Raw genomic sequence first — 56805 nt, 5'->3', positions numbered from 1 at the left:
CCTTGTTTACAATCATCATTGCCTAGGCGTTCCCGCACAATACCTATGGTTACTTCGTCGGGAACCAGCAGCCCTTTATCCATGTAGGACTTGGCCCCCAGCCCCAGTTTGGTCTCCTCTTTGACGGCGGCGCGAAACATATCTCCGGTCGAGATGTGCGGGATGTTGAACTCGCTTTTAATCCGATCCGCCTGCGTACCTTTTCCTGCGCCTGGCAGTCCCATCAGTATGATATTCACGTTATTCCCTCCATCCTTCCGTGATCAAACCGTCTTACTTGATAAATCCTTTGTAATGACGTTTGATCATCTGGCTTTCGATCTGCTTCATCGTATCCAGTGAAACCCCGATTACGATCAGAAGGGATGTACCCCCGATGTAGATCGACTGTGGCAAATCAGCCAACGCACTGAAGAAAAACGGCAGAATCGAGATGATGGTCAGGAATAGCGCACCAGCCAGAGTGAGACGGTTGAGTGTACGAGTGATGTACACCTCAGTAGCTTTGCCAGGGCGTATGCCCGGAATATATCCGCCGTTTTTACGCATGTTTTCCGCCATTTGAACAGGGTTGATCTGCACAAATGTGTAGAAGTAGGTAAACCCGATGATCAAGATAGCGTACAGTGTCATGCCGAGCGGTGAGTTGACCTGGAAGTGCTGGTAGATCCAGTTGGCCACACCTTCACCCGTATTATCTGCCCAGAAGCTTGCAACGGTCGCTGGGAAGATAACCAGCGAGATTGCAAAGATGACGGGTATGACTCCAGCAGAGTTAACCTTCAACGGAATGTGCGTGGACTGTCCGCCGTACATTTTGCGGCCAACCACTCGTTTTGCATATTGAACAGGGATCTTGCGAATCGCCTGTTGGATGTAGATCACTCCAACGATTAGTGCCACGATCACCAGCAAGATCAGAACCAACTTCACAATGGTGAAGAAGAGCTGATCGCCTGCGTTTGCAAACTGAGTCGTTGCAATCGTGGTTACACCGCCGGGGATCGCAGCCACAATCCCTGCCATGATCAGGATGGAAATCCCGTTTCCAATCCCTCTTTCCGTGATCTGTTCGCCAAGCCACATCAGAAATGCGGTACCTGCCGTCAAGGTCAGGGCGATCAACGCATAACTGCCGACTGACGTGTCTGTTAACAGACCTGGGTACATCCGATTAAAGCCGATCGTCATCCCGATCGATTGGATCAGACCCAAGATAATCGTTCCATAGCGCGTGACTTGGGCGATCTTGCGCCGACCCACTTCTCCTTCACGTGCCCACTGCGTAAACTTTGGAACTACATCCATCGAGAGAAGCTGCATGATAATCGATGCCGTGATGTACGGCATGATTCCCATCGCAAAAATGGAGAAGTTGGCTAACGCTCCTCCCGAAAAAGTATTCAACAGACCGAGAAAGTTGTTGTTGGCACCTGCTTCCTTCAGCAGATCAACGTTTACGTTGGGAACAGGAACAAAACTTCCAATTCGGAAGACGACCAGCATCAAAAGGGTAAAAATGACCTTCCGACGCAAGTCGCCTATCTTAAAGATGTTGGAGAGACTCCCTAACATTAGATCACCTCGGCTGTTCCACCGACTTGAGCGATCTTCTCGGCAGCCGAAGCAGAGAACTTATGAGCTTTCACGGTCAGCTTCACATTCAATTCGCCATTGGCCAGGACTTTCACGCCATCGCGCAGTGCACTGATCACGCCCGTTTGTTTCAGCAGTTCGGGAGTAACAACAGTCCCCTCTTCAAAACGGTTGAGCGCATCCAGACTGACAATCGCGTATTCTTTGCGATTGATATTGGTGAAGCCGCGCTTTGGCAAACGACGGTACAGTGGGTTTTGACCACCCTCGAAACCAGGACGTACGCCACCGCCGGAACGTGCTTTCTGACCTTTATGCCCTCTACCTGCGGTTTTCCCTGTGCCGCTACCAATACCGCGGCCAACACGCTTGCGGGTGTGACGGGAACCCTCTGCTGGCTTCAGTTCATGCAATTTCATGCGTCGCACCTCCTAACAGACAGATTCAGGATTTATGCCTCGACTTCTTTTACTTCGACCAAGTGTTTTACTTTAAAGATCATCCCGCGCATGGCAGGATTGTCTTCTTTCACAACAGTATGGTTCAGTTTGCGAAGACCGAGGGCTTTCGCCGTTTCCCGCTGGTCGGCAGGACGGCCAATCAGACTACGTTTGAGGGTGATTTGCAGCTTTGCCATGTCTCATTCCCTCCCTTATCCTAACAGTTCTTCGACCGTTTTGCCACGCAGTTTGGCGACATCATCAGCCGTTTTCAGGCGTTTCAGCCCTTCCAGCGTAGCGTTGACCATGTTGATCGGGTTGTTGGAACCCAGCGATTTGCTCAAAACATCGCCCACACCGGCCAACTCAAGTACGGCACGGACCGGACCACCTGCGATAACACCGGTACCTTCAGAAGCCGGTTTGATCAGTACGCGGCCGGAACCGAAGTGACAGAGCACCTCATGTGGGATCGTCGTTCCCTTAAGTGGTACACGAACCAAGTTTTTCTTCGCGTCATCAATAGCTTTCCGGATCGCATCAGGAACCTCCTGTGCTTTCCCCATACCAGCGCCTACATGGCCGTTGCGGTCACCGACAACAACCAGTGCACTGAAGCTGAAGCGACGGCCACCTTTAACCACTTTGGCAACGCGGTTAACGGCGACGACTTTCTCTTCCAGCTCTAATTTGCTAGCGTCGATACGCATTCCTTACCCTCCTTGTTTACAGGCAATCAGTCTCGTTGCTTAGAATTGCAGGCCAGCCTCACGAGCAGCTTCTGCCAGAGCTTTGACACGTCCGTGATAGAGGTACCCACCACGGTCAAATACGACTTCCGTATATCCCTTTTCCTGTGCGCGTTTTGCAATCAAGCTGCCTACTGCAGCAGCAGCGTCAACATTACTGCCGCTCTCCAGTCCCAGTTCCTTATCAAGTGAAGATGCGCTTACCAGCGTGCTGCCGGATGCATCATCAATCAACTGAGCGTAGATGTGTTTCGAAGAACGGAATACGTTCAAACGCGGGCGCACTGCTGTTCCAGTCAGGCGTTTGCGAATGCGCAGTTGACGTTTTTTCCGTGCTTTGTTTTTATCGGCTTTCGTAAACATTACGCGGCCTCCCTTCTCATGGAACTAACCAGCTTACTTACCTTTTTTGCCTTCTTTGCGGCGAATTACTTCGTCGCTATACTTAATCCCTTTGCCTTTGTACGGCTCTGGTTTGCGGATTGCGCGAATCTCTGCGGCCACTTGACCAACGCGCTCCTTGTTGATTCCTTTTACGACAAGCGTCGTTTGGTTCGGCACCTCGATTTCGATTCCCTCTTCCGGTGAGATCTCTACCGGGTGGGAGAACCCGAGCGAAAGGGTAACACCTTTACCCGACTTCGCCGCACGGTAACCGACACCAACCAGTTCCAGCGTACGGGTAAAGCCATCGGAAACACCAGTTACCATATTGGCAATCAGTGCGCGAGTCGTTCCGTGCAGCGAACGATGCTGCTTGTTGTCACTTGGACGCTCAACAACGATCTCGTTTTCACTGATGTTCACTTTGATATCGGGATGAAAGTTGCGTACGAGAGTACCCTTAGGGCCCTTTACCGTCATTTCCGTACCGTTCATGCTGACGGTAACGCCTGCAGGGATCGCTATCGGTTTTTTACCGACACGAGACATGTCTTGCACCTCCTGTGCGTAAATCGTTAATTACCAGACGTATGCGAGAACCTCTCCGCCTACGTGAGCTTGACGGGCTTGTTTGTCAGTCATTACACCGGATGATGTGGACAGAATCGCCACACCAAGTCCACCCAGCACACGCGGGATTTGTTCGGTAGAAGCGTACACGCGAAGTCCAGGCTTGCTGATGCGTTTCAGGCCGGTAATGACACGTTCATTGTCAGGACCGTACTTGAGGAACAGGCGGATAATCCCCTGCTTGTTATCTTCAATGAACTCCGCATCGCGGATGAAACCTTCTTCTTTCAAGATGCGAGCGATCTCTTTTTTCAGCTTGGATGCAGGAATCTCCACTTTCTCGTGGCGAACCATGTTTGCGTTGCGGATACGGGTCAGCATATCTGCAACTGGATCAGTCATAACCATGTCAGAAAAACCTCCTTCCCGTCTAAATTACCAGCTGGCTTTCTTCACGCCAGGGATTTGACCTTTGTAGGCCAATTCACGGAAGCAAATACGGCACAGTTTGAATTTGCGCAGCACCGAGTGCGGACGGCCGCAGCGTTCGCAGCGGGTATACGCACGAACAGCAAATTTCGGTTTGCGCTGCTGCTTGACGATCATCGATTTTTTGGCCACATGTTTCCCTCCTTACGATAGGGTTTATTTCCGGAATGGCATACCCATTTGCGACAACAATTCACGCGCTTCTTCATCCGTTTTCGCGGAGGTCACGATGACGACGTCCATACCGCGAACTTTATCGATCTTGTCGTACTCGATTTCGGGGAAGATCAGCTGTTCTTTCAACCCGAGCGTGTAGTTTCCGCGTCCGTCGAACGCTTTCGGGGAAATACCGCGGAAGTCACGTACGCGCGGCAGGGATACATTCATTAGCTTGTCGAGGAAGTGGTACATACGCTCACCGCGCAGCGTCACTTTCGCCCCGATCGCCATCCCTTCACGCAGTTTGAAACCGGCGATCGATTTCTTTGCGCGTGTTACAACCGGCTTTTGACCGGAGATGATTTGCAGGTCCTCTACAGCAGAGTCAAGGGCTTTGGCGTTGCCGACCGCTTCGCCAACCCCCATGTTAATCACGATCTTCTCTACTTTCGGTACCTGCATGATCGAGCTATAGTTAAACTTCGCCATCAGGCTTGGAACGATCTCGTTCAAGTACTTTTCTTTTAATCTTGCTGCCATCTAAGACAACCTCCCTTCCGACCTGACTACTTGTCGATTACTTCGCCAGATTTTTTTGCAACCCGTACTTTTTTACCGTTGTCCAATACCTTGTACCCAATGCGGGTAGGTTGGCCGGACTTTGGATCAATCAACGAAACGTTGGATACGTGAATGGCAGCTTCCTGCGTAACAATTCCGCCCTGCGGGTTGGCTTGGGACGGCCGGGTATGCTTCTTCACCAGGTTGATCCCTTCTACCAACACCCGCTCTTGTTTCGGATAGGCAGCCAGTACACGACCCTTTTTGCCCTTGTCTTTGCCCGCAATCACGATAACGGTATCGCCTTTCTTCACGTGCATCGTTTGGTGCACCTCCTATCGAACGAACTGCATGACATGTTGAAGCGGATTACAGAACCTCTGGAGCGAGGGAAATGATCTTCATGAAATCTTTCTCGCGAAGTTCGCGTGCTACCGGTCCAAAAATACGCGTACCGCGAGGAGATTTGTCGTCGCGGATAATCACCGCTGCGTTTTCATCAAAGCGGATGTACGATCCGTCGTTGCGGCGGACACCACGCTTGCTGCGTACGATAACCGCCCGCACTACCTGACCTTTCTTGACAACGCCTCCGGGTGTAGCGGATTTTACCGAACATACGATAACGTCCCCGATGTTAGCCGTCTTGCGGCCGGAACCACCCAGTACTTTGATGCACATCAGTTCTTTTGCGCCGGAGTTGTCAGCAACAGCCAGCCTGCTTTGCGTTTGAATCATCTCAAGGTCCCTCCTTTCGGATTTGCTCCGAACGTTACGTTATACAATAACAGCTTCTTGGACGATCCGAACAAGGCGGAAACGTTTGTCGCGGGAGAGCGGGCGAGTCTCCATGATCTCTACGATATCGCCTGTCTTTGCCTTGTTGTTCTCGTCGTGAGCCTTGAACTTCTTCGAGTATTTCACACGCTTGGCGTACAGCGGGTGCTTTTTATAGGTCTCAACCAACACTACGATGGTTTTGTCCATCTTGTCAGATACCACGCGTCCTACCATGGTTCTGCGCTGATTGCGTTCTGCCGTCATCAATCAAACCTCCTTCCCTTTTTAACCGATTCCCAATTCACGTTGGCGCAAGATGGTTTTCGCACGGGCAATGTCCTTGCGCACTTGCTTGATACGAGACGTATTTTCCAGTTGACCGGTCGCCAATTGGAAGCGAAGGTTGAACAGTTCTTCTTTCAGCGAGTTGATGCTGCGTTCGATCTCGGCAGTGGTCAGATTGCGTAGTTCATTAGCCTTCATGTGCGTCACCACCTAACTCTTCACGCTTCACAAACTTACACTTGATCGGCAGTTTGTGCATAGCGAGGCGCATTGCTTCACGAGCTACTTCTTCTGGTACACCGGCAAGTTCAAACATGATCTTGCCTGGCTTTACTACAGCCACCCAGTGCTCAGGAGAACCTTTACCGGAACCCATCCGTACTTCCAATGGCTTTTGGGTAACCGGTTTGTCAGGGAAAATTTTGATCCATACTTTACCACCGCGGCGGATGTAACGAGTCATCGCAATACGGGCCGCCTCGATTTGACGGTTGGTTACCCAAGAGGGCTCGAGTGCTTGCAAACCGTATTCACCAAACGCAATCGTGGTTCCACCTTTGGCGTTACCGCTCATGCGACCGCGATGCTGCTTGCGGTGTTTCACGCGTTTCGGCATCAACATGATTACTTGCCTCCTTCCTCATTGGCAACGTTCTTTTTCGTAGGAAGCACTTCACCACGGTAGATCCATACTTTCACACCGATGCGTCCGTACGTGGTGTGCGCTTCAGCCGTGCCGTAGTCGATATCCGCACGAAGGGTATGAAGAGGCACCGTACCCTCGCTGTAACCTTCGGAACGGGCGATATCGGCTCCGCCCAGACGTCCGCTAACCAGTGTCTTGATTCCTTTCGCACCTGAACGCATGGTACGAGCAATCGTCTGCTTCTGCGCACGGCGGAATGAAATCCGGTTTTCCAGCTGGCGAGCGATATTTTCAGCTACAAGCGTAGCGTCCAGATCAGGTTTCTTCACTTCGCTGATATTGATGTGAACCCGTTTGCCGGTCAGATCGTTGAGGGCTTTGCGCAGCGTTTCGACTTCGGCTCCACCCTTCCCGATAACCATACCGGGCTTCGCTGTGTGAATCGTTACATTTACACGGTTAGCCGCGCGCTCGATTTCGATCGTGGAGACGGCAGCGTCTTTCAGACGGTCTTTGATATATTTGCGGATGCGAAGGTCTTCATGCAACAGAGCGGCAAAATCCTTATCGGCGTACCATTTGGATTCCCAGTCGCGGATAATGCCAACCCGAAGACCAACCGGACTTACCTTTTGACCCACACTATTCCCTCCTTATTTCTCGTTCAGTACCACTGTGATGTGGCTGGTCCGTTTGTTAATGCGGCTTGCACGTCCCATGGCGCGAGGACGGAAACGCTTGAGCGTTGGACCTTGGTCAACGAATACTTTTCCTACAACGAGGTTGTTGGGATCCATCTCGTAGTTGTGTTCTGCGTTGGCTATAGCCGACATCAGAAGTTTTTCCACTACCGGGGAAGCCGCTTTTGGCGTGTGCTTCAAGATCGCCAGCGCTTCGCCCACTTCCTTTCCTCTGATCAGGTCCACGACGAGGCGGACTTTACGAGGAGCAATGCGAATATAGCGAGCAACTGCTTTTGCTTCCATCAGTTGTACCTCCTCTCTATGAAGAGAAATTAACGCTTCCTGGATTTTTTGTCGTTGTCGACGTGCCCCTTGAAGGTACGAGTCGGTGCGAACTCTCCCAGTTTGTGGCCTACCATATCTTCGGAGACATAAACCGGGACATGTTTGCGACCATCGTATACGGCGAACGTGTGGCCAACGAATTCAGGGAAAATCGTAGAGCGGCGAGACCAGGTTTTTACCACGCGCTTCTCGTTCTTCTCGTTCAACTCCACCACTTTTTTCATCAAGTGGTCATCCACGAAAGGTCCTTTTTTCAAGCTGCGACCCATAAGTGAACCTCCCTTCGCTTTTAAGCGTTCGGTTATTCTATCAGCTTACCTTACTTCTTCTTACGGCGACGAACAATGTACTTGTCGGACTTGTTGTTTTTCTTGCGAGTCTTAAGACCGAGCGTCGGTTTGCCCCAAGGCGTAACCGGTGCTTTGCGTCCGATCGGAGCGCGACCTTCCCCACCACCGTGCGGGTGATCGTTCGGGTTCATGACGCTACCGCGAACAGTCGGCCGTTTGCCCAGCCAGCGGGAGCGGCCTGCTTTACCGATGTTGATCAGTTCGTGGTCGAGGTTGCCCACCTGTCCAACCGTAGCACGGCACTCGCTGTGAATGCGGCGGATCTCTCCAGAACCGAGACGAACAATCACGAACTCACCGTCACGACCGAGCAGTTGTGCTTCGGCACCAGCGGCACGAGCCAGCTGTCCGCCTTTGCCAGGCTTCAGTTCGATGTTGTGAATGGTCGTACCAACCGGAATGTTTTCCAGCGGCAGAGCGTTCCCAGTCTTGATATCGGCGTCCGGTCCGGAGATGATCGTGTCGCCTACTTTCAGTCCCAGTGGCGCCAGGATGTAGCGCTTTTCACCATCTGCGTAGTTGATCAGCGCAATGTTTGCGGAACGGTTCGGATCGTATTCGATCGAAGCGACGCGACCAGGAATGCCGTCCTTGTTGCGTTTGAAATCGATCACGCGATATTTCCGCTTGTGACCGCCACCTTGATGACGAACGGTAATTTTACCTTGGTTGTTGCGGCCTGCTTTTTTGGAAAGCGGGGCTAATAGAGATTTCTCCGGAGTGGAGGTAGTGATCTCTTCAAAGGTAGAAACCGTCATTTGGCGACGACCAGGAGAAGTCGGTTTAAATTTTTTGATTCCCATTTTTTATTCCCTCCTTATCGATAGTCGTCGAGATTACACGCCTTCGTAGAATTCCAGCTCTTTGCTGTCAGCCGTCAGCTTGACAATCGCTTTTTTCCACTCGGAGGTGTATCCGGCATATTTCCCGTAGCGTTTTGGCTTCGCAGGCATGCGAATCGTGTTCACTGCCGCTACCTTCACGCCAAAGATTTTTTCAACCGCTTGCTTGATCTCGGTTTTGTTCGCTTTCATCGGAACTTCAAACACGTACTTTTTCTCTGCCATCATATCGGTGGTGCGCTCCGTAATGATAGGGCGCTTGATGATATCGTACAGGCTCTTCATTAGGCGAGCACCTCCTCTACTTTAGCAACCGCATCTTTCGTTACGATCACCTTGTCGTGAGCGACCAAATCGAGAACATTAATGCCGGCAGCATCGATGAACTTTACTCCCGGGATGTTGCGGGAAGAAAGAGCTACGTTTTGATCAAACTCGGATGTTACGATCAGTGCTTTGCGATCTGCTTTCAGGTTGCTCAGTACGCCTGCCATCTCCTTGGTCTTCGGAGCAGAGAGGCTCAGTTCTTCCAGTACCAGCAGTTCGTTGTTTTGCACCTTGGTGGACAGTGCCGATTTCAGCGCCAGACGACGCACTTTACGGTTCAGTTTGTAACCGTATTTGCGCGGAGTCGGGCCAAAAACTACACCGCCGCCTTTCCATTGCGGAGCACGGATCGAACCTTGACGGGCACGACCTGTACCTTTTTGGCGCCACGGCTTGCGGCCGCCGCCACGTACTTCCGAACGATTTTTTACGTCGTGGGTGCCTTGGCGTTGGGACGCCTGCTGCATCACGATCGCATCATAAAGCACAGCTTGGTTGGGCTCGATACCGAATACGCTGTCCGCCAGTTCGATTTCTCCCACCTGTGCGCCTGTTTGATTGTAAAGAGCTACTTTTGGCATGTCAGTTCCTCCTTTCCTTACTTGTTCTTGACTGCCGAACGAACAACCACGTAGCTGTTTTTCGGACCAGGCACGGAACCTTTAACCAGAATCAGATTGCGGTCAGCGTCCACTTTGACGACTTCCAGGTTTTGAATCGTCACGTTGTCGCCACCCATTTGTCCTGGCAGCGTCTGACCTTTAAACACGCGGTTCGGAGCGATCGCACCGAGCGAACCAGGACCACGATGGTAACGGGAACCGTGAGCCATCGGTCCACGAGCTTGGTTGTGACGCTTGATCGCACCCTGGAACCCTTTCCCCTTGGTCACACCTGCCACGTCAACAACGTCTCCTGCGGCAAAAATATCAGCTTTTAACTCCTGACCTACCTCGTACTCACCGAGGTTTACTCCGCTAATCTCGCGGACGAAGCGCTTAGGTGCCGTGTTGGCTTTCGCTGCATGCCCCTTCTCAGGCTTGTTTGCGCGGTGTTCTTTCTTGTCCTCATAGCCGATCTGAATCGCTTCATAACCGTCGTTGTCCTGATCCTTCTTCTGCAGAACCACGCAAGGACCAGCTTCAATCACAGTTACAGCGATCGCGGTACCGTTCGGACCGAACACTTGGGTCATGCCCAGTTTCTTCCCTAAGATTCCTTTGGTCATTTGTGCCACCTCCTGTACTTGTTTCGTTTTTCTTCGCACTACGAATGACCACTCTCACTATGCTTAAATCCGTTCCCGAGCTGCGCCGGGACCGCATTGTTGGCCTAGCTTCAAGACAACGCTCGCGCGTGTGTCGCGTTTTGTTCTTACAACTTGATCTCGATATCCACACCAGACGGCAGGTCAAGGCGCATCAGTGCGTCAACCGTTTGCGGCGTCGGATTCAGAATGTCGATCAAGCGTTTATGTGTACGCATTTCGAACTGTTCACGAGAATCCTTGTACTTATGCACAGCACGCAGAATCGTGTACACTGCCTTTTCCGTAGGAAGCGGAATCGGTCCAGATACGTTGGCACCGGAACGTTTCGCTGTTTCTACGATTTTCTCAGCAGACTGATCGAGGATTTTGTGATCGTACGCCTTCAAACGGATACGAATCTTTTGTTTTGCCATTTGAGTCCCTCCTTTTTCGCCCATTTTATGAACGGACATTTCTCCGTGGAAATATCCCGCACCCCAGCCATGGCAAAGGGGCCAGGCGTGTCAGCAACCTCCCACTTCATCGCAAGTCCATGACCAACATTCACTATTGTACTAAAAACGAATAGGCGACGCAAGAATTTTTTCTTTCATCGCTTGGTCCCTTTTCCTGTACAAATGCTTGTCGGAATCCAGTTTTGGGCTCACCTTGCCTATGTTACCGATTCTCGTTGCAAAGCGCAAGCGGAACTGACTGCCAATGCCAGAGGTGATTCTCATCTGAGAGTTTCCATTTGTGATACAATAGACGGCAGATCCTTACCTATCAAAAGGAGGCACCCATATGGCTCAACTGCATGACAATCCATACGAGCTGATCGGCGGATCCGAGACAATAGCCAATCTGGTTGACAACTTTTACGACCTGGTGAAGCAGAACCCAGACCTATCCCCGCTGTTCCCCGAGGATTTTACGCAGGTAAAGGAAAAGCAATACTGCTTTCTCACGCAATATCTCGGCGGGCCCGCTCTTTACAGCCAGCGTTATGGCCACCCGATGCTTCGGGCCCGTCATCTGCCGTTCCCAATCACCCCGACAAGGGCGCAGGCTTGGCTATCCTGCATGAGTGAAGCGATGGATCGAATCGGATTGGAGGGGCCGATACGGCAGACGATTTTCCAGCGGATGACGATGATCGCGCACCATATGGTCAATACAATAGAAGAAAACCAAGCGGGGCAGGAGTGATCTCTCGCTTGGTTTTCTTTCTTTCATCCATTCAGTTGTTTGCCTAGTTTCGTTACGGCGAGCGGTGCTGAACTCCGTTGATAGGAACCAAGGTAGACCCCCATTATGATCATTGCCAGCGCCAGCAGATGAAGCAGTCCCAGCGATTCGCCTAACAGCAGTGCCGCAAATAATAAACTGGTTAGCGGCATACCGTTGAGAAAAACTGATGTTCTGCCTGCTCCCAACTGCCTGATGCCATGGTTCCAGCCTAGTGTGCCAAGACCGGTTGCCAAGGCTCCCGACACGACGATCACCAGCCAGGTAAACGGCTCTGTGTCAATCGAGCTGAATACCGCTGCCGGATACACCAGTATAGCAGTCGACCAGAGGAGCACGGAGGCAATTGCATGAGAATAGGCGGTTACCACCAGTACGTGTGTTCCTCGAGCTGTTGCTTTTCGAATGAGCAGCCCCCCGATCACGTACATCAGCATCGACAGAAAAATCAAAAGGTCACCAAAGCCGCGCAACGCAACGCCGCCTTCTCCCGTTTGCGACAGCACCACAATCAGCACACCAATGAGGCCAATGCCGATCCCGACCACTTTTCTTTTTGTTAGGGGTTCACCCAGGAATGGAACGGCAAGCAGTGCGGTTACCAACGGGTTTAATCCGAGAATGAGAGAGGTATTGCCAGCCGATGTATGTTGAACACCCCAAGCGATAAAGATTTGGTGCAGGGTGATCGAACTGGCACTCACACCGATGATCAACAGCCAGTCCTGCCACTGCAGTTTCGTTCTTCCCACTTTCCAAAGCACAAACGGAAGCAGCACGGAAGCAGCAATCGTCATGCGAATCGCTGCAATCAGCACCGGCGGAAAAAAAGAGAGATACTTGACCATCACCACGTTCAGACCCCAAAGCGTAATGACCCCGGTCAAGATAACGTAGATATATTTCTCACTTTGCTGCATGGTTTCCCTTCTCCCTGACTCGTTCTTACTCTATTGGTGTATTGTAGCATACCGCTTTCCTATTCGTTATGGAGATTTTTGATTGCCGCAATCGAGCCACTCGATAAATTCATGAAAAGCAGGGCGTTCTGGTAAATCCCGAAGAGATTGCCGGATCATTGTTATGTATTCGGAAGAAGGATCGAAATGGTATGAGTAAAATGTTCGTGGGCAGGCAGGAGGTGATTTTGAGAGGAATTCTTGGTCGGAGGGTATGGAAGTGCTATTCGATTCTGGCTCACTTTTGTGACGGCTCTTGTATTGATCTCCCGCTTTCATGCGCCTTAGCGCAATCTCCTGCATCAAGGCAATCGCACGGGTTCGACTTACAAAGAACCTGCCCCGCTTCCTGATCAATATGCAGAATCATGACCGGCATGGATTGACCTAGAAACTCGCTCATTTCAGATGTTTTCTCAAACCGGTTTCCATCCGTGGCACAATTCCCTTCACAGTCCCGGTCGGCTCTACCTCCAACACCCAGCAGCGGACAGACTCTCCATTTAATTTGTGAGTTTCCAACCCGACCACATTGGCTTGAATGGCCATGTCATTTTGCTTGGTGGCGAACAACTCCGCCCAAAAGTTCTTGTGATCCCCACTGCGTTCCAAGATGTTTGCCAACATAAAACATTCCTCCTCTTTCATCTTGAGACTTTCGTGTAAACGAGATTTAAGAACTGGAACATCCCCTCCAGATGATTCTAGGGGGATGTTTATGATTTTTCTATACCATTAAATTAACTCCGACCACACAGCAACGGTTTGAAAATATAGATTTCTCATTTCGTCTTCTTGAATGTCTGGACGCAACTCTTTAAACCATTCTGCTTCCATGTCTTCTTCTTTAAACTCAGAAGGTCTCCAAAGAGTTAAGCCTAGTTCTGGGAAAATGTAAGTACATCCTACTTCCCAATGGGTTCGGTCATACCTTGATATCCTATCAATCATTTCCACAAGCTCTTCTGCTTTCGTGTTGAATACATCGATATCCCGAAACAGGCAGTTGAAGTGTTCCTTAGCATAGCAACAAAGTTCTACAAATATGACTTTACCGTCAGAGTCATAACGTGTCTTAAACAAACTGTAAAAGCTAAAGTGACGATCTATCTTCAAGTATTTTTCTGAAAATGCTTGTAAGGTATCCTTCACTTCCCTTTCGGTCATCCCAAGTTTTATGGGGCCAATTCCGATACCTGGTTCAATGAGTAGGGTATCCATTATCATTCTCCTTTCTGAGGTTAAGAAAAGGAATCCTTCTGATATGTTCTAAGAAATGATGAAACCTTGCTTATGAAAAGGAACTCCTTATTTATCATCGTGGATACATCTTAGTTTTCGTTTGAACCAAAATAATCTTCATACATCAATACTGCTTCTCCTAGTTCTTCTTCGTATTTAAAGTAAAGATTATCAAATCTCTCTTCTGAGTCCTCAGAATTTGCTAGGGCTTCAAGTTCGAATTCTATTAATTCACTATATTTTTGTTTCTTCAGTAGTTCGATCTCTTTCTGACGGAATTTTGTGTTCCCTCCATAGTTAGGTGTATTATAATGATCTTCCACTATCATTCTAATGGCGGGAGCATAGTTAGGATCAAATCCAGCCACTTCTAAAGCTTTTTTTGAAACAAGATGATGCCGATGACCACCCAACGATGACAACTCTTTGTAAATATCTGTATTGAAGTTATACCTTTCGTTCGACGCATTAATGATACCCTTATTTGTATAGGGAAGAGAATTCCCTTCGTCAGTGACAGTCAAGTCAAATTCAAAATAATCCGCAACTGCACTGATTCGAGTACGCCAACCATAAAAAGATCCGCTTTTTACATTCGTCTCCTTTACAGGTTTTGAGTCTACCCAATCCCAACTTCTCCCATCCTTATTGTATTTTGTTACAGTCCCAATGATGCTATCTACTGGGTCAACACCAAGTTGTAGATGCACTAGCTCTAAATTGCATCCCCAGTCATATGCCAGAAGTCTTATTGCAATAAGTCCATCTATGTCGTCAGCGTTACGTATAACCCCAATCTGTATGTCATTTTGTATAGGCTCAGTCGTTGGCTCTGACATTACTAAGCCATACTTTTCTTCTAATCTCTTCTTTTCTTCAGCACTAAAATTAGTATCAGATTTCTCTAGAGGTTGTACGTCGGGATTATCGACAAATTCTTGCAATTCGTCATAAAGATGATTCTTCTCAAGGAATTCCACCACATCTGGATGCTCGTCAAGCTCTTCGATACGAAAGACTTCAGAGCTTGACTTAGGTTTTTGTTCTGCTACTACTTCCTCACTTGCAAATAATGAGTTTGTAAAAACACTAGATAGTAGCAAAAGAGTTAAAAGCGTAAGCGACATAAATTTTTTGAAGCTCATAATTGTTCCGCCTTTCTAAATCTCTTACATAATACCATTTGTATCCATATTTAGCAATAATACCAATGTAATAAATTATCAAATAAAGAGGGGATACCCATATGAAAACGTGTCCTAACTATTACTTTATTCATTCATTAGAATTTAAACAATTTCTGCTCTGCCAGTTTAACCAGACTTTTCGTCATCTCTCCCCCTACGCTCCTATATTGATGGGCTATCGTGTCCGCGCCTAGCGTAATCCAAATTCTTGACACACTATTGGATTCAGCTAGTTCTCATGTCAACGAATCTTCCGATGGGCCTCAAAGCGGTTGCCGGGTCTTCGACTTGGCATCCCCCATCCCGGCGAAAAAGGGGTAGATCACCGCGTAATTCTCATTCCAGATCGGGTCGCCAAACTTGCCCCTCATCTGTGTGATGGGATTGTATTCACTGATCACTTTCTTGATCGTTCGTTCCGTGATGACATCCTTGAAAAAATCCGCGTTAGACGGACGCAAAATAAAGCCGCCGTACATGGTGGCGGTATGATAGTGGTGCCCGCCCGCTTCGTGCTGGCGCAGTGGACAGTTTTGCTTCCCTGGAGGTTGGCAACGGAGTGACTGGAGGGAAAAGGGACGTTCTCCCCCACGCCCTCCCCCCCTTTGTCTACAGTCTGAAGGGGAGCACTTCGGCTCCCCTCAGTTATATACGCTTATACATTAAAAAAACCTGACAACTGTACGTTGCCAGGTTTTTTCCCAGTCGATTACTCAACGATTTGCGATACGACTCCAGCACCTACAGTACGGCCACCTTCGCGGATAGCGAAGCGAGTACCTTGCTCCATTGCTACCGGTGCGATCAGTTCTACTTCAAACTCGGTGTTGTCACCAGGCATAATCATCTCAACGCCTTCCGGCAGTTTGATGATGCCAGTAACGTCCGTGGTACGGAAGTAGAATTGCGGACGGTAGTTGGCAAAGAACGGAGTGTGACGGCCGCCCTCTTCTTTGGACAGTACGTATACTTCGCACTTAAACTTGGTGTAAGGTTTAACGGAACCCGGCTTGGCCAGACATTGACCGCGCTCGATTTCCTTACGCTCAACACCACGGAGCAGGGCACCGATGTTGTCACCAGCTTCTGCTTGGTCGAGCAGTTTGCGGAACATCTCTACACCTGTTACAGTAGTAGACTTGGTCTCTTCAGCCAGACCAACGATTTCTACGGAGTCACCCACTTTTACGATACCGCGCTCTACACGACCGGTAGCAACGGTACCACGACCAGTGATGGTGAATACGTCCTCTACCGGCATCAGGAACGGCTTGTCAGTAGCACGCTCAGGGGTAGGGATGTAGGCATCTACTGCATCCATCAGCTCGATGATTTTTTGTCCCCAATCGCTGCCCGGGTTTTCCAGAGCTTGCAGAGCGGATCCTTTGATGACCGGAATGTCGTCACCAGGGAACTCATATTGCGACAGCAGGTCGCGGATTTCCATTTCAACCAGTTCCAACAGCTCTTCGTCGTCTACCATGTCGCACTTGTTCATGAAGACTACGATGTACGGAACACCTACTTGGCGGGAGAGCAGGATGTGCTCGCGCGTTTGCGGCATCGGACCGTCAGCAGCGGATACAACCAGGATTGCTCCGTCCATTTGAGCTGCACCGGTGATCATGTTTTTCACGTAGTCGGCGTGGCCTGGGCAGTCAACGTGAGCATAGTGGCGGTTTTCCGTTTCATACTCAACGTGTGCCGTGTTGATCGTGATACCGCGCTCGCGCTCTTCCGGAGCAGCGTCGATGCTGCCGTAGTCCATTGCTTTTGCTTTCCCTTGAGAAGCAAGTACAGTGGTGATTGCAGCAGTCAGCGTGGTTTTACCGTGGTCAACGTGACCGATCGTACCAATGTTTACATGCGGTTTACTCCGCTCAAATTTTTCTTTTGCCATGTGAACCTAATCCTCCTTAAACGGTAAGGGTTAATTAAATGAAAGAAAGGTTTACCCTATCGGGTTGATCTGCCCAACCATATTGTAAACCTTTCTTTGTACACGTAAAAGATGGAACTTGGCGTTTTATTCGCCTTTTGCCTTTTTGATGATCTCGTCAGCGATGCTCTTCGGCACTTCTTCGTAGTGGTCGAGATGCATCGAGTACTGACCGCGACCTTGGGTGCGCGAACGCAGCACAGTAGAGTAGCCAAACATCTCCGCCAGCGGAACCATGGCGCGGATCACCTGCGCATTAGCGCGAGCTTCCATCCCTTCGATCCGTCCACGGCGGGAGTTGAGGTCACCCATTACGTCACCCATGTACTCTTCCGGTACAGTAACTTCGACTCTCATCACAGGTTCCAAGATAACAGCATTACATTTTTTCGCTGCTTCTTTCAATGCGAGAGAACCAGCTACTTTAAATGCCATCTCAGAGGAGTCAACATCGTGGTAGCTACCGTCAACGAGAACAGCTTTGATATCAACCAGCGGATAGCCGGCCAATACGCCGTTCTTCATCGCTTCTTCAATACCAGCCTGAACAGCCGGTACGTATTCTCTCGGCACTACGCCACCGACGATTTTGTTTTCAAACTCGAAGCCTTGACCTGGCTCAAGCGGGGAGAACTCCACCCAAACGTGCCCGTATTGACCACGGCCACCAGATTGGCGAACAAACTTCCCTTCGACTTTAGCCGATCCGCGGAACGTTTCACGATACGCGACTTGCGGAGCGCCAACGTTGGCATCCACTTTAAACTCGCGCTTCAGACGGTCTACGATGATCTCCAGGTGAAGCTCACCCATACCGGCGATAATTGTCTGACCTGTCTCTTCGTCTGTCCGGGCCCGGAAAGTAGGATCTTCTTCAGCCAGCTTGGACAGAGCCACACCCATTTTATCTTGGTCCGCTTTCGACTTCGGCTCGATTGCCACGTCGATGACTGGCTCTGGGAACTGCATGGACTCCAGAATGACTGGCGCTTTCTCGTCACACAGTGTGTCACCGGTTGTCGTTTCTTTCAAACCTACTGCAGCTGCGATATCGCCAGAGTATACGACCGGAATCTCTTCGCGGTGGTTGGCGTGCATCTGCAGAATACGACCGACGCGCTCGCGCTTGCCTTTGGTCGAGTTCAAGACATAAGAACCGGAAGAAAGCGTACCGGAATAAACGCGGAAGAAAGTCAGCTTACCAACATACGGGTCGGTCATGATCTTGAACGCCAACGCCGAGAATGGGCCGTTGTCGTCAGATTCACGCGTAACCTCTTCCTCCGAATCCGGCAGCGTACCTCTGATCGCAGGTACGTCCAGCGGAGACGGCAGGTAGTCCACCACAGCATCAAGCATCAGCTGAACACCTTTGTTTTTATAAGAAGAACCACACAGGACCGGAACCAGCTTGACTTCTACCGTACCTTTGCGGAGAGCGCCTTTGATCTCCTCGATCGTCAGCTCTTCACCTTCGAGGTACTTCATCATCAGTTCCTCGTCTTGCTCGGCAGCTGCTTCGACAAGCTGCAGGTGCAGTTGTTCACACTTCTCTTTCAAGTCGTCTGGAATGTCGTGTGCTTCCGTCCGTGTACCCAGGTCATCCGTGTAGGTATAAGCCTGCATGGTAACCAGGTCGACGATACCGGTGAAATTGTCCTCTGCTCCGATCGGATATTGGATCGGCACAGGGTTTGCACCAAGTCGGTCACGGATCTGGTCTACACACATGTCGAAGTTGGCGCCAATGATATCCATCTTGTTGATGTAGCAGATACGCGGCACACCATAGTTGTCCGCCTGACGCCAAACTGTCTCCGATTGAGGCTCGACTCCGCCCTTGGCATCAAAAACTGCAACCGTACCATCGAGTACGCGCAGGGAACGTTCTACTTCAACCGTGAAGTCTACGTGTCCTGGTGTATCGATGATATTGATGCGGTGGCCTTTCCATTGAGCAGTTGTGGCAGCAGAGGTGATGGTAATACCACGCTCTTGCTCTTGCTCCATCCAGTCCATGGTTGCGGCACCTTCGTGCACTTCCCCAATCTTGTGGACACGACCGGTGTAAAACAGAATGCGCTCTGTCGTGGTCGTTTTTCCAGCGTCGATATGGGCCATGATCCCGATGTTGCGCGTATTCGCTAGAGAAAACTCGCGAGCCATCTCGGAATGCTCCTTCCTTCCTCATATGTGAGAATATGCAGGCATCCAAAGCGGACACCCGCTTTGGATTCTACCAACGATAGTGCGCAAATGCTTTGTTTGCTTCTGCCATTTTGTGAGTATCCTCACGTTTTTTGACAGCGGCACCTGTGTTGTTGGCTGCATCGATAATTTCGTTTGCCAAACGCTCCTGCATGGTTTTCTCACCGCGAGTGCGAGCGTAGTTGACCAACCAACGCAGACCCAGCGTCGTACGGCGCTCAGGCTTCACTTCGATCGGCACCTGGTAGTTCGCACCACCGACACGGCGAGCTTTTACTTCCAGTACAGGCATGATATTTTTCAGTGCTTCTTCAAACACTTCCATCGGATCGCGGCCAGTGCGCTCCTGTACGATACCAAATGCGTTGTACAGAATGTTCTGCGCGACACCACGCTTCCCATCAATCATCATGCGGTTGATGAGGCGGGTAACCAACTTGCTGTTGTAGATCGGATCAGGCAATACATCCCGACGGGCAACCGGTCCTTTACGAGGCATCTTGTTCCCCTCCTTTTTCTAAGATCTGTTGCTGCATATGCTGTGTGGATCGCTTATTTTTTGGCTTATTTTTTGGCTTCTTTCGGACGTTTCGTACCATATTTGGAGCGGCCTTGCATACGGTTGTTAACGCCAGCCGTATCCAGTGCGCCACGCACGATATGGTAACGAACCCCTGGCAGGTCTTTTACCCGGCCGCCACGCACAAGCACAACGCTGTGCTCCTGCAGGTTATGGCCGATACCGCCGATGTATGCGGTAACCTCGATGCCGTTGGTCAAGCGCACACGAGCGTATTTACGAAGCGCGGAGTTTGGTTTCTTCGGCGTCATCGTACCTACGCGGGTGCATACACCGCGTTTTTGCGGAGAGCTTTGGTTCGTTTGCGACTTTTTGAAGCTGTTGTACCCCTTTTGCAGAGCCGGGGACTTCGACTTCACAAACTTGTCTTTACGACCCTTGCGCACTAATTGGTTGATTGTAGGCATGATGCTGTACCCCCTTCCTTTTACCCATCTTTAAGACCACAGATCCAGGTGAGTCATTTTTGGGTCAAATAGAAAGTTCTTGTCTGGCAAGCTGCCAAACAGCCTGCAAAACAAAAACATCTCATACAGTCTTTTTGATCGCAGCAGCTGCTGCACCGACCTCTATTCCGCACGCCTTCCCAAGACGGCGCATGGAATCGACGTAAATGACTGGAACACCCTTTTCCTTGCAAAGCAGCTGCACTTTTTGGATCAGACGCTTGTCGGCATCCTCGGATAGGTAGACTTCTTCTACCTGTCCTGACTCCACCGCTTTGATCGTCTGCTTGATCCCGATGGTCAGCTCCTTGGCCCGCTCCACTTTTTCATAAGACATGACTTCATATCCTCCAAAGCAAAGGTATCAGGCACACTAGAATATAATATCAGGTCGATATCGCAATGTCAACTCAGTTTTTGCGTCTTTTTGCAATGCAGAGATTCGGTGGGAAAAGCGGTGCCCATCACGAGATGGGCACCTGTTTCGATCGCTATTCTGCCACCGGTACAGCTTCTTTCTCTGCTTCTTCCTGGTTTAGATTTGCTTCGTATTCGGTCTTGGTCACCACTCGTGTGCTGCGGTAGCGGGACATGCCCGTGCCTGCAGGGATCAGTTTTCCGATAATCACGTTCTCCTTGAGGCCGAGCAGTCGATCCACTTTTCCTTTGATCGCAGCGTCGGTCAGGACGCGCGTCGTCTCCTGGAAGGAGGCGGCAGACAGGAACGAGTCGGTTTCCAGCGAAGCTTTGGTAATCCCCAGCAGCACCGGACGTCCAACTGCCGGTCTTCTGCCTTCCAGCAGCACTTTGGCGTTGGCCTGCTCGAATTCGTGCACTTCCACATAGGACCCTGGCAGCAAGTCGGTCTCGCCATTGTCGACAACACGGATCTTCCGCAGCATCTGCCGGATCATCACTTCGATGTGCTTGTCGTTGATCTCTACCCCCTGCATCCGGTATACCTTTTGCACTTCTTGCAGGATGTAGTTGGACACACCGCGCAAGCCGCGAACCTTGAGCATCTCTTTCGGGTCTACGGAACCCTCGGTCAGTTCATCCCCCGCACTCAGCTTGCTGCCAACCGATACTTTGATCCGCGCGCCGTACGGTACGGCGTATACTTTGTTTTCCGCTTCGCCGCGCACTTCGATCTCGCGACGGTCTTTTCCTTCGCGGATGTCGATCACTTCACCGTCAATCTCGGTGATCACCGCCTGCCCTTTCGGATTCCGCGCCTCGAACAGCTCCTGAATCCGCGGCAAACCTTGCGTGATATCGTCACCAGCCACACCACCCGTGTGGAACGTACGCATCGTCAGCTGCGTACCCGGTTCACCGATCGATTGTGCGGCAATAATGCCGACCGATTCCCCGATTTCCACTTCAGCACCGGTCGCCAGGTTGCGCCCATAGCAGCGTTTGCAGACGCCATGACTGGTGCGGCAAGCGAGAACGTTACGGATGTAGACGTCTTTAATACCGGCTTTGACGATTTCGTCGGCAATATCTTCACTAATCTCTTCATTGCGGCCAATAATGACTTCTCCCGTCTCCGGATGGCGCACGGTCTCAAAGCAGGTCCGGCCGATGAGGCGGTCAGACAGCTTTTCGATCTCCTCTTTTCCATCCGTGATCGCACTGATCCGAATCCCTTTGTCGGTACCACAGTCGATCTCCCGAACGATGACGTCCTGGGCAACATCAACCAGTCGGCGGGTCAGGTAACCGGAGTCAGCCGTTCTGAGCGCCGTGTCGGCAAGACCTTTCCGCGCACCGTGCGTAGAGATGAAGTACTCCAACACGGTCAGTCCTTCCCGGAAGTTGGAGATGATCGGCAGCTCGATGATCCGACCAGACGGGTTGGCCATCAGACCCCGCATTCCGGCAAGCTGAGTAATCTGCGATACGTTACCGCGGGCACCGGAGTTGGCCATCATGTAGATCGCGTTAAATTTGTCCATCGACTTCATCAGTACGTCGGTCACTTCATCCTTGGCTTTTGACCAGATGGAGATGACGCGGTCGTACCGCTCGTCTTCGGTAATCAAACCGCGACGATACTGTGTCGTAACCGTTTTGACCTTCTCTTCTGCAGCTTGGATGATCTCTTTTTTCTTCTCCGGCACGACAATGTCGGCCACTGCGATCGTAATCCCTGCCTTGGTTGAGTACATGAAGCCCAGTTCCTTAATCTTGTCGAGGATGACGGCCGTCTGCGTGGTGCCAAAGCGGCGGAAGCACTCGGCGATAATCGTGCCGAGGAAGCCCTTCTTGACCGCTCCGTTATCCGGCAGGGTCTTCACAAACTCTTTCAGGTCAACGCCCTTTTCAAAGACAAAGTATTCGTCAGGCACCTTGCCATTGAGATTTTCCTTGGTCGGCGTATTGATAAAAGGCAGCTCAGGCGGGAAGATCTCGTTGAAGATGATCTTTCCAACGGTGGTAAACATCAGCGCCTCGTGCTGTTCTTCCGTAAATGACGTCTTGTTTAAGCTTTTGGCCGGGACGGCGATGCGCGTATGCAGACTGATATAGCCGTTCTGGTATGCGGCAATCGCGTCCGCCGGGTCGCGGTAGTAAGAGGCCTCTCCTTTGTCGCCTTCGCGTTCCAGGGTCAGATAGTACGATCCGAGCACCATGTCCTGCGATGGTGTAACGACCGGCTTGCCGTCTTTCGGATTAAGAATGTTTTGCGCCGCCAGCATCAGCACACGCGCTTCCGCTTGCGCCTCTGCGGACAGAGGTACGTGCACGGCCATCTGGTCGCCGTCGAAGTCAGCGTTGTAGGCGGTACATACCAGCGGGTGCAGGCGGATGGCGCGACCTTCGACCAATACCGGTTCAAACGCCTGAATCCCCAAACGGTGCAAGGTAGGCGCACGGTTCAGCAGAACAGGATGTTCGCGGATTACTTCCTCCAGAACGTCCCATACTTCCGGCTGCACACGTTCCACTTTCCGTTTGGCGCTTTTGATGTTATGGGCCAGACCCTTGGAAACAAGCTCTTTCATCACAAACGGCTTGAAGAGTTCCAGGGCCATCTCCTTGGGCAGACCACACTGATACATCTTCAGGTTAGGTCCTACTACGATAACCGAGCGACCGGAGTAGTCTACCCGTTTACCGAGCAGGTTTTGCCGGAAGCGGCCTTGCTTACCCTTCAGCATGTGGCTGAGCGATTTGAGCGGACGGTTGCCGGGACCCGTAACCGGGCGACCGCGGCGACCGTTGTCAATCAGCGCATCCACTGCTTCTTGCAGCATCCGCTTCTCGTTTTGCACGATAATGTCCGGCGCTCCCAGTTCGAGGAGACGCTTCAGACGGTTGTTACGGTTAATCACACGGCGGTACAGGTCGTTTAAGTCGGACGTGGCGAAACGTCCACCATCCAACTGGACCATCGGTCGCAGTTCAGGCGGGATGACCGGCAGGACATCCAATACCATCCAGTCCGGATGGTTGCCGGAGTTGCGGAACGCCTCCAATACCTCCAACCGTTTGATCGCACGGTTGCGACGCTGTCCCTGTGCGGTTTTCAGTTCTTCTTTCAACGCGTCTACTTCTTTGTCCAGGTCAATCTCTGCCAGCAGGCGCTTGATCGCTTCCGCTCCCATCATCGCCTGGAACGAGTAGCCGTACTTTTCCCGATAGTTGCGGTATTCCTTTTCAGAAAGGAGCTGTTTCTTGTCAAGCGGCGTGTCCCCCGGATCTGTGACTACATAGGATGCGAAGTAAATCACTTCTTCCAGCGAGCGCGGCGACATGTCCAGAACAAGACCCATTCGGCTGGGAATCCCTTTAAAGTACCAGATGTGGGAAACCGGAGCGGCCAGTTCGATGTGACCCATACGCTCGCGCCGCACTTTGGCTCTCGTCACTTCGACGCCGCAACGGTCACAGACGACACCCTTGTAGCGAACTCGCTTGTACTTGCCGCAGTGACATTCCCAGTCCTTCGTTGGACCAAAGATCCGTTCGCAGAACAAACCGTCTTTTTCCGGCTTGAGTGTGCGGTAGTTGATCGTCTCCGGCTTTTTCACTTCCCCGAAGGACCAAGAGCGAATCTTGTCTGGCGAGGCCAGACCAATCTTCATGTATTCAAAATTATTGACGTCTATCACAGGGCGTTACCTCCCTTGTCCCGGAATCTACTCTTCTTCCAAGTTGCCGCCTTCTAGGACGAGATTCAGTTTCTCGCCAGATCCTTCTTCCTCTTCTTCCATCTCGCGCATCTCGATCTCTTGTTCGTCTTCAGAGAGAATCTTGACATCCATACCCAGGCTTTGCAGTTCCTTGATCAAAACCTTAAATGATTCAGGAACGCCAGGCTCCGGTACGTTTTCTCCCTTGACGATTGCCTCGTAGGTTTTGACGCGACCGACGACGTCATCCGATTTGACAGTCAGAATCTCTTGCAGGGTATAGGCAGCACCGTAAGCTTCCAGTGCCCATACCTCCATCTCGCCGAAGCGCTGACCGCCAAACTGGGCTTTCCCGCCCAACGGCTGCTGCGTAACGAGGGAGTATGGCCCTGTGGAGCGAGCGTGGATTTTGTCGTCGACAAGGTGAGCCAGCTTGAGCATGTATACACAGCCCACTGTCACACGACGGTCAAACGGCTCACCCGTACGGCCATCAAACAGAATCGTTTTTCCGTCACGGTCCAAACCGGCTTCTTCCAATGTGTTGAACACATCGTCTTGACGAGCGCCGTCGAAGACCGGTGTGGCTACGTGGATGCCGAGCATCTTGGCAGCCATCCCGAGATGGGTTTCGAGCACCTGACCGATGTTCATCCGGGACGGAACACCGAGCGGGTTCAGTACGATCTCAACCGGAGAACCGTCGGGCAAGAACGGCATATCCTCTTCCGGCATAATCCGGGCGATAACCCCTTTGTTCCCGTGTCGTCCAGCCATCTTGTCGCCGACCGAAATCTTGCGCTTCTGGGCGATGTAGACGCGGACAAGCTGGTTTACTCCAGGTGGCAGTTCATCGCCGTTGTCGCGCGTAAACACTTTGACATCGACGACAATGCCTGATCCGCCGTGCGGTACACGCAGCGAAGTATCGCGCACTTCACGCGCCTTCTCTCCGAAGATCGCATGCAGCAGGCGCTCTTCTGCGGTCAATTCAGTAACTCCTTTAGGTGTTACTTTCCCTACCAGAATGTCGCCATCCTGAATCTCTGCTCCGACGCGGATAATGCCTCGCTCGTCGAGATTTTTCAGTGCATCCTCCCCGACGTTCGGAATGTCACGCGTAATCTCTTCCGGTCCAAGCTTGGTGTCACGGGCTTCCGACTCGTACTCCTCGATGTGAATGGAGGTGTACACGTCATCCTTCACTAGTTTTTCGCTCAGCAGGATGGCGTCCTCGTAGTTGTACCCTTCCCAAGTCATAAAGGCGACGATGACGTTCCGGCCGAGTGCCAGTTCTCCCTTTTCCGTCGAGGGACCGTCAGCGATAATGTCGCCCGCCTCTATCCAATCACCCGTCTGAACGATTGGCCGCTGGTTAACGCAGGTTCCTTGATTGGAGCGAATGAACTTCTGCATTCTGTACTTGTCGAGATCACCAGCTACCTTTTTGCCGTCAATCTCTTTATACCTGCGGATCCAGATATCGCGAGCCGTAACCCGCTCAACCTGTCCCGGCCACTTGGCCACAATAGCAACACCGGAATCCTTTGCTGCCTTATGCTCCATACCGGTACCGACAAACGGTGCCTGTGGCACCAATAGCGGAACGGCTTGCCGCTGCATGTTGGAACCCATCAGGGCGCGGTTGGCGTCATCGTTTTCCAGGAACGGAATCAATGCGGTCGCAACCGAAACAACCTGCTTGGGTGACACGTCCATAAAGTCAACCTTGTCACGCGGCACGGTCAGGATTTCGCCCCGACGGCGACAGATCACCTGCTCGTTGACAAAATGCCCGTCATCAGTAAGCGGCTGATTAGCCTGCGCCACATTGAAAACATCTTCTTCATCCGCCGTGAGGTAGACGATCTCGTCCAAGACCTTCCCTGTCTCTGGGTCAACTTTGCGGCGCGGGGTCTCGATAAATCCGTAATCGTTGATCCGCGCATAAGAAGACAGCGAGTTGATCAGACCGATATTAGGACCCTCTGGCGTCTCGATCGGACACATCCGCCCATAGTGAGAGTGGTGCACGTCACGCACTTCGAAGCCGGCACGCTCCCGGGTCAAACCACCAGGCCCGAGTGCCGACAGGCGTCGCTTGTGCGTCAACTCAGCCAGCGGATTAGTCTGATCCATGAACTGGGACAATTGTGAACTGCCGAAGAACTCTTTGATCGCCGCAATCACCGGACGGATGTTGATCAGGGCCTGCGGCGTGATCTGATTCTGATCCTGGATCGACATCCGCTCGCGAACGACGCGTTCCATGCGGGACAAACCAATGCGGAATTGGTTCTGCAGCAGTTCTCCTACGGAACGGAGGCGACGATTTCCCAGATGATCAATGTCATCCGTGTTGCCGATATGATGCAACAGGTTAATGAAGTAGTTGATAGAAGCAACAATATCAGCAGGGGTGATATGTTTCACCGATTTTTCGACATTGCCGTTGCCGATAACCTTGATAACCTTGCCATCTTCGACAGGAGAGAAAATATCGATCGACTGCAAGCGAATCGTCTCTTCCTCCAGCACGCCGCCATGCGTGCGTACTTCGAGATAGCCCACTCTCTCTTCGAGCAGCGGCAAAATCCGATCAAGCAGACGGCGGTCGATGATCTGACCTGCTTCCGCGATAATCTCGCCGGTGGCCGGATCGATCAACGATTCTGCCAAACGCTGATTGTACAGTCGGTTCTTTATATGAAGCTTTTTGTTCATTTTGTAACGTCCGACGGAAGCAAGGTCGTAGCGCTTCGGATCGAAGAAGCGAGAGACGAGCAAGCTCTTCGCGTTTTCCGTCGTCGGCGGTTCACCTGGGCGGAGGCGTTCGTAAATCTCGATCAACGCCTTTTCCGTCGAATCGGTGTTGTCTTTTTCCAAGGTGTTTTTGATGTATTCATCTTCTCCGAGCAGGTTGAGAATCTCTACGTCGGAACTGAAGCCAAGTGCACGCAAAAGTACGGTCACCGGGATTTTACGGGTACGGTCGATCCGCACGTAAATGATATCCTTGGCGTCCGTCTCCAGCTCCAACCAGGCGCCGCGATTGGGGATCACGGTCGCAGTAAAGGTCTGTTTGCCATTTTTATCTACTTTCGTGTTATAGTAAACACTAGGGGAACGAACGAGCTGACTGACGATAACGCGCTCGGCTCCGTTGATGATAAACGTACCGGTATCCGTCATCAGCGGGAAGTCTCCCATGAATACTTCCTGCTCTTTTACCTCACCGGTCTCTTTGTTCAGAAGACGTACTTTTACGCGCAGAGGAGCGGCATATGTAACGTCTCGTTCCTTGGACTCGTCTACATCGTACTTGGGTTCACCGAGACTGTAGTCGATGAATTCCAGAACCAGGTTTCCGGTGAAGTCCTGGATCGGCGAAATGTCCTGAAACATCTCCCGCAGCCCCTCATCCAAAAACCACTGGTAAGACTTCTGCTGAATCTCAATCAGATTAGGAAGATCCAGCACCTCGTTAATCCGAGAATACGTGCGACGCTGGCGGTGTCGGCCGCTTTGAATCAGTTTACCTGCCAACTCATTCACCCCTCATGTTTGTGTTACCACACAAAACGGTCATCGCCTTTTTGTGTTCCCTGTCGGGACTGGGAGCATGAAAAACGTTGGACTGTTTTTCACACAAAAATAAAAATGGGTTAAACCAATAACCTCATTTTTAAGCAGAGAGTCTCTATTGTAACAGAGTTCCCACCTTTTTACACTTCCATTCCTCCTTTTTCCAGGGAAATGGAGAAAATGACCCGAAGACTGCTTACCACGCAAACAATGCCTCGATTTCAGCAGCTTGTGACTTCAGTTACAAAATCCTGGTGCAAAAATGGAGGGAAAATCCCTTGACAAAGCAAAAAAAGCCGAAAAAGATAGATTGAACCCATATTGACATTTAATAATGCTATCATAAGCGCTTTTGCACGTCAAGGATGAAAATGGCTCTACGCACATTTTTAGACGGTCTGAATGTGCCCGTCGATTCTGTCCGTCAGTGGACCGACCCTCTTTTCTACTTTCTCGCGCGAAAGATGGAATACCCCTTTTTCCGCTCTACTTCCTCCACTTCCGAGTAGATTTGCTGCAGCTTTTTGTACGCAGAAGGGGCTCCCTGCTTCTTCTGTATCACCACCCACATCGCTCCAGCCGGCCGCAGTAGCGGATATCCCTCTTCAAAGATGCGGTGAACCGTCTCTTTCCCTGCGCGGATGGGCGGGTTGGTGAGAATGACGTCAAACTGACGCCCCTCTACTTCTGCATACAGGTCGCTAACGGCAATCTCTACATTCTGAATCCCGTTCAGCTCCGCGTTCCGGCGTGCCAGTCCAACGGCCCGTTCATTTATGTCGATCATGGTGACTTGGCCGCGCGCTGCCAGTTTGGCGGCAGACAGCCCAATCGGCCCATAGCCGCAGCCAACGTCAAGCACTTCCGCCGTTTCATCGATTTGCATCGTTTCAATCAACAAGAGACTGCCAAAATCGATCCGTTCACGGGAGAATACGCCGGCATCGGTCAAAAAACGAAGCGAGTAACCTCGCAGGGTAAACGTAAAGGAGCGCTCATCATGAGGGATATCCGGACGGTTGGAGTAGTAGTGGTTGGTCACAGTTCAGCACACCTTCCATGGGGTAGTGGTGAACGAAAAATCCCCCGCCGCAGGCAAGGGGATCTCCGTATGGGGAATGAAAGCTTACTTCAGCTCAACAGATGCGCCGGCTTCTTCCAGCTTCGCTTTCATTTGTTCTGCTTCCTCTTTGGACACGCCTTCTTTGATCGCTTTCGGAGCGTTGTCTACCAGGTCTTTTGCTTCTTTCAGGCCAAGACCGGTGATTTCGCGTACCACTTTGATTACGTTGATTTTGGAAGCTCCACCGCTAACCAGTTCTACCGTGAACTCGGTTTGTTCAGCAGCTGCTTCACCGCCGCCAGCGGCACCGCCAACAACAGCTACAGGAGCAGCAGCAGTTACACCGAATTCTTCTTCGATTGCTTTTACCAGATCGTTCAGTTCAAGAACGGACATGCCTTTAATGGCTTCCAAGATTTGCTCTTTACTCATGTGATTAATCCTCCTTTATTGATTCCAAATGTAGTGGCGGTTCACTCTAAGCACAGCGAGCCGCTTGTGATGGATTAGGCGCTTTCGCCTTCTTTTTGGTCGGCAACAGCTTTAACTGCAAGCGCGAAGTTGCGCATCGGAGCTTGCAGCACGCTAAGCAGCATCGACAAGAGACCTTCGCGGGACGGCAAGGAAGCGAGTGCTTTGATCTCCTCGGCACCTACAACTTTTCCTTCGATAATGCCGCCTTTGATCTCCAACTTGTCGTTTTTCTTCGCAAAGTCGACAAGAATTTTCGCCGGAGCAACTACGTCCTCATTGGAGAAAGCGATGGCGTTTGGGCCAAGCAGGTACTGATCCAGTTCGGTCAGTCCTTCTTTTGCCGTAGCCAAACGAGCCAGTGTGTTTTTGTACACTTTGAACTCGATGCCTGCCTCGCGCAGTTGCTGACGGAGTTCTGTCACCTGTGCAACCGACAGTCCGCGGTAGTCTGCGACGACCGTTGTCTGACTTTCGCGCATCTTTGTCGCAATCGTTTCAACGGTTTTTACTTTTTCTTCCCGAATAACGGTGGGACGAACTTCTGCCATGATTACACCTCCCAGCCTGAATCACTTTTGAACAAGCAAAAATGCCCTCGCAGACGCTACGAGGGCATAATGACTCTACTAAAGAGAAACACTCTTTTCGTTTCGCATTACACGCCTCGGAGGGATATTAAGCGATTCTTCGCTTGCAACGATAGAAACGCACCTTCTGTCTACGGCATGACATCTATTCTGTTCATCAACAGGCTATATATTAGCAACTTCCGCAGGGGAAGTCAAGAGAATCCATTATTTTACGTCAACGCGCACGCCAGGTCCCATCGTGGAGCTGATCGATACGTTGCGCATGTAAACCCCTTTGGCCGCGGCCGGTTTGGCGCGGTTCAGGGCATCAGTGAGGGCTGCCAGGTTTTCTGCCAGCTTATCGGTGTCAAAAGAAACTTTCCCGATCGGCGCGTGAATGTTCCCGGCTTTATCGACGCGATACTCAATCTTACCAGCTTTGATTTCGTTTACCGCTTTGGTAACGTCAAAGGTAACGGTACCGGTCTTAGGGTTAGGCATGAGTCCTTTTGGTCCCAGTACACGACCCAGCTTACCCACTTCACCCATCATGTCAGGGGTTGCTACCACAACATCAAAGTCGAACCAACCGCCCTGGATTTTACTGATCAGGTCAGCTTCGCCTACGTAGTCGGCACCGGCAGCCTCTGCTTCTTTTGCCTTGTCGCCTTTGGCAAACACGAGTACGCGCTGCACTTTACCCGTACCGTGCGGGAGCACAACCGCTCCACGGATTTGCTGATCGGCACGTTTCGGATCGACACCGAGACGATAAGCGGCTTCCACTGTTTCGTCAAACTTGGCCGAAGCTGCTTTTTTCACCAGTTCGATAGCTTCGTTTACTTCGTATACTTTATTTTTGTCAATCAACTTTACTGCTTCCCTGTATTTCTTGCCCTGTTTTGGCATGTTCCATTCTCCCTTCATTGTGGTCGTAGCGGTTTAATCCTCCCACAAAACAGGGGTACAAGCCTGTACCCCTGCACGGATCAAAAGACTTAGTCCTCGATCACGATACCCATGGAACGGGCGGTACCTTCGATCATGCGCATTGCTGCTTCCACACTGGCAGCATTCAAATCAGGTTTTTTCAGTTCAGCGATTTCGCGAACTTTGTCACGCTTCAGCGTAGCCACTTTCGTCTTGTTGGGCACACCGGAACCAGATTCGATGCCAGCCGCTTTTTTCAGCAGCACAGCAGCAGGCGGGGTTTTGGTAATGAATGAGAACGAACGGTCTTCAAACACGGTAATCTCTACCGGAATGATCATTCCTGCTTGACCTTCTGTACGAGCGTTAAACTCTTTGCAGAAGCCCATGATATTTACACCAGCTTGACCGAGCGCCGGACCTACTGGAGGTGCAGGGTTCGCTTTACCTGCCGGGATTTGCAACTTGATTACGCGGATCACTTTCTTAGCCACGTAAAACACCTCCTTCTTCAATGTGGTTATGCGGGGGATAACCCCCTCCCACTTGTTGCCGGAAAGTCTTTATATGTAAAGACTTTCAACCTGCAGTGAGAGTCGGGAACCGCATGTTAGCAGATTCCAGAAACAAAATGAAATGTACCATATCGAACGGCACTTTTCAAGATAAATCCTAATCCAATTTATAGACTTGGGTAAAGTCCAGTTCAACCGGCGTTTCACGCCCAAAAATATCAACCAGCACACGAACTTTTTGTTTGTCAGGCTGTATCTCGATAATCTCACCGGAACGGTTGGCAAAAGGACCATCCTTGACCCGCACCATGTCGTGAAGGGCGAAATCGATTCTGACCTTGGGCGCCTCGAATCCCATCTGACGGAGGATTGCGTCAGCCTCTTCGGGACGCAGCGCCGTCGGCTTGGAACCCGCGCCTGTGGACCCGACAAACCCGGTGACCCCAGGGGTGTTGCGTACGACATACCAAGAATCGTCCGTCATCACCATTTCTACAAGGACGTAACCCGGAAACACCTTCTTGGTGACGGTGCGTTTCTTGCCATCCTTCGTCTCCAACTCTTCCTCAGTGGGAACGAGCACACGGAAGATCTTGTCCCCCATCCCCATCGATTCGACGCGTTTTTCCAGGTTGGTTTTTACCTTGTTTTCATACCCAGAGTAGGTATGAATCACATACCACGCTTTTTCCATAGCCATAAGGACGCTATACGTCCGTCCCTCCCAGGTTTCGAGTATTCATCAGCCCAGTATCAACTCGATCAGGCGAGAAATACCTAAGTCGATCAAGTAGAAAAAGAGCGCAAGCAGCGTCACCGTAACCAGCACGACGAGGGAATACGTCGTCAGCTCTTTCCGGTTTGGCCAGCGAACTTTTTTCAGCTCGGAAACGACATCTCCAAAAAATTCGCCTGTACGTCGAAAGCTTGCTCCAACTCTAGCGATAAAACTCACAACACCACCCCCATACTTCGGTAGCTCCCATTGTTACTTCGTTTCGCGGTGGAGTGTATGCTTTTTGTCGCGGGAGCAATACTTTTTCAATTCGATTCGCTCCGAATTCGTGCGCTTGTTCTTCGTGCTGATATAGTTACGTTCACCGCACTCCGTGCAAGCCAACGTCACGTTTACTCGCATGATTGCCACCTCCGTCTCATCTCATACCTCAGGATTTTCAGAGAATACCATCTAAAGACATGGAAAAAACCGCTACTTTTTTCCTGGACGATTCCAAAGAAGTAACCATAGAATCTGGCTCTATGGCTACCTAAACAACTTTATCACACGAAAAAGTCAAAGTCAACGAAATGTCTTGACAAACCAAAGGAGACTGTCTCCACACCGCTCTATCTGTGAAAGTACCTGTTGGAACCCGATCTATCTCCTGGAAAAAAAGAAAAAGAGAGATGCCGTTCCTATAAACTGATCTCTCTTCCCTCCAGATACCGCTCCAGTTTGCGCTTCACCCGCTGCAAGGCGTTGTCAATGGACTTCACATGCCGGTTGAGATCGACGGCGATCTGCTGATACGAACGTCCGTCAAGATAGAGCATCAACACCTGGCGCTCCAGATCGCTCAGGATTTCGCTCATCTTGCCCTCAATATCATCAAACTCTTCCCGGTTGATGAACAATTCTTCGGGGTCGGTCACTTTGGTCCCACAGATAACGTCCAGCAAGGTACGATCAGAATCTTCGTCATAGATAGGCTTGTCCAATGAAACGTATGAATTCAAGGGAATATGTTTCTGGCGAGTAGCCGTCTTGATTGCTGTAATAATCTGACGCGTAATGCAGAGTTCAGCAAATGCTTTGAATGATGTCAGCTTGTCTCCCCGAAAATCGCGGATCGACTTGTATAACCCGATCATGCCTTCCTGCACAATATCTTCTCGGTCCGCCCCGATCAAAAAATAGGAACGAGCTTTGGCCCGTACAAAATTTCTGTATTTGCCAATCAAGTACTCCAGGGCGTCAGTGTCGTTTTCTCGAACCAGATCGACCACTTCTTCGTCTGACATCAACTCAAACTGATTTAGCTTGATCTCCTTAAGGTCTACACTCACCATCATCCCTCCGACATCTGACTTCCACGCCTACACAAGATAACGTTATTATACATGAAGCCATAAAAAAGCGTCAACCAAGCTTCCTGCTATTCCCTTCGCCATTTTTCGAATATTTTCGCGATTTCTTCCTTCAGTTCAATGCGGGTGGAAAAGGAGGGTGCCTGAGTCTTTTTGACCTGCTGTTGAATCTCCTGGCTCACACTCTCCACGTCGTTCAGCAGTTCACGCGCCGATTTGCGCAGTGCTCCCTGACCGAAAATTACCCACTGCGAGGTAAAATCGGATGTTGCGACATAGATTTGTCGTTTTTTTTCCCAGTATTCGTGAACCAGTTTTTCTATTTTTTCGTCTGCCGTCTCTTTTTCTTTGGTGTAGTAGATCTCGATCGCAAAGTGCTTCTGCTTGCGTCCCAGTCCCGGGACGGTGTAGGCGTCAAAGACGACAATCACCTTCACCCCGGAGTAGCTCTGGTAATCGGCCAGCTTGGAAATCAGCAAGTCACGCGCTTCATCCATTCGTTCCGCATCCTTCAGCGAGCGCAGGTCGGGCCAGGCCCCGATGATATTGTAGCCATCTACGATCAGGAGAGGCTTCTCCTTTTTCTTCGCCATCTCATCTCACCTGCGGAGGAAGCGGGTATCTGGCGCGATACACCTCGTACATCAACAAAGCCGCGGCAACGGAGGCATTTAAGGACGTGACCTGACCTGCCATCGGCAGACGATACAAAAAGTCGCAATGCTCGCGGACCAGCCGGCTCATGCCCCTCCCTTCACTGCCAATCACCAATGCGAGCGGCATCGCGAAATCACCTTCGCGGAAATCTTGAGAGGCGTCCGCATCTGTGCCGGCAATCCACACACCCTGCTGTTTCAACTCCTCGATCGTTCGTACCAGATTGGTGACGCGCGCGACCGGCACGTACTCAATCGCCCCTGCCGATGCTTTGGCCACCGTTGCGGTCAAACCGACGGAACGTCGTTTGGGAATGACCACACCGTGCGCTCCCACCGCATCGGCTGTACGCAAAATCGAGCCAAGGTTGTGCGGGTCTTCCAACTCGTCCAGGATCAACAAGAAGGGGTCTTCTCCTCTTTGCTTGGCTCTCGCCAGCAGTTCATCCACCTCGACATACTGGTATGCTGCGACAGAAGCGATCACTCCCTGATGGTTTTCCGCACCTGAGAGCTGCTCCAGTTTTTTTCGATTCACGGAGGTAATCACGATCCCATGTTCCTTGGCCAACGATACAATCGGGCCCATCTGGTTTTTATTGACCCCTTCAGCGATCCAGATCTTGTTGATCGATCGACCCGAGCGGAGCGCTTCGATAACCGGATTTTTGCCGACAATCCATTCTTCACTCATCTTGTTTGACCCCTTCCACAGCAGCAAATGCGTATTCCACGATCTGGGCGAGCCGCTCTTCTCTCTCCATCAAGTAGAGATACCCGACCAAGGCTTCAAATGCTGTCGCGTGGCGATAATCGACGATGTCAGCATTTTTGGCCACCGAGCCTGATTTGGCGTTGCGCCCCCGTTTTACCACCGCCATCTCCTCCTCGGTCAGATGAGGAATCAACGAGAGCAGGATGTTGGCCTGTGCTCTAGCTGAGACATAGCGGGTCGTTTCCTTATGCAGCAAGTTTGGTTTGACCATGCCGCGGGCGATCAGGTGATAGCGGACGCAGTGAGCGTAGGTAGCATCACCGAGATAGGCAAGTACCAGCGGATTGGTCTGTGCGGGGTCGCGACTAAGCTCTTCTTTTTGCATGTTCGATCGGACTCCTCACTTGCGGCGCCAGCGAATGCCCTGTGGAGTATCTTCCAGTATGATCCCCCTGGCCGCCAGCAGATCGCGGATCTCATCAGCGCGTGCAAAGTTGCGCGCTTTCCGTGCTTCCGTACGCTCAGCTATCAACGCTTCCACTTCCTCATCGAGCAGTGCCTCTGATTGCTCAAGGATCAGTCCGAGCACCTCACTCATTTCTAAAAAGAGTTGACGATAGTCCTCCAGTTGTTGACGCCCCACGTTTTGATGGTGCAGATAGAGATTGGACTCACGAGCCAAGTCAAACAGGACCGTGATCGCGTTGGCGGTGTTGAAGTCATCATCCATCACCTCGACGAATTCCCGACGCAGCCGTTCCATCAGGGCGGCTTGTTGGTCGGTCAATCCATTCGGCTCCTCCGGACGAGCGGTCTTGATGCGGTGAAGGACATTGGCGTAGGCCGTCTTGATCCGCTCCAGTCCGCTGGCAGCCTGCTGCAGCAGGTCCTCGGAGAAGTTGATCGGTCCGCGGTAGTGGCCCGAGAGCATGAAGAAACGGATTACTTGTCCGCCGTAAGTGTTGACCAATTCGCGCAGCAAGAGAAAATTGCCAAGTGACTTGGACATCTTTTCGTTGTTAATGTTCAACATGCCGTTATGCATCCAGTAGTTGGCGAACACCTTGTCACTCAGGCACTCCGATTGGGCGATTTCGTTTTCGTGGTGAGGAAAGACCAAATCGGTCCCTCCACCATGAATATCGATCGTCTCGCCGAGAAACTTGCGGACCATGGCGGAGCATTCGATATGCCAGCCGGGACGTCCTTTTCCCCATGGACTTTCCCAGGCGATTTCACCCGTTTTAGCCGCCTTCCACAGCGCAAAGTCGAGCGGATTTTCCTTTTTCTCGCTAATCTCCACGCGGGCACCGGCCTGCAACTCATCAAGCGGCTGGTGAGAGAGTTTTCCGTACTGGCTGAAGCGACCTGTCCGGAAGTAGACGTCTCCTCCACTTTCGTAGGCGTACCCTTTGCCAATCAATCCAGAGATGAATTCGATGATTTCAGGGATTGTCTGCATCACCCGCGGCTGAATGTCTGGAGGCAGCACATTGAGCGACCGGAGATCTTCGTTGTAAGCGTCGGTGTAACGCTCTGCCACCTCCTGGACACTGGTCCCTTCCTCGGCTGCTGTGCGGATGAGCTTGTCATCGACATCGGTAATATTTTGTACAAACGTAACCTCATAGCCTCGGTACCGCAGATACCGGCGAACAGTGTCAAATACGATCGCCGGTCTCGCGTTGCCGATATGGATGTAGTTGTAGACGGTTGGCCCGCATACGTACATCTTCACTTTTCCCTGTTCGATGGGAATAAATTCTTCTTTCTTGCGGGTCAGTGTATTATACAGTTGTATGCTCATTAGCCTGCTTTTCCTCCCTTACCTGGCGAACCTCTTCTCGCAGTTGTTCGATTTCACGCTGCATCTGTCGAATCGCATCGGCCACCGGGTCCGGCAGATTGCAATGGTCCAGGTCGTATGTCACTCGTTTGCCATTCTGCACAATAATTTTCCCTGGAATACCAACTACGGTAGAGTTGGGCGGTACCTCCTGCAGCACCACCGAACCGGCACCGATCTTGGAGTTGTCGCCGATCTTGAACGGACCAAGCACTTTGGCTCCGGAACCGATAATCACATTGTTGCCGACGGTCGGGTGGCGCTTTCCCTTCTCTTTACCCGTCCCGCCGAGAGTGACCCCCTGGTAGATCGTCACATTGTCCCCGATCTCACAGGTTTCACCGATGACCACACCCGATCCGTGGTCAATGAACAGCCACCTGCCGATGCGAGCCCCTGGATGGATCTCGATCCCCGTGAAAAAACGAGTCAGCTGAGAGACAATCCGAGCCATCGTATACCATCTCGACTTCCACAGTCTGTGGGCAATTCTGTACCCCCAGATTGCATGCAGACCAGAGTAGGTCAAGATCACCTCCAAGATGCTGCGGGCAGCCGGATCCCGATCAAAGACAGCTTGAATGTCGTCTTTTATGGTCTTCCACATGGAACTCTCCCTCCTTGCTGTTTTCGTGTTTGGAGAAAACCTTGCTTCCCTAGTTCACGCATGCCAGATACCAAAAAACCGCCTCTGCAGCCTTTGTCACAAAGGCACAGAGACGGTTACTCAACCGCGGTTCCACTCTGCTTAGGCCGGAATCCTGCCGATACCGATCATCTAGCCGTGACAACGACGTGACGGTTGGCAGTGATCCACTGCGGCCTCGCTCTTGTCCCTGGTAACGGAGGGGTCCGGCAACCCTAGCCGACATGCTCAGCAGGCCGGTTCAGGCTGCAGCTCCCAGGTGCACTTCCGGATGGCGGTGCCAGACGGCTCTCACCTTTCCCGTCCTCTCTTGAGACACCTGACTATCCGTACTTCTCCTGTTCGTCGCCGACTCTCATCATCTACTCGTTGCTGATATCCTTACTTTACTATTCCGGCCGCATTTACACAACCCGCTTCAAGCGCTCAAGTACACGTGAGCGACCGAGCAGGTAAATAGTCTGTACCAGGTCGCGCCCATGAGCCTGTCCCGTAACTGCAACACGAATCGGCATGAACAGCGCCTTTCCTTTTTGCCCGGTTTCTTTCTGTACTTCTTTGAGCAAAGCCTTGATGCTCTCTACAGTATATTCCGAAAGGGCCTCAATGTGTTTGCGGAAAGATGCGAGCACATCAGGTACCTGCGGCTCTTGCAATACGCCTCTCGCTTCTTCGTCCATCTCCACTTCATCCAGGAAGAACAGCGAGGCAAGCGGAACGATTTGAGCACAGTAAGCCATCTCTTCCTGGTAGAGAGCGACTATCCCCTGTACTCTTTCTATCTCCTGCGGTGTGGGCTGCTCGTCAACAAATCCAGCTTTTTGCAGATGAGGCAGGCACATCTCCACTACCGTCTCCAGCGGCTGGCGTTTCAAATAGTAATTGTTCATCCAGTTCATTTTGACCGTATCAAAAACAGCCGGTGCTTTGCTCACTCTCTCCAAGGAAAACTGTTCGATTAGCTCCTGCTTGGAGAAGATCTCCTCCTCACCGCCCGAAGACCAGCCGAGCAAGACAATAAAGTTGACAATGGCATCTGGCAGAAAGCCCAGTTCACGGTATTGTTCGATAAACTGAATGATGCTCTCGTCTCGTTTGCTCATCTTCTTGCCTTCCTGGTTCAGGATCAGGGCAAGGTGGGCAAATTTCGGCGGCTCCCAACCAAATGCCTCGTAGATCATCAACTGCCGAGGCGTATTGGAGAGGTGTTCCTCACCACGAACGACATGGCTGATCTTCATCAGGTAATCGTCGATGACGACGGCGAAATTGTATGTCGGAATACCGTCTGGTCGACAGATGACGAAGTCGCCCGTACTATCTGAGTCGAACTTGACCTCTCCTCGAATCAAATCGTTGACCACGTACACCCGGTTTTCAGGTACACGGAAGTGGATCGAGGGAACACGCCCCTCTCTCTCATACTGCTCCCGCTGTTCCGGTGTAACATTACGATGTTTCTCCGAGATTTTCGGCGTCTCTCCGCGGGCGATCTGCTCCTCCCGCTCCGCATCCAGCTCTTCTTTGGTGGCGTAACAATAGTAGGCCTTGCCTTCCGCAAGCAGTTGATCGATATACTTGCGGTATAGATCAAGTCGATCCATCGACCGATAGGGTCCGTATGGTCCACCGATGTCGACACTTTCATCCCACTCAACGCCAAGCCACTTCAGGTTTTTCATCTGCTCTTCGGCGGCGTTTTCTACGTTGCGAGTCTGGTCCGTATCTTCAATCCGTACGATAAATTTGCCACCGTGTCGGCGGGCGAACAAATAGTTAAACAGAGCGGTTCGTGCCCCACCGATATGGAGATGACCAGTCGGACTCGGCGCATACCGCAGACGAACTTCGTTAGCCATGATGACACCATCCTTATCGTTCTCTAACCATACACATCTTACTACTCAAACTACACCTTGACAAGCAAGCAGACAGCCTGAGCGGCAATCCCTTCGCCGCGTCCGGTAAATCCAAGTTTTTCGGTCGTCGTGGCCTTGATGTTTACCTTTGACAGGTCATCTGTCTCCAGTGTATTGGCAATCACTTTCCTCATCTCTGCGATGTATGGAGCCATTTTGGGTGCCTGGGCAATAATTGTGGCATCCAGATTAGCCAATTGATAGCCCCGTTCTTTGACCATTGCCCAGACATCGGCCATCAACTGTACGCTGTCGGCATCCTTGTAAGCAGCGTCCGTGTCAGGAAAATGGCGTCCAATATCCCCTTCTCCAATCGCTCCCAGCAGTGCGTCCGTAATCGCATGCAAGAGCACATCCGCGTCCGAGTGTCCCAACAGCCCTTTCTCGTAGGGAATGGTTACACCGCCGACGATAAGCGGCCGTCCTGCCACCAACTGATGTACATCGAACCCTTGTCCAATCCGCACTACTCCCGCTCCCTTCGTCTGCGCATGATCTCTTCTCCAAACCAGATGTCATCCGGTGTTGTAATCTTGATATTTTCATAACTGCCTGACAAGATCTTTACGGGATATCCCATCCACTCCACCAACGTTGCGCAATCGGTTGCGTGCTTTTGCTCGCGCAGCGCACGCTGGTGGGCCTCCCGCAGCAGGGAAAGACGAAAAGCTTGTGGGGTTTGAACCGCCCACAAGCTCTCACGCGCCGGCGTAGCTTCCACGATGCCTGAACGACCAACGATTTTGATCGTATCCTTGACGGGAACTGCCATGACAACCGCTTCGTCTTTTTGTACTCTGGCGATAATTTCCGAAATCTGTTGGTTCGTCACAAAAGGTCTCGCTGCGTCGTGAACGAGGACATGGGTACACCTCTCCGAAAGTGCAGCCAATCCCGCTCGCACACTGTCCTGCCGCTCCGCTCCTCCCAGTGCCAGTGAGACCTGCTTTCGATACGGCAATCTGGACAGCCAGGCCACCACATCGGATTGATCCTTCTCACTGACAACGAGCACGACTTCCCCTACTTGCGAATGAGTGGCAAACCGCTCCACTGTGTGGGCCAAGATCGACTTTCCATCGATGGTGAGCCACAGCTTGTTGCGCCCCATTCCCATCCGCTTTCCGGAGCCTGCGGCGACAATTACCACACCCGTATTCAAGTTGAATCCTCTCCACATCGCTTCATTACAGCGCTTTTTCTAGCAGCTTCGGCTTGGCAAAAATCATCCGACCGGCCGAGGTCTGTAGGACACTGGTTACCAATACCTCTACATCGAGACCGATGTACTCACGGCCTCCCTCAACGACGATCATCGTGCCGTCATCCAGATAGGCTACCCCTTGCCCGTACTCTTTTCCATCCTTGATGACCTGCACCTTCAGTTCTTCTCCCGGCAGCACAACCGGCTTTACCGCGTTGGCCAAATCGTTGATATTCAGGACGGGTACGCCTTGCAGTTCACATACCTTGTTTAGGTTGAAGTCATTGGTGACCACTTTTCCGTTTAGTACTTTGGCCAGCTTGATCAGCTTGCTGTCCACTTCCTGTACGTCCTCAAAATCGCCTTCGTAAATCTGCACCTTGACCTTCAGTTCTTTTTGAATCTTGTTCAAGATATCCAGGCCGCGGCGCCCGCGATTCCTTTTCAGTATATCAGACGAGTCCGCGATATGCTGCAATTCTTCCAAGACGAATCCGGGAATCACCAGTGCACCCTCGATAAAGCCTGTACGGCAGATGTCAGCAATCCGTCCGTCGATAATCACGCTCGTATCGAGAATTTTATGTTCAACGTTGGAAGTAACTCCTCCACTCTCTTTTTTGCCCTTTTCCTTGCGCCCGATCGAGAAGACGCTCATAATCTCATCCCGTTTGCGGAACCCCACCTGGAAGCCGAGGTAGCCGAGCAGTCCTGAGACCACCAGCGGCAGGAAGTCGCCGACCACAGGAATCGGTATGCTGTTGATGGGCAGGAATAATAAAAATGCAACGATAAGACCAATAATCAACCCCATCGCGCCGAACATGACATCTGTTATCGGCAGCTTGACAAGCATATCCTCTCCCCAGTGAATCGTGTTGACGATGTAATCAACCAGCCAGTTTGCCAAAAGGTAAAACAGCACACCGCCAATCACGGCACCTATATAACCTTGTCCTGAGAAATCCCCAAAGTTTAACAGCTTATTGAGCAGTTGGAAAAAGTCGGGTCCGAAGTGATACCCCAACACTCCCCCGATAATCACAAACAGAACTGTAAAAACCCGCTTTAACAATGGGTTCACCTCCTCTTATTAATATAGACAGAAGTGTCTAAGAAAAACCCTGTTCGCCCTGAAACTCGGAAGAGATTTTTCAATCGGCTTATCCCTCACTATAGCAAATCAGTTTCAATGGTGTCAAATAGCTTTAAAGTGTATCACACTTTGCACAGTGCAGTCAACTGCTGCGCTTTTGCTTCCACTTTCTCTGTTTGACATGATCCTACCGAGCTCCTTATAATAAGAGAGGAAAATGCAAAAGATTCTGACGACACCATGATACGAAGCTGAGGTGGTCCCTTTGAGTAAGATTGCTCTTGATGAGTTTCAAGATCAAGTGTCCCAGCTGCTGATCCGTCATCGCAGCGTTCTCGACGTCATATCCAAAACACAGGAAACGGCGGCGCGCGTTAACCGAGCCCTGACTAAAGCCATCACCGAATGCGGCTGCATAGAAGTGATCGCCAAGAAGCAGCCCTACGACACAAACAAAACCTTGCAGGAAAACTCGGCTAACCTGGATTCCCATCTATCCGGCCGCCTGTGTGATCACTGTCAGGACGTGATCACTGCCGAACTGGGAAAGAACCTGTTTTACCTGACTGCTCTGTGCAACATCACCGATATCAAGCTGTCCTCCGTATTGAAAAGCGAAGCACAGCGGCTCAACACATTGGGCGTATTTAATCTCTCTTAAAAGCGTTTGGACAAAACATGCATTCTTATCTATTCATACGAAGCAACGTAGAAGAAGGTTGCACAAAACCCCGCTGAAATTTTTCAACGGGGTTTTTGTCTGTCCTTCTATTCAAACGGAACTGATTTTTCCTCGCCCACGTCTTGCTTGTTTCGTTTCTTCAGGAAAAAGTCAACGTTTTTTTTTATTCCGTACAAGGCGTACAGAGCCAGCGGCAAGAAGACGATTTTCGGAAATTGATCCGGATACTTCACCGCAAACAAAATCACAATCGCGACGATGATTGGCGTAATCCAGTAAGCCGCTTTGGGAATCCCTACTTTTTTAAAGTTGGGGTATTTCACACGGGAAATCATCAGAAATGCCAAGAGCAGCATCCCAACGGCCAGCGGCCCAATCGTAAACACTTCGTTGTATAATGCCAGTGTCGCCAGTACACCGCCGGCAGCTGTGATCGGCAGGCCCACAAAATATCCGGGCACTCCAGACTGAACGTTGAAACGAGCCAGGCGTAGCGCTCCACAAATCGGGAAGATCGCCGTAATCAAGATACCGAGCAGATCCAACTGCTGCAGCGCCACTACATACATGATGAAGGCAGGCGCTACACCAAATGTAATCACATCTGAGAGAGAGTCCAGCTCCTTGCCGAAGTCGCTCTGTGCATTCAACATCCTAGCCACGCGCCCATCGAGCCCGTCCAGCAGCATGCCAACAATGACGGTGATCGCAGCGTAATCGACGTAAGCATCACCCTGAAATGCGAGGATGATCGCAACAATCCCCAGAAACAGATTGCCTATCGTTAACATGTTCGGCAATGCTTTCACGAACATAGGGGTTTACCTCCTGAATGATGATGAGAGTCGGCAGCTTCCGACTCCCAGGCATAGTAAAAGATCAGATTGATACCTGCACTTACATATACACAATATAATGCCTCTATACTATTGTACTTTATATATGCCTGTCAATGAACACCTGTTCTTGAATCCTTTTTAAACCATCCTTGATGGCACGGGCACGTACTTCGCCAATGCCGTCCACTTCGTCCAATTCCTCAATTGTCGCCATCATAATGCGCGGAAGAGTAAGGAAATGAGAGACGAGATTGGAAACGATTGTGCTTGGCAGCCGGGGGATTTTGTGAAGGATACGGTACCCGCGGGGTGATACCGATTCTTCCTGTGGGTTGGTGCCTGCGGCAAAGCCAAGAAGCTGCTGAAACGGCTCCAACTCCAACAACTCTTCTGATGATAATTGGTTCATCTTAGCTAGTATGTGGTGCGGGTCAACCGATTTGTCCCGACTGTAGTCACGGATCAACAGGTACGCCTCGTCTTCAATGTTGGAGACCAGTTCTTCCAACTGCATGCTGATCAATCGACCTTCGGTGCCCAGTTCGTGAATGTACTTGATGATTTCCGCCTTGATGCGCAGTACCATCTCAATCCGCTGCATCACAGAGACAATCTCGTAAACGGTTACCAATTCTTCAAACTCCAGTGCCCCGAGATTGGTCAGGGCTTGATCCAGAACAGCTTTGTATTTCTCCAGGGTCTGCATCGCCTGGTTTGCCTTGGTCAAAATAACACCGATATCTTTAAGAACATAGCGAAAGCTTCCCCGATACAGTGTAATCACATTGCGACGTTGCGAAATGGCAATCACCAGATGACTGGTTTGTTTCGCCGTTCGTTCTGCCGTACGGTGGCGGGTGCCTGTTTCGCCGGAGGGGATGCCGGAGGCCGGTGCCAACTGCGTATTGGCAAACAAAATACGCTTGGCGTCTTCACTTAATATGATCGCCCCATCCATCTTTGCTAATTCGTACAGATTAGCGGGAGTAAACTCACAATTAATGGAAAAGCCGCCATCTACAATCGATTTCATATCGGGACTAAAACCGACCACGATCAACGCTCCGGTTTTGGCCCGCAGCACGTTTTCCAATCCCTCACGCAGGGCTGTTCCAGGTGCGACAAAGCGAAGTACGTCGCTTACTGATGCCTCTTTTTCCAACGTTTCCTGCATGTTTTACCCCCTTAATACTTCACGCAGAGCCTCTTCAATATTGCTCACCCCGATAATCTCCAATCCCGCTGGGACATCCAAGCCGCGAACATTTTTTTCCGGTATGATCGTTCTTTTAAATCCCAATTTTTGCGCTTCCCGGATTCGCTGCTCAATCCGCGCAACACCTCGTACTTCCCCGGTCAATCCTACCTCTCCGATCACAACATCGTGAGGATTTGCAGCTTTGTCGCGAAAGCTGCTGGCTACACTGACAGCAATCGCCAAGTCTACTGCCGGTTCGTCGAGACGTACGCCTCCCGCTACATTGATGTAGGCGTCCTGGCTCTGCAGCATCAGTCCAACCCGCTTCTCCAGCACAGCCATGATCATGGAGACCCGCTGGTGGTCCACTCCCGTGGCCATCCGTCGTGGCGTGACGAAGCTGGTTGGCGATACCAGCGCCTGCAGCTCGACAAGTACCGGCCTTGTCCCTTCCATGCTGGCTACAACCGTAGATCCGGCCACGCCAACCGGTCGCTCTGCGAGGAAAATTTCAGAAGGGTTGGATACTTCCTCCAACCCGCGCTCTTTCATTTCAAAGATACCCATCTCGTTTGTCGAGCCAAACCTATTTTTTACAGCTCGCAGGATGCGAAAGGTATTGTGGCGCTCTCCCTCAAAGTATAAGACGGCATCAACCATATGTTCCAACATGCGTGGTCCGGCGATCGCCCCTTCTTTGGTAACGTGGCCGACGATAAACGTAGCGATCCCTTTTCCTTTGGCAATCTTCATCAGGTGCGCGGTCGTCTCCCGCACCTGTGCGACACTTCCAGCTGCAGAAGTCACAGCAGGATGGAATACTGTCTGTATGGAATCAACTATCACCACCGCCGGGTCTACCTGTTCAATCTGCTCTTCTATCAGCGTGAGGTCAGTCTCAGATACGACAAACATCTGGGGTGTCTGCATGGCCAAACGCTCCGCGCGCATCTTGATTTGTTTGGCCGACTCTTCTCCTGAAACGTACAAGACCTTGTACCCCTGACCAGCCAAGGCAAACGAGGTTTGGAGCAGCAGGGTTGACTTGCCGATTCCCGGGTCACCTCCCACGAGGATCAGCGACCCGGGAACGAGTCCGCCACCCAAGACTCGGTTTAGCTCATTCATGGTTGTATCAAATCGAGGCTCTTCTTCGCTTTTCACTTCGGTGATCGGCTGAGCAGTCTGTTTCGTAAGGGAATGTCTTTCCCCGCCGCGGACGGCAGACTTGGCAACAAGCTCTTCTACCATTGTATTCCACGAGCCGCATCCGGGACACTTTCCCATCCATTTGGGCGTTTCATAGCCACATTCTTGGCATGCGTATTTCGTTTTATACTTTGACATACTTATACTCCCGCTTCTCTGTTTTCATTCTTACATAGTTCGGCAGGCCGGGCTTTTTTCCTGCATAGAGCAGAAGCAAAGCCATTCGCCATTTCCTGTATGGAGCGGACCAAAGCGCTTTGAACGAGCTATAGTGGGGGGCGAAAGAGAAAAAACAGGTTCGCTCCGCTCGTGCCAGTGCCCGCAAGGAAGCTGGAATGACCGTCTCCACTCCAACAAAGCGGTACGGCGACCAAAAGCCCTCAAGGGGCGATGGCATTTCAGGGGAGCAGTTGGCCGCCAAGCGTGTACCGCTTTGTTTCCGCTCCGACTCTGTGGGCACTGACAAGGCTTTCGCTCACCTGTTTTTCTCTTTCGCCTCGCAACGGTTGCTTGTGGGTGCAACATTTCTTTGCGTTCGTCCGATCATCTTGTCGCACATTATGGCATCCTCCCATACGAACAGCTTGAATCCTGTCCTGGAAGGGGTGTTTGGTTGCCTCCTTCGACTCATACACTTGCTTATCGGTGAAGCAAAAAAACACCTTCCGAAAAAGGAAGGTGTCTGCGTGTAGACAAAACCTCGGTACAGGCGGAGAGTAGCTCTTTTCCGGAAGGGGCGACTCTTGCCAACCAGCTCAGCTGCGCCAGTCCCACTTCCTCGCTGGTTGGCAACGGGGCGACTGGAGGAAAAGAGCTACTCTCCCCCGCGCCACCCGTTTGTCTCCAGACTGAGACCCTTACGATACGCAAGGGTCTCAACAGGTTACGATTTGCTAGTAGTGTGTTCCAGTCGTTTCACGGTGAGTTGGCCGTCTTCTACGTCGATATGGACAGTGTCCCCTTTGTGAATCGTACCTTTGAGCAGTTCTTCGGACAGACGATCTTCAATGTTTCGTTGAATCGCACGGCGAAGCGGTCTTGCACCATAAGCCGGATCGAACCCTTCTTTGGCCAACAGCTTCTTCGCCTCTTCTGACAGTCTAAAGTCGATCTCTTGTTCTCTCAGACGTTTCCGCAGTTCTTCGGTCATTAAGGAGACGATCTGCTCGATGTGCTCCTGCTCCAGCGAATGGAAGACGATCAGTTCGTCGATCCGGTTCAGGAATTCCGGACGGAACGTGCGTTTCATTTCGTCCATGACCTTGTCTTTCATATCCTGGTATTTCTTCTCGGTCTCACCGGTGGTGAAGCCCAGCGAAGTGTTTTTGCGAATCATGTTGGCTCCCACGTTGGAGGTCATGATCACGACGGTGTTGCGGAAATCGACAGTACGACCCTTGGAGTCAGTCAGACGGCCGTCATCGAGTACCTGCAGCAAAATGTTAAACACATCGGGATGGGCCTTTTCAATCTCGTCGAGCAGGATCACGGAGTACGGTTTGCGGCGCACTTTTTCCGTCAGCTGGCCGCCTTCATCGTAACCGACGTATCCTGGAGGGGCACCGACCAATCGAGCGGTAGAGTGCTTCTCCATGTATTCGGACATGTCGATGCGAATCATCGCATCCTCATCACCAAACAATGCCTCAGCGATGGCGCGGGCCAACTCGGTTTTCCCGACCCCGGTCGGTCCGAGGAAGATGAACGAGCCGATCGGACGCTTCGGATCTTTTAAGCCGGCACGAGCCCTGCGAACCGCACGGGAGATCGACTTGACCGCTTCATCCTGTCCGATCACCCGGTTATGCAGGATCTCCTCCATCTTGAGCAGTCGTTCTGTTTCCTCTTCTTTCAGCTTAACCACTGGGATGCCAGTCCAGTTGGCGACTACGTGGGCGATATCTTCGGGCGTTACTTCCATGTTTAGTTTGCCCTGCCGTTCTTTCCAGTCTTTCTTGGTCTGCTCCAGTTCTTCCCGCAGTTTCTGTTCTTGATCACGGAGTGCTGCTGCTTCTTCGAACTCCTGTGACTGAACGGCTGCATCCTTCTCTTTGCGAACTTCCTCAAGCCGTGTTTCCAGTTCCTTTAGATTTGGCGGTACGGTAAAGGACTGCAGGCGTACTTTGGATGCCGCCTCGTCGATTAAGTCGATCGCTTTGTCCGGCAGGTACCGGTCCGTGATGTAGCGGTCAGAGAGCTTAACCGCCTGCTCAATCGCCTCGTCAGTGATCTTCACCCGATGGTGAGCTTCATATCTGTCGCGCAAGCCATGCAGGATCTTGACCGCATCTTCCGCCGAAGGTTCGTCGACGTTGATCGGTTGGAAGCGGCGCTCCAGCGCGGCATCCTTTTCAATGTACTTGCGGTATTCGTCCAGCGTGGTGGCGCCTACGCACTGCAGTTCACCGCGTGCCAGGGCCGGTTTGAGAATGTTGGAGGCGTCAATCGCCCCCTCCGCACCACCTGCGCCAATCAGGGTGTGCAGCTCATCAATAAACAGAATGATGTTGCCCGCTTGGCGTATTTCGTCCATGATCTTCTTGAGTCGGTCCTCGAATTCTCCCCGGTACTTGGTTCCCGCCACTACGGTACCCATGTCAAGCGTCATCACCCGTTTGTCACGCAGGGTCTCCGGGATTTCGTTGTTGACGATTTTCTGGGCCAGGCCCTCTGCAATCGCCGTTTTCCCGACACCCGGCTCCCCGATCAGGACAGGGTTGTTCTTGGTGCGGCGACTTAACACTTGGATAACACGCTCAATCTCTTTTTGTCGGCCGATCACAGGATCCAGTCCGCCATCACGGGCGATTGCCGTCAGGTCACGGGCCAGACTATCCAAGGTTGGTGTGTTTGCGGCCGGATTGTTGCCGGAAGGCTGGTGAGACGACATCATCTCGGAGCTGCCCAGCAACTGCAGCACCTGCTGGCGGGCCTTGTTCAAGCTCACGCCCAAGTTGTTCATGATCCGGGCCGCAATCCCTTCACCTTCGCGAATCAGGCCAAGCAGGATGTGCTCCGTCCCCACGTAGGTATGACCCAGCTTACGGGCTTCGTCCATCGAGAGTTCGATTACTTTTTTGGCACGTGGCGTATAGTTGGGGGTGTAGTTGCCCGCTGTCGGCTGTTCGGATCCGCGCCCGATCAGCGATTCGACCTCATTTTGAATCTTGTCGAGGCCCAGGCCAAGCGACTGCAGCGCTTTGGCTGCAATTCCTTCGCCTTCGCGAATCAATCCCAGCAGAACGTGCTCGGTACCAATGTCCTTGTGGCCCAGTCGAACGGCTTCTTCCAATGCAAGTGCGAGTACTTTTTGTGCGCGTTCTGTAAAACGACCAAACATCATCATCCATGCACCTCCGATTTACTGTTCTGTTAAGCAGAATGGGCTGCCAGACGTTCGCGAATCAATCGAGCCCGTCGTTCGTCCCGTTGTTCGGGAGTGAGCTTCTGTCCGGCGTGTCGCTGCAGAAAGCCAGGTTGCGTCATAACGAGTAGTTCGTTGATGGTAAAGGTTGTAACGTTTTTGATCAAACCAAGGTCGATGCCGAGACGAACGTCAGACAGCCGCTGTGCCGCCTCTTTGGACTCAACTGTACGGGCATGAAGCAAAATGCCATAAGATCGGCAGATGCGGTCTTCCAGGGCGAGCGAGGAGTTTTCCTGCAGATAGCGCCTTGCCACCCGTTCTTGATCGACAATCTGTTTAGCCACACTATAGAGGTTGGACAAGATGTCGCTCTCCGACATCCCAAGCGTCACCTGGTTGGACAGTTGGAACAGGTTGCCCAACGCTTCGCTGCCTTCGCCGTAGATCCCTCTTACCACCAGCCCCACCTGGTTGATCGCCTGCAGAATACGACTGATCTGTTGGGTCATCACCAACGCGGGCAGATGCAGCATCACTGAGGCGCGAATACCCGTGCCGACGTTCGTCGGACAACTCGTCAAATAGCCGCGTGTTTCATCAAAAGCGTAGTTCACATGCTTTTCAAAAATATCGTCAATCCGGCTGCCGATATCCCACGCTTCTTTTAGCTGAAAGCCGGGCATCAGCACCTGGATTCGAATATGATCTTCTTCGTTGACCATGATGCTAATCGATTCATCGTCGCTTAGCAGAACCCCTCCTTTGCGGGATTCCTCGGCAAGATTGGGGCTAATCAAATGCTTCTCCACCAGGACTCGCTTCTCCAACGGCTGCAGTTTATCCATCATGATCAGTTCAAACGGCCCTGCTTTGCTCATCGCCTTTGATCGGCTGGCGTTGGCTACCTGATGAACCACCTCTTCTGCCTGTGAGTCGGTAGCCAGCAGCGGAAATGGCTGATGACGAAGGTTGCGGGCGATACGGATGCGGGTACTGATGACGATGTCCGCATCGGGTCCCTCTCCCTTCATCCAGTTGCTCCACGGATTCTGCATAAATTGTTGCACAGACATGGTGCCCTCTCACCTCCTCCACTTACGCTTGATCCATCTTTTTCTCCAAAGCTCGAATGCGATCGCGGATTTCCGCCGCCTTTTCAAACTCTTCCGTCTTGATGTACTGCTGCAATGCCGTTTTCAGTTGTTCCAACTCTTTGCGTATCTTCAACTGTCCGCCTGTTCTCTCGGGGACTTTTCCGATATGGTTGGTGTTTCCATGTATTCGTCTGAACAGCGGATCGAGCCGATCGCCGAAGTAGCGATAGCAGTCACTGCAGCCGAAGCGACCACTTTTGCTGAATTGGGCGTAAGTGAGGCCACAGGTTTCGCAGCGCAGTGTTTTTTGCGTCGCTGTTTGGCTGTTGGACGAACCGCCCACGCTGTTCTTCGCCATCGGATCAAAGTTGAGCAGCCCAGACAAAATGTTATGGATACTGAAGTTGTCAAACCCGGAGATCACGTCCCCCTTTTCCTGGGCACAGTGCTCACATATATGATATTCCGTTTTTTCTCCATTGACGATCTTCGTCAGGTGAAGTGTAGCCGGTCGTTTTCCGCATTCTTCACAGTTCATGTCGGCCCTCCCTCCTAGCGGATCAAAATCGAGGCAATCATGTGTTTCAACAGGTTGGCCCGCAGACGGTCCCGAAGTGGAGTCTCCAGATTGAGTACGGTTCGCGACGTTGCCGTTTTCATCAAGGCAGCCTCTCGGGAGTTGATGATCCCTTCTTCGTGAAGTCGATCGATAATCGCGTACGCCGCACCTTGTGTGATGCTGCTTCCGATCAGCTCTTCGGTCAGCAGTTCTTGCAGCCTGGATTTGCTGGTGATTTGCGCTTTTCGGATCCGGATATATCCGCCTCCACCCCTTTTGCTTTCCACAACATATCCTTTCTCAATCGTAAAGCGCGTATTTATAACATAATTGATTTGTGAAGGCACACATTGAAACATATCAGCAAGCTCACTGCGCTGGATCTCTACCAGGCCGTTAGGGCTTTCCTGCAGAATACGCTTGAGATGCTGTTCGATGATGTCCGAAATGTTACGCAAAGCGCCTCCTCCTCTTACTCAACCTATGAAGATCTGCTGCAAGATCTGTTGGTCTCTACGTCTGTACGATTGATGGACCGCCACAAGAGCAAATCCTGACTTTGACTATATTTGACTTTCATTATAAGTCGTTTTTTCGTTTTTGGCAAGAGCCATCCCATTCACTATTGTGTTCGAAAAGATCAATCTTAAAACCAAAAAACCACCCCTGAAGGAGTGGCAGACTCACGTTTTATTGGTCAAAGAAAAAGGAAGGTGTGCCGTCAATTCGCTAAACTGATGGATGATCACATCCGCTTCGTCCAATTCTCCCGGCTTGGCAAAGCCAAAGTCGCAAGCAATAGTAAAAAGGCCGTTTGCCTTTCCTGCTTGCACGTCTGATTGGCGATCCCCCACCATAACGGCCTGTTTGACCGGATAATCGTGAAGCAGTTTTTCCACCAACTGGGTTTTGGATTTGGTCTGGAAGCGTCCAGCTGAGTATAGATCTGTAAAGTAGGATTTGATCGCAAAGTGTTCACAGATACTGTCTATATACGCTTCCAACCCATTGCTGGCGACAAACAAGGCAACTCCTTGGGCGTGCAGTTCTGCCAGCAGTTCCCGAACGCCCGGGTATAGATCCGTGACCCCTTCTTTTAGGAGCCGCTGCTCGTGGGAGAGCATAAGACGATCTGCCAGCTGTTTCGTGCTTTCGTCCTCCCCCGGCAGGAGAGTTCCCCATACCTGCTCCAACGTCAATCCCAGCACGTTTGTCAGCTGCTCCTCATCGGGCATCGGGCCGTCCCACAACCCTCTCTGTCTCAGTTCCTCAAATGTGCACGTAAATCCTGCAACAGCCAACTTTTCCGTCTGCAGCAGTGTACCATCCATGTCAAACAGTATCGTATATGTCTTGGACAAGTTTTCTCACCTCTGGGTAAAGTCTGGTTGCCTTGCAGTTGCCTCCAGATCCGCCATGATAAACTGACAGATGTGCTCTGCCGCATCCGGTTTGGCTACAAGCTGCGCCATCCTCCTCATGTAGTCTGCTTTCGTCGGGTCATGGAGCAATTCCTCAATAAAATAGATGAGCTGCTCTGTCACCTGAGCATGAACCGCACACCCGTTGTTCAGCAGGAAATGACTGTTGCGCTCTTCCTGTCCCGGCAGCGGATTGTATACAATCATGGGGACTTGTTTGCTTAGCACTTCGGCTGTCGTGAGGCCACCTGATTTGGTGACAATCAGGTCGGCTACGTGGAGACATTCGTGAAAGTTGTCGATATAGGTCAGAGGAATCACCTTGTGTCGATAGGTACGACCCGAAACCTTCGCATACAGTTTCTCGTTTAACCCGGTCAACACCAGTGTCTGCAAGGGATGTTCAATCTGTTCCAAACCCTGCAGCACCTGCTCCATCGGGCCAAGGCCGAGTCCACCCCCGGACAGAATCAACGTTTTTCGGTCGGGAGAGATCGAAAACTTCTTGTAGACCTCCTCCTCATTGACAGGTTCCCTGAACTTTTTCATGATCGGAATGCCAAACGGTTTAAATTTTTGATAGTCCTTCCGGTAAATGTCTACCAGATAAAATAACTGCTCATGCGCTATGAAGTAGTAGTTGATATGATGGTTGATCCAAGAGGGATGAATGGTGTAGTCGGTAATAACCGTATAGATCGGCATCATCCATTCATTTCGACCTTTCAGCACGGACAGCATACAGCTGGCAAACGGATGCGTTGCGACAAAAGCATCCGGTTCTACACTGTTGATCAACTTTTTCAGCTTGTTGGCCAATAGTTTGTTGACAAACACATTCATATCGAAAAATCGTGTCTTTTCTGAGTTGTGGTAGATTCTTCCCCACGTTTTCGGAGAAAGCTTGAGCAGGTTTGTGTAGCTTTCCAGCAAAATTTTATGAAAGGTTGGACTGATGTACTCCAACGTATCGATAATCATGGAGGAATACCCTTTTCCAGCTAAACTCTCCTGCATGGCCTTTGCCGCCTGATTGTGACCGTTACCAATGGAAGCGGAAAAGATCAAAATCTTTTTCATCCCAGTGCTCTCCTTCACAAACCTATCTTTACTGGACGACGATACGGACCAGTGTGATTGTCTTTCTTGGTATGCGGATCTTCGTGCGGCAGATACGTTCTTCTGTTATCTTCTTTATGTGTTTATTGTATACTTTTCCCAAGTATTTATCATCATCCCTGTGAAGTTTGCCGATGAGAAAAACAAAAAAACCCAACCCGGGCTCTGTGCACAAGTTGAGAACATTCCTGCTTTGCTTATCGATTTGGTGTATAGTAGGTCACACCTTCAAAACCGGATAACAGAAGTATAGAACAAGGAAAAGAGAGTGTGGATAAGTCCTCGACCGATTAGTATTCGTCAGCTCCACGCGTTGCCGCGCTTCCACACCGAACCTATCAACCTCATCGTCTCTGAGGGGTCTTACCAGCTTGCGCTGTGGGAAGTCTCATCTTGGAGGGGGCTTCACGCTTAGATGCTTTCAGCGCTTATCCCGTCCGCACATAGCTACCCAGCTGTGCCACTGGCGTGACAACTGGTGCACCAGCGGTGCGTCCATCCCGGTCCTCTCGTACTAAGGACAGCTCTCCTCAAACTTCCTGCGCCCGCGACAGATAGGGACCGAACTGTCTCACGACGTTCTGAACCCAGCTCGCGTACCGCTTTAATGGGCGAACAGCCCAACCCTTGGGACCTACTACAGCCCCAGGATGCGATGAGCCGACATCGAGGTGCCAAACCTCCCCGTCGATGTGGACTCTTGGGGGAGATAAGCCTGTTATCCCCAGGGTAGCTTTTATCCGTTGAGCGATGGCCCTTCCATGCGGAACCACCGGATCACTAAGCCCGACTTTCGTCCCTGCTCGACTTGTAGGTCTCGCAGTCAAGCTCCCTTGTGCCTTTACACTCTACGAATGATTTCCAACCATTCTGAGGGAACCTTTGGGCGCCTCCGTTACCTTTTGGGAGGCGACCGCCCCAGTCAAACTGCCCACCTGGCATGGTCCTCGCACCCGATCAGGGTGCCGAGTTAGAAACTCCGTACATCAAGGGTGGTATCCCAACGGCGCCTCCCCCGATGCTGGCGCACCGGATTCTCAGGCTCCCACCTATGCTGTACATGATGCACAAAGTTCCAATACCAGGCTACAGTAAAGCTCCATGGGGTCTTTCCGTCTTGTCGCGGGTAACCTGCATCTTCACAGGTATTATGATTTCACCGGGTCTCTTGCCGAGACAGCGCCCAAGTCGTTACGCCTTTCGTGCGGGTCGGAACTTACCCGACAAGGAATTTCGCTACCTTAGGACCGTTATAGTTACGGCCGCCGTTTACTGGGGCTTCGGTTCAAAGCTTCGCTTCTACCCACCGAACACAAGCTTACGCTCGCGTTCGGCGGGGCCCAGAAGCTAACTCATCCCCTTAACCTTCCAGCACCGGGCAGGCGTCAGCCCCTATACTTCGCCTTGCGGCTTCGCAGAGACCTGTGTTTTTGCTAAACAGTCGCTTGGGCCTTTTCACTGCGGCCCCCTCGGGCTCAGCCCACCTGACACAAGCTTACGCTCGTGTCAGGCGGGGACCCTCACCCTACCGGGGCGCCCCTTCTCCCGAAGTTACGGGGCCATTTTGCCGAGTTCCTTAGCAAGAGTTATCCCGCGCACCTTAGGATTCTCTCCTCGCCTACCTGTGTCGGTTTGCGGTACGGGCACCTTGTTCCTCACTAGACGCTTTTCTTGGCAGTGTGAAATCAGGGACTTCGGTACTTGTATTTCCCTCGCCATCACAGCTTGTGCTGGATGGTATGCGGATTTGCCTGCATACCACACTTGCTGCTTGGACGGCCATCCAGTAGGCCGCTCACCCTATCCTCCTGCGTCACGCCCTCGCTCAAACGGAACAAAGGTGGTACAGGAATATCAACCTGTTGTCCATCGCCTACGCCTTTCGGCCTCAGCTTAGGTCCCGACTAACCCTGGGAGGACGAGCCTTCCCCAGGAACCCTTAGGCTTTCGGTGGACAAGATTCTCACTTGTCTTTTCGCTACTTACACCGGCATTCTCACTTCCAAGCGCTCCACCGCTCCTTCCGGTACGGCTTCACCGCTGCTTGGAACGCTCCCCTACCCAGTCCGTACGGACTGCCATAGCTTCGGTGGTACGTTTAGCCCCGTTACATTTTCCGCGCAGAGTCACTCGACCAGTGAGCTATTACGCACTCTTTAAATGGTGGCTGCTTCTAAGCCAACATCCTGGTTGTCTGGGCAACTCCACATCGTTTCCCACTTAACGTACACTTGGGGACCTTAGCTGATGGTCTGGGCTGTTTCCCTCTTGACGATGGATCTTAGCACTCATCGTCTGACTCCCGGACATAAGTCATTGGCATTCGGAGTTTGACTGAGTTCGGTAACCCGATGAGGGCCCCTAGCCCAATCAGTGCTCTACCTCCAAGACTCTCACTGGACCCACCGAACCCAAGCTTACGCTCGTGTTCGGCGGGGTCCCATCCGAGGCTAGCCCTAAAGCTATTTCGGGGAGAACCAGCTATCTCCGAGTTCGATTGGAATTTCACCGCTAGCCACACCTCATCCCCGCACTTTTCAACGTGCGTGGGTTCGGGCCTCCAGTAGGTGTTACCCTACCTTCACCCTGGACATGGCTAGATCACACGGTTTCGGGTCTACGGCAACGTACTTGCGCCCTGTTCAGACTCGCTTTCGCTGCGGCTCCGTCTCTTCGACTTAACCTTGCACGCTACCGTAACTCGCCGGTTCATTCTACAAAAGGCACGCCGTCACACATTGATCGTGCTCCGACTATTTGTAAGCACACGGTTTCAGGTTCTGTTTCACTCCCCTCCCGGGGTGCTTTTCACCTTTCCCTCACGGTACTGGTTCACTATCGGTCGCTAGGGAGTATTTAGCCTTAGCAGATGGTCCTGCCAGATTCACGCGGGATTTCCCGTGTCCCGCGCTACTCGGGGTCCGTCTCGGAGAGACGCGCGTTTGGGTTACGCGACTGTCACGCTCTCTGGTCCACCTTTCCAGATGGTTCACCTACGCGCGTCTTTTGTAACTCCACGTGAGACGCCCCACAACCCCGCAAGGATAACCTTGCGGTTTAGGCTCTTCCCCGTTCGCTCGCCACTACTAGGGGAATCACTCTTGTTTTCTTCTCCTCCGGCTACTTAGATGTTTCAGTTCACCGGGTCTGCCTTCTCGCCACCTATGGATTCAGTGACGGATACCATCCCATTACGGATGGTGGGTTGCCCCATTCGGAGATCCCCGGATCAAAGCGTGCTTACCGCTCCCCGAGGCTTATCGCAGTTCGCTGCGTCCTTCTTCGGCTCCTAGCGCCAAGGCATCCACCGTGTGCCCTTAGTAACTTAACCACACGGATGTGATTATGTCTGCGTTGCGACGCACAGGACGTGCTAGTGTCGGCGTAGTCCCATGGACGGGACGTCTCTAGCCGACCCAACAGGACGTTGGCGCTTTTAGCAGACGAAACCACACGTTTTTCGTGTCATGTCGTGGGACATGCCACGTCTTGCATTCCTTGTCTATACTCGTTATCCAGTTTTCAAGGTACGACAATATCTAAGAGTCCAACCTCACAAGAGGTCAAACCGCCTGGCAGCGTCCTACTCTCCCGGCCCCCTTCGG

At 51.5% G+C, this 56805-nt stretch carries 66 protein-coding genes, 2 rRNA genes and 2 other annotated features (2 of these 70 cut by a window edge); of the genes, 2 read left to right on the top strand and 66 right to left on the bottom strand.

Annotated features, from left to right (window positions below; translation table 11 throughout):
• The 23 genes from LOK74_RS22150 to rpsJ all read right to left on the bottom strand — a co-directional run.
• Positions 1–239, bottom strand: partial view of an adenylate kinase gene (locus tag LOK74_RS22150; protein WP_230044153.1) — the beginning only. The gene continues 406 nt to the left of window position 1, outside the view; 239 of the gene's 645 nt are visible here — the first part of the coding sequence; its start codon is at positions 237–239; its stop codon lies off the left edge, out of view.
• A gap of 34 nt (positions 240–273) precedes the next feature.
• A complete protein-coding gene (secY, locus tag LOK74_RS22145) occupies positions 274–1575 on the bottom strand; it encodes a preprotein translocase subunit SecY (protein ID WP_230044151.1) in 1302 nt (433 codons plus the stop codon).
• Positions 1575–2015, bottom strand: a complete 441-nt coding sequence (gene rplO, locus LOK74_RS22140) for a 50S ribosomal protein L15 (protein ID WP_230044149.1) — start codon at positions 2013–2015, stop codon at positions 1575–1577. Before rplO ends, secY begins: the two co-directional genes overlap by 1 nt.
• A gap of 32 nt (positions 2016–2047) precedes the next feature.
• Entirely contained in the window at positions 2048–2233 is a 186-nt protein-coding gene (gene rpmD / locus LOK74_RS22135) for a 50S ribosomal protein L30 (RefSeq protein WP_230044147.1), read from the bottom strand.
• 15 nt (positions 2234–2248) lie between these two features.
• Positions 2249–2746 carry a 30S ribosomal protein S5 gene (rpsE, locus tag LOK74_RS22130; protein ID WP_230044145.1) on the bottom strand — a complete coding sequence of 166 codons (498 nt, stop codon included), beginning with the start codon at positions 2744–2746 and terminating at the stop codon, positions 2249–2251.
• Positions 2747–2785: 39 nt separating this feature from the next.
• Positions 2786–3148: a 50S ribosomal protein L18 gene (gene rplR / locus LOK74_RS22125; protein WP_230044143.1), complete on the bottom strand. Its 363-nt coding sequence runs from the start codon at positions 3146–3148 to the stop codon at positions 2786–2788.
• A gap of 33 nt (positions 3149–3181) precedes the next feature.
• Positions 3182–3718: a 50S ribosomal protein L6 gene (gene rplF / locus LOK74_RS22120; RefSeq protein WP_230044141.1), complete on the bottom strand. Its 537-nt coding sequence runs from the start codon at positions 3716–3718 to the stop codon at positions 3182–3184.
• Between the two features lie 30 nt (positions 3719–3748).
• Positions 3749–4147 carry a 30S ribosomal protein S8 gene (gene rpsH, locus LOK74_RS22115; protein WP_230044139.1) on the bottom strand — a complete coding sequence of 133 codons (399 nt, stop codon included), beginning with the start codon at positions 4145–4147 and terminating at the stop codon, positions 3749–3751.
• Between the two features lie 27 nt (positions 4148–4174).
• The gene (locus LOK74_RS22110) at positions 4175–4360 is read right to left on the bottom strand and encodes a type Z 30S ribosomal protein S14 (RefSeq protein ID WP_019123526.1); all 186 of its coding nucleotides are present in this window, start codon (positions 4358–4360) and stop codon (positions 4175–4177) included.
• A 24-nt stretch (positions 4361–4384) separates the two neighbouring features.
• Positions 4385–4927 (bottom strand): 50S ribosomal protein L5, encoded by a 543-nt coding sequence (rplE, locus tag LOK74_RS22105; protein ID WP_230044137.1) that lies wholly within the window; start codon positions 4925–4927, stop codon positions 4385–4387.
• A gap of 26 nt (positions 4928–4953) precedes the next feature.
• A complete protein-coding gene (gene rplX / locus LOK74_RS22100; RefSeq protein ID WP_230044136.1) occupies positions 4954–5268 on the bottom strand; it encodes a 50S ribosomal protein L24 in 315 nt (104 codons plus the stop codon).
• A gap of 49 nt (positions 5269–5317) precedes the next feature.
• A complete protein-coding gene (gene rplN, locus LOK74_RS22095) occupies positions 5318–5686 on the bottom strand; it encodes a 50S ribosomal protein L14 (protein ID WP_230044134.1) in 369 nt (122 codons plus the stop codon).
• A gap of 39 nt (positions 5687–5725) precedes the next feature.
• Positions 5726–5992: a 30S ribosomal protein S17 gene (gene rpsQ / locus LOK74_RS22090; protein ID WP_230044132.1), complete on the bottom strand. Its 267-nt coding sequence runs from the start codon at positions 5990–5992 to the stop codon at positions 5726–5728.
• A gap of 21 nt (positions 5993–6013) precedes the next feature.
• Complete coding sequence (rpmC, locus tag LOK74_RS22085; RefSeq protein ID WP_230044130.1) at positions 6014–6211, bottom strand: 50S ribosomal protein L29; 198 nt, start codon at positions 6209–6211, stop codon at positions 6014–6016.
• Complete coding sequence (rplP, locus tag LOK74_RS22080; protein ID WP_230044128.1) at positions 6201–6635, bottom strand: 50S ribosomal protein L16; 435 nt, start codon at positions 6633–6635, stop codon at positions 6201–6203. The genes rpmC and rplP overlap by 11 nt, the downstream gene beginning before the upstream one ends.
• A gap of 2 nt (positions 6636–6637) precedes the next feature.
• Complete coding sequence (rpsC, locus tag LOK74_RS22075; protein ID WP_230044126.1) at positions 6638–7300, bottom strand: 30S ribosomal protein S3; 663 nt, start codon at positions 7298–7300, stop codon at positions 6638–6640.
• 12 nt (positions 7301–7312) lie between these two features.
• Positions 7313–7645 (bottom strand): 50S ribosomal protein L22, encoded by a 333-nt coding sequence (gene rplV / locus LOK74_RS22070; RefSeq protein WP_230044124.1) that lies wholly within the window; start codon positions 7643–7645, stop codon positions 7313–7315.
• 29 nt (positions 7646–7674) lie between these two features.
• Positions 7675–7956, bottom strand: a complete 282-nt coding sequence (rpsS, locus tag LOK74_RS22065; RefSeq protein WP_230044122.1) for a 30S ribosomal protein S19 — start codon at positions 7954–7956, stop codon at positions 7675–7677.
• A 50-nt stretch (positions 7957–8006) separates the two neighbouring features.
• Positions 8007–8840: a 50S ribosomal protein L2 gene (gene rplB / locus LOK74_RS22060; protein WP_230044120.1), complete on the bottom strand. Its 834-nt coding sequence runs from the start codon at positions 8838–8840 to the stop codon at positions 8007–8009.
• 33 nt (positions 8841–8873) lie between these two features.
• The gene (gene rplW / locus LOK74_RS22055) at positions 8874–9164 is read right to left on the bottom strand and encodes a 50S ribosomal protein L23 (protein ID WP_230044110.1); all 291 of its coding nucleotides are present in this window, start codon (positions 9162–9164) and stop codon (positions 8874–8876) included.
• Positions 9164–9787 carry a 50S ribosomal protein L4 gene (rplD, locus tag LOK74_RS22050; protein ID WP_230044109.1) on the bottom strand — a complete coding sequence of 208 codons (624 nt, stop codon included), beginning with the start codon at positions 9785–9787 and terminating at the stop codon, positions 9164–9166. Before rplD ends, rplW begins: the two co-directional genes overlap by 1 nt.
• A 17-nt stretch (positions 9788–9804) precedes the next feature.
• Entirely contained in the window at positions 9805–10434 is a 630-nt protein-coding gene (gene rplC, locus LOK74_RS22045; RefSeq protein WP_230044108.1) for a 50S ribosomal protein L3, read from the bottom strand.
• Positions 10435–10580: 146 nt separating this feature from the next.
• Positions 10581–10889 carry a 30S ribosomal protein S10 gene (gene rpsJ / locus LOK74_RS22040; RefSeq protein WP_003333796.1) on the bottom strand — a complete coding sequence of 103 codons (309 nt, stop codon included), beginning with the start codon at positions 10887–10889 and terminating at the stop codon, positions 10581–10583.
• Between the two features lie 370 nt (positions 10890–11259).
• On the opposite strand from rpsJ, the gene LOK74_RS22035 reads away from it, so the two are divergent.
• On the top strand, positions 11260–11664 hold the full coding sequence (locus LOK74_RS22035) for a globin domain-containing protein (protein ID WP_230044107.1): 405 nt from the start codon (positions 11260–11262) through the stop codon (positions 11662–11664).
• Between the two features lie 23 nt (positions 11665–11687).
• Here LOK74_RS22035 and LOK74_RS22030 read toward each other — a convergent pair whose 3' ends face one another.
• From LOK74_RS22030 to LOK74_RS21880, 31 genes are all read right to left on the bottom strand, one after another.
• Positions 11688–12623, bottom strand: coding sequence for a DMT family transporter (locus tag LOK74_RS22030; protein WP_230044106.1), 936 nt, complete (start codon positions 12621–12623; stop codon positions 11688–11690).
• 438 nt (positions 12624–13061) lie between these two features.
• A complete protein-coding gene (locus tag LOK74_RS22025) occupies positions 13062–13289 on the bottom strand; it encodes a hypothetical protein (RefSeq protein WP_230044105.1) in 228 nt (75 codons plus the stop codon).
• A 108-nt stretch (positions 13290–13397) separates the two neighbouring features.
• Positions 13398–13883 carry a hypothetical protein gene (locus LOK74_RS22020; RefSeq protein WP_230044104.1) on the bottom strand — a complete coding sequence of 162 codons (486 nt, stop codon included), beginning with the start codon at positions 13881–13883 and terminating at the stop codon, positions 13398–13400.
• Positions 13884–13993: 110 nt separating this feature from the next.
• Positions 13994–15049, bottom strand: a complete 1056-nt coding sequence (locus LOK74_RS22015) for an exonuclease/endonuclease/phosphatase family protein (RefSeq protein WP_230044103.1) — start codon at positions 15047–15049, stop codon at positions 13994–13996.
• A 137-nt stretch (positions 15050–15186) separates the two neighbouring features.
• A complete protein-coding gene (locus LOK74_RS22010; protein ID WP_420908704.1) occupies positions 15187–15306 on the bottom strand; it encodes a small, acid-soluble spore protein, alpha/beta type in 120 nt (39 codons plus the stop codon).
• 48 nt (positions 15307–15354) lie between these two features.
• The gene (locus LOK74_RS22005) at positions 15355–15552 is read right to left on the bottom strand and encodes a hypothetical protein (RefSeq protein WP_230044102.1); all 198 of its coding nucleotides are present in this window, start codon (positions 15550–15552) and stop codon (positions 15355–15357) included.
• A 248-nt stretch (positions 15553–15800) separates the two neighbouring features.
• The gene (gene tuf / locus LOK74_RS22000; RefSeq protein ID WP_230044101.1) at positions 15801–16991 is read right to left on the bottom strand and encodes an elongation factor Tu; all 1191 of its coding nucleotides are present in this window, start codon (positions 16989–16991) and stop codon (positions 15801–15803) included.
• A gap of 126 nt (positions 16992–17117) precedes the next feature.
• Positions 17118–19196: an elongation factor G gene (gene fusA, locus LOK74_RS21995; protein WP_230044100.1), complete on the bottom strand. Its 2079-nt coding sequence runs from the start codon at positions 19194–19196 to the stop codon at positions 17118–17120.
• Between the two features lie 70 nt (positions 19197–19266).
• Positions 19267–19737, bottom strand: a complete 471-nt coding sequence (gene rpsG, locus LOK74_RS21990; protein ID WP_230044099.1) for a 30S ribosomal protein S7 — start codon at positions 19735–19737, stop codon at positions 19267–19269.
• A gap of 65 nt (positions 19738–19802) precedes the next feature.
• Positions 19803–20225, bottom strand: a complete 423-nt coding sequence (gene rpsL, locus LOK74_RS21985; protein ID WP_230044098.1) for a 30S ribosomal protein S12 — start codon at positions 20223–20225, stop codon at positions 19803–19805.
• Between the two features lie 121 nt (positions 20226–20346).
• Positions 20347–20601, bottom strand: a complete 255-nt coding sequence (locus tag LOK74_RS21980; RefSeq protein ID WP_230044097.1) for a 50S ribosomal protein L7ae-like protein — start codon at positions 20599–20601, stop codon at positions 20347–20349.
• Between the two features lie 154 nt (positions 20602–20755).
• A complete protein-coding gene (gene rpoC, locus LOK74_RS21975; protein WP_230044096.1) occupies positions 20756–24385 on the bottom strand; it encodes a DNA-directed RNA polymerase subunit beta' in 3630 nt (1209 codons plus the stop codon).
• A gap of 27 nt (positions 24386–24412) precedes the next feature.
• Positions 24413–27952, bottom strand: coding sequence for a DNA-directed RNA polymerase subunit beta (gene rpoB, locus LOK74_RS21970; protein ID WP_230044095.1), 3540 nt, complete (start codon positions 27950–27952; stop codon positions 24413–24415).
• Positions 27953–28436: 484 nt separating this feature from the next.
• Positions 28437–29033: a class I SAM-dependent methyltransferase gene (locus LOK74_RS21965; protein WP_230044094.1), complete on the bottom strand. Its 597-nt coding sequence runs from the start codon at positions 29031–29033 to the stop codon at positions 28437–28439.
• Between the two features lie 84 nt (positions 29034–29117).
• Complete coding sequence (rplL, locus tag LOK74_RS21960) at positions 29118–29486, bottom strand: 50S ribosomal protein L7/L12 (RefSeq protein ID WP_230044093.1); 369 nt, start codon at positions 29484–29486, stop codon at positions 29118–29120.
• 74 nt (positions 29487–29560) lie between these two features.
• Positions 29561–30076: a 50S ribosomal protein L10 gene (gene rplJ / locus LOK74_RS21955; RefSeq protein ID WP_230044092.1), complete on the bottom strand. Its 516-nt coding sequence runs from the start codon at positions 30074–30076 to the stop codon at positions 29561–29563.
• Between the two features lie 28 nt (positions 30077–30104).
• Positions 30105–30270 (bottom strand) — a sequence feature (ribosomal protein L10 leader region).
• Positions 30271–30322: 52 nt separating this feature from the next.
• Positions 30323–31006 (bottom strand): 50S ribosomal protein L1, encoded by a 684-nt coding sequence (gene rplA, locus LOK74_RS21950; protein ID WP_230044091.1) that lies wholly within the window; start codon positions 31004–31006, stop codon positions 30323–30325.
• An 89-nt stretch (positions 31007–31095) separates the two neighbouring features.
• Positions 31096–31521 carry a 50S ribosomal protein L11 gene (gene rplK, locus LOK74_RS21945; RefSeq protein WP_230044090.1) on the bottom strand — a complete coding sequence of 142 codons (426 nt, stop codon included), beginning with the start codon at positions 31519–31521 and terminating at the stop codon, positions 31096–31098.
• A 178-nt stretch (positions 31522–31699) separates the two neighbouring features.
• Positions 31700–32236: a transcription termination/antitermination protein NusG gene (nusG, locus tag LOK74_RS21940; RefSeq protein WP_230047097.1), complete on the bottom strand. Its 537-nt coding sequence runs from the start codon at positions 32234–32236 to the stop codon at positions 31700–31702.
• 48 nt (positions 32237–32284) lie between these two features.
• Positions 32285–32497, bottom strand: a complete 213-nt coding sequence (gene secE, locus LOK74_RS21935) for a preprotein translocase subunit SecE (RefSeq protein ID WP_230044089.1) — start codon at positions 32495–32497, stop codon at positions 32285–32287.
• A 33-nt stretch (positions 32498–32530) separates the two neighbouring features.
• Positions 32531–32680 carry a 50S ribosomal protein L33 gene (gene rpmG, locus LOK74_RS21930; RefSeq protein WP_230044088.1) on the bottom strand — a complete coding sequence of 50 codons (150 nt, stop codon included), beginning with the start codon at positions 32678–32680 and terminating at the stop codon, positions 32531–32533.
• A gap of 278 nt (positions 32681–32958) precedes the next feature.
• Complete coding sequence (gene sigH, locus LOK74_RS21925) at positions 32959–33609, bottom strand: RNA polymerase sporulation sigma factor SigH (RefSeq protein WP_230044087.1); 651 nt, start codon at positions 33607–33609, stop codon at positions 32959–32961.
• Between the two features lie 89 nt (positions 33610–33698).
• A complete protein-coding gene (locus tag LOK74_RS21920; RefSeq protein ID WP_230044086.1) occupies positions 33699–34223 on the bottom strand; it encodes an NYN domain-containing protein in 525 nt (174 codons plus the stop codon).
• Between the two features lies 1 nt (position 34224).
• Positions 34225–34980, bottom strand: coding sequence for a 23S rRNA (guanosine(2251)-2'-O)-methyltransferase RlmB (rlmB, locus tag LOK74_RS21915; protein ID WP_230044085.1), 756 nt, complete (start codon positions 34978–34980; stop codon positions 34225–34227).
• Positions 34973–35386 (bottom strand): Mini-ribonuclease 3, encoded by a 414-nt coding sequence (locus tag LOK74_RS21910; protein ID WP_230044084.1) that lies wholly within the window; start codon positions 35384–35386, stop codon positions 34973–34975. The genes rlmB and LOK74_RS21910 overlap by 8 nt, the downstream gene beginning before the upstream one ends.
• A gap of 15 nt (positions 35387–35401) precedes the next feature.
• Positions 35402–36808: a cysteine--tRNA ligase gene (cysS, locus tag LOK74_RS21905; RefSeq protein ID WP_230044083.1), complete on the bottom strand. Its 1407-nt coding sequence runs from the start codon at positions 36806–36808 to the stop codon at positions 35402–35404.
• The gene (cysE, locus tag LOK74_RS21900) at positions 36789–37454 is read right to left on the bottom strand and encodes a serine O-acetyltransferase (RefSeq protein ID WP_230044082.1); all 666 of its coding nucleotides are present in this window, start codon (positions 37452–37454) and stop codon (positions 36789–36791) included. The genes cysS and cysE overlap by 20 nt, the downstream gene beginning before the upstream one ends.
• Positions 37455–37559: 105 nt before the next feature.
• Positions 37560–37848: a binding site (T-box leader), on the bottom strand.
• A 49-nt stretch (positions 37849–37897) separates the two neighbouring features.
• Positions 37898–39352, bottom strand: coding sequence for a glutamate--tRNA ligase (gltX, locus tag LOK74_RS21895; protein ID WP_230044081.1), 1455 nt, complete (start codon positions 39350–39352; stop codon positions 37898–37900).
• Between the two features lie 50 nt (positions 39353–39402).
• Positions 39403–39879 carry a 2-C-methyl-D-erythritol 2,4-cyclodiphosphate synthase gene (gene ispF, locus LOK74_RS21890; protein WP_230044080.1) on the bottom strand — a complete coding sequence of 159 codons (477 nt, stop codon included), beginning with the start codon at positions 39877–39879 and terminating at the stop codon, positions 39403–39405.
• Positions 39879–40574, bottom strand: coding sequence for a 2-C-methyl-D-erythritol 4-phosphate cytidylyltransferase (gene ispD / locus LOK74_RS21885; protein ID WP_230044079.1), 696 nt, complete (start codon positions 40572–40574; stop codon positions 39879–39881). Before ispD ends, ispF begins: the two co-directional genes overlap by 1 nt.
• 25 nt (positions 40575–40599) lie before the next feature.
• Positions 40600–41691 carry a PIN/TRAM domain-containing protein gene (locus tag LOK74_RS21880; RefSeq protein ID WP_230044078.1) on the bottom strand — a complete coding sequence of 364 codons (1092 nt, stop codon included), beginning with the start codon at positions 41689–41691 and terminating at the stop codon, positions 40600–40602.
• A 286-nt stretch (positions 41692–41977) separates the two neighbouring features.
• Between LOK74_RS21880 and LOK74_RS21875 the strand changes: the two genes are divergently transcribed.
• The gene (locus LOK74_RS21875) at positions 41978–42373 is read left to right on the top strand and encodes a DUF1573 domain-containing protein (protein WP_230044077.1); all 396 of its coding nucleotides are present in this window, start codon (positions 41978–41980) and stop codon (positions 42371–42373) included.
• Between the two features lie 107 nt (positions 42374–42480).
• Here LOK74_RS21875 and pssA read toward each other — a convergent pair whose 3' ends face one another.
• The 12 genes from pssA to rrf all read right to left on the bottom strand — a co-directional run.
• Positions 42481–43209: a CDP-diacylglycerol--serine O-phosphatidyltransferase gene (gene pssA, locus LOK74_RS21870; protein ID WP_230044076.1), complete on the bottom strand. Its 729-nt coding sequence runs from the start codon at positions 43207–43209 to the stop codon at positions 42481–42483.
• 121 nt (positions 43210–43330) lie between these two features.
• Positions 43331–44407, bottom strand: coding sequence for a DNA integrity scanning diadenylate cyclase DisA (gene disA / locus LOK74_RS21865; protein ID WP_230044075.1), 1077 nt, complete (start codon positions 44405–44407; stop codon positions 43331–43333).
• 3 nt (positions 44408–44410) lie between these two features.
• A complete protein-coding gene (radA, locus tag LOK74_RS21860; protein ID WP_230044074.1) occupies positions 44411–45778 on the bottom strand; it encodes a DNA repair protein RadA in 1368 nt (455 codons plus the stop codon).
• On the bottom strand, positions 45765–46106 hold the full coding sequence (locus LOK74_RS21855) for a hypothetical protein (protein WP_230044073.1): 342 nt from the start codon (positions 46104–46106) through the stop codon (positions 45765–45767). Before LOK74_RS21855 ends, radA begins: the two co-directional genes overlap by 14 nt.
• Before the next feature lie 417 nt (positions 46107–46523).
• Positions 46524–48983 (bottom strand): ATP-dependent Clp protease ATP-binding subunit, encoded by a 2460-nt coding sequence (locus LOK74_RS21850; protein ID WP_230047096.1) that lies wholly within the window; start codon positions 48981–48983, stop codon positions 46524–46526.
• 29 nt (positions 48984–49012) lie between these two features.
• Positions 49013–50080, bottom strand: coding sequence for a protein-arginine kinase McsB (locus LOK74_RS21845; protein WP_230044072.1), 1068 nt, complete (start codon positions 50078–50080; stop codon positions 49013–49015).
• Between the two features lie 22 nt (positions 50081–50102).
• Positions 50103–50639 (bottom strand): protein-arginine kinase activator protein McsA, encoded by a 537-nt coding sequence (locus LOK74_RS21840; protein WP_230044071.1) that lies wholly within the window; start codon positions 50637–50639, stop codon positions 50103–50105.
• Between the two features lie 14 nt (positions 50640–50653).
• Positions 50654–51118 (bottom strand): CtsR family transcriptional regulator, encoded by a 465-nt coding sequence (locus tag LOK74_RS21835; protein WP_230044070.1) that lies wholly within the window; start codon positions 51116–51118, stop codon positions 50654–50656.
• 225 nt (positions 51119–51343) lie between these two features.
• Complete coding sequence (locus LOK74_RS21830; protein WP_230044069.1) at positions 51344–52021, bottom strand: HAD family hydrolase; 678 nt, start codon at positions 52019–52021, stop codon at positions 51344–51346.
• A 6-nt stretch (positions 52022–52027) separates the two neighbouring features.
• The gene (locus LOK74_RS21825) at positions 52028–53161 is read right to left on the bottom strand and encodes an MGDG synthase family glycosyltransferase (RefSeq protein ID WP_230044068.1); all 1134 of its coding nucleotides are present in this window, start codon (positions 53159–53161) and stop codon (positions 52028–52030) included.
• Positions 53162–53470: 309 nt separating this feature from the next.
• Positions 53471–56531 (bottom strand): 23S ribosomal RNA (locus LOK74_RS21820).
• Between the two features lie 239 nt (positions 56532–56770).
• A 5S ribosomal RNA gene (gene rrf, locus LOK74_RS21815) occupies positions 56771–56805 on the bottom strand (it continues 82 nt past the right edge of the window).

It is taken from the genome of Brevibacillus humidisoli (assembly GCF_020923435.1).
Classification (GTDB): Bacteria; Bacillota; Bacilli; order Brevibacillales; family Brevibacillaceae; genus Brevibacillus_E; species Brevibacillus_E humidisoli.
The sequence above is the reverse complement of the archived record's forward strand: the minus strand, read 5'-3'. Positions and strand labels throughout refer to the sequence as shown.

Excerpts from the sequence above, each read along its gene's own strand:
- secY (WP_230044151.1), bottom strand. The coding sequence starts at position 1,575 with ATGTTAGGGAGTCTCTCCAACATCTTTAAGATAGGCGACTTGCGTCGG.
- rplO (WP_230044149.1), bottom strand. The coding sequence starts at position 2,015 with ATGAAATTGCATGAACTGAAGCCAGCAGAGGGTTCCCGTCACACCCGC.
- rpmD (WP_230044147.1), bottom strand. The coding sequence starts at position 2,233 with ATGGCAAAGCTGCAAATCACCCTCAAACGTAGTCTGATTGGCCGTCCT.
- rpsE (WP_230044145.1), bottom strand. The coding sequence starts at position 2,746 with ATGCGTATCGACGCTAGCAAATTAGAGCTGGAAGAGAAAGTCGTCGCC.
- rplR (WP_230044143.1), bottom strand. The coding sequence starts at position 3,148 with ATGTTTACGAAAGCCGATAAAAACAAAGCACGGAAAAAACGTCAACTG.
- rplF (WP_230044141.1), bottom strand. The coding sequence starts at position 3,718 with ATGTCTCGTGTCGGTAAAAAACCGATAGCGATCCCTGCAGGCGTTACC.
- rpsH (WP_230044139.1), bottom strand. The coding sequence starts at position 4,147 with ATGGTTATGACTGATCCAGTTGCAGATATGCTGACCCGTATCCGCAAC.
- rplE (WP_230044137.1), bottom strand. The coding sequence starts at position 4,927 with ATGGCAGCAAGATTAAAAGAAAAGTACTTGAACGAGATCGTTCCAAGC.
- rplX (WP_230044136.1), bottom strand. The coding sequence starts at position 5,268 with ATGCACGTGAAGAAAGGCGATACCGTTATCGTGATTGCGGGCAAAGAC.
- rplN (WP_230044134.1), bottom strand. The coding sequence starts at position 5,686 with ATGATTCAAACGCAAAGCAGGCTGGCTGTTGCTGACAACTCCGGCGCA.
- rpsQ (WP_230044132.1), bottom strand. The coding sequence starts at position 5,992 with ATGACGGCAGAACGCAATCAGCGCAGAACCATGGTAGGACGCGTGGTA.
- rpmC (WP_230044130.1), bottom strand. The coding sequence starts at position 6,211 with ATGAAGGCTAATGAACTACGCAATCTGACCACTGCCGAGATCGAACGC.
- rplP (WP_230044128.1), bottom strand. The coding sequence starts at position 6,635 with ATGTTGATGCCGAAACGCGTGAAACACCGCAAGCAGCATCGCGGTCGC.
- rplV (WP_230044124.1), bottom strand. The coding sequence starts at position 7,645 with ATGGAAGCAAAAGCAGTTGCTCGCTATATTCGCATTGCTCCTCGTAAA.
- rpsS (WP_230044122.1), bottom strand. The coding sequence starts at position 7,956 with ATGGGTCGCAGCTTGAAAAAAGGACCTTTCGTGGATGACCACTTGATG.
- rplB (WP_230044120.1), bottom strand. The coding sequence starts at position 8,840 with ATGGGAATCAAAAAATTTAAACCGACTTCTCCTGGTCGTCGCCAAATG.
- rplW (WP_230044110.1), bottom strand. The coding sequence starts at position 9,164 with ATGAAGAGCCTGTACGATATCATCAAGCGCCCTATCATTACGGAGCGC.
- rplD (WP_230044109.1), bottom strand. The coding sequence starts at position 9,787 with ATGCCAAAAGTAGCTCTTTACAATCAAACAGGCGCACAGGTGGGAGAA.
- rplC (WP_230044108.1), bottom strand. The coding sequence starts at position 10,434 with ATGACCAAAGGAATCTTAGGGAAGAAACTGGGCATGACCCAAGTGTTC.
- rpsJ (WP_003333796.1), bottom strand. The coding sequence starts at position 10,889 with ATGGCAAAACAAAAGATTCGTATCCGTTTGAAGGCGTACGATCACAAA.
- LOK74_RS22035 (WP_230044107.1), top strand. The coding sequence starts at position 11,260 with ATGGCTCAACTGCATGACAATCCATACGAGCTGATCGGCGGATCCGAG.
- LOK74_RS22030 (WP_230044106.1), bottom strand. The coding sequence starts at position 12,623 with ATGCAGCAAAGTGAGAAATATATCTACGTTATCTTGACCGGGGTCATT.
- LOK74_RS22025 (WP_230044105.1), bottom strand. The coding sequence starts at position 13,289 with ATGTTGGCAAACATCTTGGAACGCAGTGGGGATCACAAGAACTTTTGG.
- LOK74_RS22020 (WP_230044104.1), bottom strand. The coding sequence starts at position 13,883 with ATGGATACCCTACTCATTGAACCAGGTATCGGAATTGGCCCCATAAAA.
- LOK74_RS22015 (WP_230044103.1), bottom strand. The coding sequence starts at position 15,049 with ATGAGCTTCAAAAAATTTATGTCGCTTACGCTTTTAACTCTTTTGCTA.
- tuf (WP_230044101.1), bottom strand. The coding sequence starts at position 16,991 with ATGGCAAAAGAAAAATTTGAGCGGAGTAAACCGCATGTAAACATTGGT.
- fusA (WP_230044100.1), bottom strand. The coding sequence starts at position 19,196 with ATGGCTCGCGAGTTTTCTCTAGCGAATACGCGCAACATCGGGATCATG.
- rpsG (WP_230044099.1), bottom strand. The coding sequence starts at position 19,737 with ATGCCTCGTAAAGGACCGGTTGCCCGTCGGGATGTATTGCCTGATCCG.
- rpsL (WP_230044098.1), bottom strand. The coding sequence starts at position 20,225 with ATGCCTACAATCAACCAATTAGTGCGCAAGGGTCGTAAAGACAAGTTT.
- LOK74_RS21980 (WP_230044097.1), bottom strand. The coding sequence starts at position 20,601 with ATGTCTTATGAAAAAGTGGAGCGGGCCAAGGAGCTGACCATCGGGATC.
- rplL (WP_230044093.1), bottom strand. The coding sequence starts at position 29,486 with ATGAGTAAAGAGCAAATCTTGGAAGCCATTAAAGGCATGTCCGTTCTT.
- rplJ (WP_230044092.1), bottom strand. The coding sequence starts at position 30,076 with ATGGCAGAAGTTCGTCCCACCGTTATTCGGGAAGAAAAAGTAAAAACC.
- rplA (WP_230044091.1), bottom strand. The coding sequence starts at position 31,006 with ATGCCAAAACAGGGCAAGAAATACAGGGAAGCAGTAAAGTTGATTGAC.
- nusG (WP_230047097.1), bottom strand. The coding sequence starts at position 32,236 with ATGGAAAAAGCGTGGTATGTGATTCATACCTACTCTGGGTATGAAAAC.
- rpmG (WP_230044088.1), bottom strand. The coding sequence starts at position 32,680 with ATGCGAGTAAACGTGACGTTGGCTTGCACGGAGTGCGGTGAACGTAAC.
- LOK74_RS21920 (WP_230044086.1), bottom strand. The coding sequence starts at position 34,223 with ATGGCGAAGAAAAAGGAGAAGCCTCTCCTGATCGTAGATGGCTACAAT.
- rlmB (WP_230044085.1), bottom strand. The coding sequence starts at position 34,980 with ATGAGTGAAGAATGGATTGTCGGCAAAAATCCGGTTATCGAAGCGCTC.
- LOK74_RS21910 (WP_230044084.1), bottom strand. The coding sequence starts at position 35,386 with ATGCAAAAAGAAGAGCTTAGTCGCGACCCCGCACAGACCAATCCGCTG.
- cysS (WP_230044083.1), bottom strand. The coding sequence starts at position 36,808 with ATGAGCATACAACTGTATAATACACTGACCCGCAAGAAAGAAGAATTT.
- cysE (WP_230044082.1), bottom strand. The coding sequence starts at position 37,454 with ATGTGGAAGACCATAAAAGACGACATTCAAGCTGTCTTTGATCGGGAT.
- gltX (WP_230044081.1), bottom strand. The coding sequence starts at position 39,352 with ATGGCTAACGAAGTTCGTCTGCGGTATGCGCCGAGTCCGACTGGTCAT.
- pssA (WP_230044076.1), bottom strand. The coding sequence starts at position 43,209 with ATGTTCGTGAAAGCATTGCCGAACATGTTAACGATAGGCAATCTGTTT.
- disA (WP_230044075.1), bottom strand. The coding sequence starts at position 44,407 with ATGCAGGAAACGTTGGAAAAAGAGGCATCAGTAAGCGACGTACTTCGC.
- radA (WP_230044074.1), bottom strand. The coding sequence starts at position 45,778 with ATGTCAAAGTATAAAACGAAATACGCATGCCAAGAATGTGGCTATGAA.
- LOK74_RS21850 (WP_230047096.1), bottom strand. The coding sequence starts at position 48,983 with ATGATGTTTGGTCGTTTTACAGAACGCGCACAAAAAGTACTCGCACTT.
- LOK74_RS21845 (WP_230044072.1), bottom strand. The coding sequence starts at position 50,080 with ATGTCTGTGCAACAATTTATGCAGAATCCGTGGAGCAACTGGATGAAG.
- LOK74_RS21840 (WP_230044071.1), bottom strand. The coding sequence starts at position 50,639 with ATGAACTGTGAAGAATGCGGAAAACGACCGGCTACACTTCACCTGACG.
- LOK74_RS21825 (WP_230044068.1), bottom strand. The coding sequence starts at position 53,161 with ATGAAAAAGATTTTGATCTTTTCCGCTTCCATTGGTAACGGTCACAAT.